This is a genomic window from Phaeobacter sp. CECT 5382 (assembly GCF_001457775.1).
GTDB lineage: Bacteria > Pseudomonadota > Alphaproteobacteria > Rhodobacterales > Rhodobacteraceae > Pseudophaeobacter.
In genome coordinates this window covers 113818-170888 of sequence record NZ_CYSG01000002.1, presented here as the reverse complement: position 1 = coordinate 170888, position 57071 = coordinate 113818, and the positions used below count along the sequence as shown (strand labels likewise).

The window sequence follows — 57071 nt, the reverse complement described above, 5'->3', positions numbered from 1 at the left end:
ACGGGTGTGTCAGGATCAAAACCCGGCACCAGACCAACAGGTTCAGCCTGATCGGACAGAGCAAGATAAGACACCGACGGCGACAGAACCCGCAGAGGGCCCGGCGCCAGCAGCATGCGCAGATCCTGATATCTCCAGGGGCGCGCGGTTTGAAATTCGGTGATCTGGACCCGGTCCGTGTCCGCTTGTTCCAGTGTGACTAGCGAACGGCCTGCCCGACAGTCCCAGACATAGGTCAGCCGCAGCTGCCCGGTGCGACCCTGCCCTGTTGCGTTCAGCGTGGCATGGGACAGTGCTTCGGACTGTGCCAGCACCAGATTTATGCCGCCGCCGGGCACCGATTGAAGCCCCAGTTGCAGCGGCCAGTCACCATCCTGGGCAAACAACAGCAAAGGTTCCGGGCGGGCACTATCGGGGATCGACATCTCGACCACCAAAGTCCCGCACAGCAACAGCGCATCGCCGCCACCGGCCTGCATTTGAGCCGCCTCGAGCTCGCGCAGATCCGGTTTTCTGCCCCCATCTTGTCCGGGATCAACAATGGCCAGCCAGCCCATCTGGTCAAGCAGCCTGAACGGCGGCCAGAAGCTGCCCCTCAAAGGCCTTGAGACTGGGGCGCGCCGCCGGGCCATAGCCGAGCCCGGTTTCCGGGTCGAGTTCCGGGAACAAGGCGCAGATCTCCTGCATGACAGGTTGTTCAAACAGATGAGTCGTCTGCGGGCCGGGCAGGAAACTTTCGGTCGCGAGGCCTTCGGAATAGATCACCTGATGGCGATCAAACAGCAGATGCACATAGGTGACATCGCCGCCAGGATGGCGCTGGACCGACGTGTCGTTGACCAGATCCTTAGCCGCCACCAGCACTTCGCCCTCACCGAACAGCAGCTCGGCATAGGCATCGCGCAGCAAAATGCGATGTTGCGGCGACACCATCAGATCGCGGTGACTGCCATAGCTGCCCGCGTGAATCAGAATCGGAGCAAAATCGCCCTGAGCCACCACAGTACGCGCCCCAATCCAGCGCAGCGGCTGTGGCCCGTCATCGCGCGTCAGCACCAGATCTCCGGGCATCAGCGCCTCGACCGGGACTTCGCCAGTGGGGGTTTCAATCAAGGTACCTGCAACGAAACAGGGAATGGAGCTGGCGTTGACAAATCCGGTGTCGGTGTTGGTCCCGTTGGACACCGAATAGGTAAAGTTGAAATCCTCGACATCGCCATCACCATTCAGCGTCAGCGTGCCATCGCCGTTCACCTGAATCTGCTGGCCGGTATTCAGCGTCACCACCGAACCGGCGCTGACGGCAACGCCGTTGACATGGGTGATGGTCATCACCCCGCCCGAGGTGTTCACATCATTGGCCAGCACATCGATGGTCTTGCTGCCATCCGGAGCCACCCGGGCGCTGTCCGTCATCGCAACCAGATCGGTCTGCACCGAATCCCCGGCGATCAGCACGTTACTGTCGTAGCTGCTGTCGCCGACATCCGCGATCCCGATGCGGATATCGTTCACCTCACCGGGATTGACATACATGGTCAGCGTCATGGTGACAGTAAAGCCGTCCATTTCGGTATTGTAGTCGTCCCCAGCGTTGTCGACATAAAGGTTCTCGTTCAACGAGGCGCTGATATTGCCCGGATTGGCGGCACCGCCGACCTCCATCTCGACAAGAGATCCGTTTACCCAGACCGAGACCACATCCTGATAGACCGAATTCTGGTATTCCGGGAACTCCTCCGAAGCGAAGGTGAACTGCATCGTCAGAACGTCGCTATCGGGAATGAAGCTCACATCCAGAAAGGAAGCATCATAGGTCCGGGCACCGGCGGCCTCGTTGAAATCGGAGTTGTTGTTCTGCCCCGAAGTGTTGGTCGTGGTGCCGGTGCTGCGGTTGGGGTCGCCACTGGAATTGGTATAGCGCGTTGCCCGGCCGGTTGACAGAATGACGCCGGTATCTCCGGGTGTCGTCCCAGGCGAGGTATTGTCCCCGTCCGAATAGATCGCGGACGACCGGCTGTCACCATTGTAGCTGGCGCCAACCACCGTGACCCCATCTCCAAAGATTTCCTGCGCCATCTCGGTTGCGGATGCACCGGTATCATAACCCAGCTCTGAACCTGTCGCCATTTGCCTCGCCCCAATCCTCAATTGGCCTCAATTGGAGAGACGGCTCACCCGCAAAGCCACGCCCCCGGAAAACCGAATGCGCCGCCTGGACCTTTGCGGTCCTTTTTATACATGACAAAATCCACGCTTTGGTGGTTCTGCTCGTTGGGTGACCTGCCTCTGGTCTTATTTATTAATAATTTCTTAACATGAGATTTTGCCCAGAGTCATCTGTGAAGTTAGCAGCTGCGCTCTGCGCAGCATTTCCGCCACAAGGCAGCAGGTTGAAACACCCCCCGACAGAAGTTTGCGTCAGCCTGCAAAGGCCGTTAAGTCAGTAGCGATCACACAGCAAAGGTGCTGTCACAGAACCCAAGAGCAGCACGCAAAACCGGAGCTTTTATGTCCCCTATCGATCCCGCCCGCCTGACCGCCGATCTTATCCGCTGCCCGTCAGTCACCCCGGCAGAGGGCGGCGCGCTGCAATTGCTGGACAGCCTGCTGAGCAAGGCGGGGTTCAGCTGCACTCGCGTGGATCGCAACGGCATCTGTAATCTCTTTGCCCGTTGGGGTGACAAGGGCCATGCCCGCAGCTTTGGTTTCAACGGTCATACCGATGTGGTCCCATTAGGGGACGAGGTCGCCTGGACCATGCCGCCCTTTGGCGCCGAAGTGAAAGACGGAATCATGTATGGGCGCGGCGCCACGGATATGAAGTCCGGCGTTGCCGCCTTTGCCGCCGCCGCGATTGATTTCGTCACCGAAACACCACCCGACGGCGCTGTCATTCTGACCATTACAGGCGACGAAGAAGGCGATGCTGTTGATGGCACCACCGCCCTGCTGGACTACATGGATCAAAGCGGCGAAAAAATGGACGTCTGTCTGGTTGGAGAGCCCACCTGCCCCAATACCATGGGCGAGATGATCAAGATCGGGCGGCGCGGATCCATGACTGCCTGGTTTACCGTGACCGGCAAACAGGGGCATTCTGCCTATCCGCATCGCGCCAACAATCCGCTGAACGCCATGGCACGGCTGATGGACCGCCTGGCGAGCCACGAGCTGGATCAGGGCACCGCCCATTTTGATGCCTCCACTTTGGCCGTGGTCACCATCGATACCGGCAATCCGGCAACCAATGTGATTCCGGCCCAGTCACGCGCCACGGTGAACATTCGCTTCAACGACAGCCATACTGGTGCCAGCCTGTCGGGTTGGCTGCAGGCAGAGGTCGACAAGGTGGTCGAGGAGTTCAGCGTTGGCATTGAGATGAAAATCAAAATCTCTGGCGAAAGCTTCATCACCCCACCCGGCGCGCTTTCGGATCTAGTCTCAACCGCAGTAGAGGCTGAAACCGGCCTAAAGCCCGAGCTGTCGACCACCGGCGGCACCTCGGACGCGCGGTTTGTCAAAAACCATTGCCCCGTGGTGGAATTCGGGTTGGTCGGCAAGACCATGCATCAGGTTGATGAAAACGTGCCAGTTGCGCAAATCCACCAGCTTAAATCGATCTATGTCCGCATCCTGAAAGACTATTTCGCATGAACCGAATGATCACTGTCACGCAGGATCATGACGCCTGCTTTGCCCTGCGCCATGAGGTTTTTGTGCTGGAACAGGGCGTGCCACTTGCCGAGGAACGCGATGCGCTGGACGCGCAGGCCACCCATCTTTTGGCAACCGATGCAGAACAGCCAGTTGGTGCGGCACGTATCGTCTTTCTTGATGATACCGCCAAAATTGGCCGCGTCTGCGTGCTGAAACCTGCCCGTGGCACCGGGCTAGGGGCTGATTTGATCGAGGCCGCTGTTTCCATCGCACGCGAAACACCCGGCATCACCAGGGCCAAACTAGGATCACAGCTCCATGCCATTGGCTTTTACGAAAAACTCGGCTTTCAAGCCTTTGGCCCTGTCTACGACGATGCCGGTATCGACCATCGCGACATGGTGCTGAACCTGCAATGAAGCCGGTTCTGATCATCTTGATCAAAGAGCCCCGCCCGGGCCGTGTCAAAACCCGATTGGGGCGCGACATTGGCCAGATCCCAGCCACCTGGTGGTTTCGCCAGCAAAGCAAGCGCCTGATCCATCGCCTGCGCGATCCGCGCTGGCAAATCCTGTTGGCGGTGGCCCCGGATCGGGCACTAACCTCGCGCGTCTGGCCCGCTGATCTGCCACGACTGGCACAGGGCGGCGGCGATCTGGGGCAACGGATGCTACGCATGCTGAAATCGGTCCAGCACCGCCCCGCCTGCCTGATCGGGGCCGATATCCCCGGCATCACCCGCGCCCATATCGCCCGCGCCTTTGCCGCCCTAGGCAATCATGACGCGGTGTTTGGCCCAGCACTGGATGGTGGCTACTGGCTGGTCGGCGCTAAACATCCCAAACGTCTGCCGACTGCGGTATTCGAAGATGTCCGCTGGTCCAGCGAACACGCCCTAGCCGATACCTTGCACGGGTTACCAGATCATCGCGTCGCTTTGACTGACACATTGCAAGACGTGGATACCGGAGCCGATCTGAAAAAGCTCTGACCGGATCTCGGTGTTTTTCGCAATGACCTCTCGTCGCTGCCATGCTAGGCGGGGTATATGACCCGTATTCCCTCAAAGGCAGAGATTCTCGATTGGATCAGCGCCCACCCGACCCAGACCTCGAAACGTGACATTGCCAAAGCTTTTGGCATCAAGGGGGCTGACCGCATCGATCTCAAGCGCATGCTCAAGGAGCTGGAGGCTGAGGGTCATCTGCAGAAACGCAACAAGACCTATCGCGACCCCGACCAACTGCCGCCGGTGACGGTGCTGCTGGTCAAGGCGCCAGATGACAATGGCGATCTTTACGCCCAGCCGCTGGAGTGGCACGGCGAAGGGGTGGAGCCCATCGTTCTGATGGTGACCAGCGCCTCCGGTCCGGCCCTGGGTCAGGGGGATCGCATTCTGGCCCGGCTCAGCAAAGTCGAGGGCGGCGCCCACCATTACGAGGCCCGCCTGATCCGCCGCATCGGGATCAATCCCAAACGCGTCATCGGCATTTTCCGCAAGGGCACCGAAGGCGGTCGCATCGTGCCAATTGAAAAGTCATCATCCAACGAGTGGATCGTCATGGATGACGCCATGCAGGGTGCTCGCGATGGGGAACTGGTCGAAGCCGAACAGGCCGGACCCAAAGGCCGCATGGGTCTGCCCCGCGCCCGTATCATCACTCGTCTGGGCGATCCTTCGGCGCCCAAAGCCGTGTCACTGATCGCCATACACCAGCATGGCATCCCAGATGAATTCCCCGACAAGGTCGTAGCCGAAGCCGATGCCGCCAAACCCATGGGCCTGTCCGGGCGCGAAGACCTGCGCGAGTTGCCTTTGATCACCATTGATCCGGCGGATGCCCGCGACCACGATGATGCCTGCTACGCCGAAGCCGACACAGACCCCAAAAACCCCGGCGGCCATATCGTCTGGGTCGCTATTGCCGATGTCGCCGCCTATGTGAAAACCGGCAGCGCGCTGGACCGTGAGGCCCGCAAACGCGGCAACTCCTCCTATTTTCCGGACCGCGTGGTCCCGATGCTGCCAGATCGCTTGTCGGGTGATCTTTGCTCGCTGCACGAGGGCGTTGCCCGCGCCTGTCTGGCGGTGCGCATGCAGGTTGACGCAACTGGCAACAAGATCAGCCATCGCTTTGTGCGCGGGTTGATGCGCTCGGCTGCCTCGCTCAACTACGTCGAAGTACAGGATGCCATGGAAGGGCGCGTGACAGAGCGTACCGAAAGCTTTGTCGAGCCGGTCATCAAACCGCTTTATGCCGCCTATGAGGCCCTCAAGAAAGCGCGCGCTGTGCGTGAGCCGCTGGATCTGGACCTGCCGGAACGCAAGATTATCCTCAGCGACACTGGCGAAGTCACCTCCGTGGCCTTCCGTGACCGGCTGGATGCGCATCGTCTGATTGAAGAGTTCATGATCCTGGCCAATGTCGCCGCGGCTGAAACCCTGATCAAGAAACGCTCACCGCTGCTGTTTCGTGTGCACGAAGAACCCGCGCCGGAGAAACTCGAATCCCTGCGCGAAACCGCCATGGCAGCTGGCTTTCCGCTGGCCAAAGGCCAAGTCCTGCAGACCCGGCACCTCAATGCGCTGTTGAATGGCGCTGCAGGAACCGATGACGCTGAGCTGATCAATATCTCCACTCTGCGGTCCATGCAGCAGGCCTATTACTCGCCTGAAAACTTTGGTCATTTTGGTCTTGCCCTGCGCAACTATGCACATTTCACCTCGCCCATCCGTCGCTATGCGGACCTGATCGTGCACCGCTCGCTGATCTCGGCCCATGGCTGGGGCGACGACGGCCTATCCGCGCAGGAAATCGAAGGTCTGGACGAAACGGCCACGCATATCTCGGATACAGAACGCCGGTCGATGATCGCAGAACGCGACACCACGGACCGCTATCTGGCGGCCTATCTTTCGGAACGCGTCGGCAATGAATTTTCCGGTCGCATCAGCGGCATCGCCCGGTTCGGGGCCTTTGTGAAGATGGACGAAACCGGCGCAGACGGGCTGGTTCCGGTGCGCACCATTGGACGCGAATTCTTTCACTTCGATGCCGAGGCCGGTACCCTGATGGGGGCTGACACCGGGTTGATGATCTCTATTGGGCAACGGGTCACTGTGCGCCTGACACAGGCGGCCCCAGTGACCGGCGGGCTGGAGCTGGAGCTGCTGACGATAGAGGACGAACAACTCCCCAAGGGCGGTGGTGGACCAGGCCGCGGTGGCAACCGACGCAGCCCAGCTGGGCGCAATGTTAAACGTAAGGCAGGCAAATCCAAGCACAAGGCGGCCAAGGTCAAACGCAAGGTGGAACGCAAACGGCGGACCTAAGATTGGCCCGCCGCATTTTGTAAAAACCGCAAAGATCGTAGTTTTGTGACCGCTGCCTTGCACGGACTGTTCCGACCTAGGGGAGTGGGACAGCCTCGTGAAAAATGCGGTCGACATAGCCGCTCAACACCACGTCCCCGCTGATACGATCCACCGTCGGGGTCTGCACCATTGTTGAGCGCAGCGCCTGCAGCATGGCAGCAACACTGAGATCTGCACTGGTGAGGTGATTCCCCATCAGGAACGGATGCTCTTTAAGCAGGCTCGAAATAGCCAGAAGCTGGGTGTCCAGCCGTTGCATCCGGTCGCTGTCGCTGAACCGTCCCAGCCCCTGAAACTGCAACCCCTGATGGACCGACCGACGGATAGCACCGGTGATGGGCCGACGGATCAGCGCGGGTATCTCACTGAAGTAATTGTCCCGGATAGTAGGCCAGACTTGGTCATTGTCCCATCTGTCGCGCACCACGTAAAAATACAGCGAGTCTTCGGCCATACTGGTCAGTGCCTGGGCCTGGGCTTTTTCACGCGCCGATAGTTCGGGGTCGAAATCCGTTCCCTGTTCTTCCAGATAGCGGCGGATTTCAGAACTGTCGGCAATCAGTCGGTTGGCTGTGCGCAGAACCGGCAATTTGCGGTGCGGCATCTTTCGCGGATCATTCAGATCCTCGCGCTGCCAGGGTACTTTTGCAAAGGACAGCAACAAGGCCGCCTTGACGCAAAAGGGGCTCAGACTGAAAACAGCGCCGTTTCGGGGATAGGTCATAAGAGTCAGCATCGGAGTATCCTGTGTTCTGAAGTCTACACAGACTACAAAAGCCCAATGACAGTTTCTGTCATGAGTGGTAGCTCTTGCTGATCATGTCCAGAACACACAGGCTTTTCCAACTGATGCAGGCCCTGCGACAGGGCACCGGCCCCAAGACAGCTGCCGATCTGGGGGCTGAATTTGACGTGTCTGCCCGCAGCATTCACCGCGACATCGCGACTTTGCGCGAGATGGGGGCCATCATCGATGGTGCGGCTGGCTATGGCTTCACCCTCATTGAAGACAATGCCCTGCCACCAATGGGGTTTGGCGACACCGAATTGGAGGCCTTGGTTCTGGGGCTGCGCGAGGTTGAACAGATTGGCGACCCTCAGCTCGCCGCTGCCGCCGGAGAGGCTTTGCGCAAACTGCAGGGACGGCTGCCGCCACGCCAGTCACACCGCCTGCGGCACGCCGTGTTGAGCGCTCATCGTTTTGAGCGACCACAGATCCTCGCTATCGAAATGCCTCAGCTCAGACAGGCCACTTGGGATGAGGTCGAGGTGCGTTTTGCCTATGTTGACGCCAAAGGTGCGACAACCAACAGACAGGCCAAACCCCTTGGTGTCGTCTACTTTGAACAGTCAAATGTGCTGGTCGCCTGGTGTCTGACACGGGCGGATTTCAGGGTCTTTCGGCTTGATAGAATGACGGAGCTGGAAGTCACTGACACAAGTTTTCGTCCCAACAGAGTGCCGCTCCTACGCGAAGCCCTCGCCCATATTTCCGGGCACTAAACACCCTGACTAAATAGATCGGCAGACACAAAAAGAGGCCTCGGAAATTCCGAGGCCTCTCAATCATTGGGAACTGTTTGTGGTCAGCCTTAGCCTTAGCTCGGGCTCATACCGCGCAGGCGTTCAGAGCGACGACGCAGCATCTCAACGGTTGCCAGCAGCATGATCGAAATCGCAACCAGAAGCGTTGCCACCGCCAGAATGGTCGGGGAGATCTGTTCACGCAAACCAATGAACATCTGCCAGGGCAGCGTCTTCTGGCCAGCCGAACCCACAAACAGCACCACCACAACTTCATCAAACGACGTGATGAAGGCAAACAGGCCGCCAGAGATCACGCCAGGCAGGATCAGAGGCATCTGGATGCGGAAGAAGGTGGTGACAGGATCAGCGCCCATATTGGCCGCCGCGCGGGTCAGTGAGCGATCAAAGCCCACAAGCGTTGCCGTCACGGTGATGATCACAAAAGGAATACCCAGGGCCGCGTGGGCCAGAACCACACCAAAATACGTCCCCTGCAGGCCAATCCGGCTGTAGAAGAAATACATACCGGCCGCCGAGATGATCAGCGGAACGATCATTGGTGAAATCAGGATCGCCATGATCGCCCGACGGAAGGGCACATGTGGCTGACTGAGGCCAATCGCAGCCAAGGTCCCGAAAGTCACAGAGACAATCGTCGCCATCGGGGCAATCTTCAGTGAGTTCCACATCGAGCTCTGCCAGGAGTCGTTGTTGAAGAAGTCTCGATAGTGCTTCAACGAGAAGCCTTCGGGATCTAGCCGCAGCATCTCTGGCGTGAAGGTGAAGAAATCCTGCGCATTAAAGCTCAAAGGGATGATCACTACAATCGGCGCGATCAGGAAGAAGAAGATCAACCCACAGATCACCCGGAAGGAGTAGAACCAAACCCGTTGGCCCGTTGTCGCATATGGAGGAAGTGCACTCATTGTCGGTTACCCCAGCTTCACGTTGTCGATGCCGACAATCTTGTCATAGACCCAGTAGAGCACCAGCACCACTGCGAGAAGGATTGCACCCAGTGCCGCACCCAGACCCCAGTTACCCGATGTCGAGATATGATAGGCGATCAGGTTGGAGATGAATGTCCCCTTGGTACCGCCCACCAGGGCAGGTGTGATGTAGTAGCCAACCGCCAGGATGAAGACGAGGATCGACCCCGCGCCAATACCCGGAACCGACTGCGGGAAGTAGACCCGCCAGAAGGCTGTCCAGTTGGTCGCGCCCAGTGATTTGGCCGCGCGCAGATAGGTCGGCTGGATCGTCTGCATCACCGAATACATCGGCAGGATCATAAAGGGCAGCAGGATATGGGTCATTGCAATGATCGTACCCAGCTCGTTGTTGATCAGGACCAGTCGGTTGTCATCGCCAACGATGCCTATCCAGACCAGTACATCGTTGATCACGCCCTGTTGCTGCAGGAGGATTTTCCACGAAGATGTTCGGACCAGCAGTGACGTCCAGAACGGCAGAAGAACCAGGATCATCAACATATTGGCTGAGCGCGTCGACAGGTTGGCCAGCAGCCAAGCCACCGGATAGCCAAGCATAATACAGCTGAACGTGATGATCAGCGACATACGCATGGTTCGGATCAGCATCGTGTTGTAAATGCGCTCATCCTCGGGGCGCACCGTGACACCCTCTGCACCCAGCTTCATGTCCACGGCATTCAGGAAATAGCCCATGGTACGCTTGCCGGAATAGGTCTTGAGGGTGCGCCAAAGTTCGATATCGGCCCAGCCATCATTCAGTTCGATCAGGCGTTCTTTGTAGGGACCTTCGTTTTCGACATCCCATTTTTTGATCTTACGACCCGATTTACGAAACACCGAAGAAAGGCCGGGGTTTTCGTAGTTCAGGCGTTTAGCTACTTTTGTGTGGACCTTGGCCTCGGCGGCAGCCTTCATGTCGACTGCCAGCGCGGCAAAGACCGCTTCGCCAGGCAGCTCCGATGACGCGGGATCCCAAGTTTCAAGTGCGCTAACCGTTGTAGGCAGCACCTCCTGAACGATACGGTTGTCCACCGACCGGAACAGCATGTCGCCAACTGGCAGGATGAAGGTCACAAGGATAAACAGGAGCAGTGGTGCAATCAGCATCAAGGCCCGGATTTTCTGCATCCGCAGTGCCTTTGCGAGGCTACGCTTCAGAGGCGTGCCATCAGCGGCCAGCACTGGGCCGTTTTGGGTGGTATCACTCATGGTGGGGGTCCCCGTCGGGTCTTTTGTTGGTGGAGAAAGGGCCCAGCATCGCGGGTGGGCCCTTTCCCGTTCTCACAACGAGGTCAGATTACTTGACCAGCCACGCCTGGAATTTCGCATCCAGATCGTCGCGGTTGTCTGCCCACCATTCGTAGTCATAGGTGTGCACGTTACCGGCGTTTGCAGGATCGGTTGGCATGTGAGGCGCCATGTCGATGCCCAGCTCAGCGTGCTTACCAACCAGCGGTGCCGAAGAGGCACGTGCAGGACCATAAGAGATATAGGCAGCCTGATCAGCCAGACGCTGGGTGTCAGTTGCGAACTTCAGGAAGTGCATGACGCGGGCTTTACGGTCCGCAGGCAAGCCGGCAGGAACGATCCTGCCATCCAGGTCAAAGGACTGCATGTCCCAGAGCATGCCAATCGGCTGGTTCTGCTCGGCAATGGCCGAGAACAGACGTCCGTTGAAGGTCGAACCCATCACAACTTCGCCATCGGCGAGCAGCTGAGGTGTTTCTGCGCCAGCAGACCACCAGACAACGCTGTCTTTGATGGTGTCGAGTTTGGCCAGACCACGTGCAACACCTTCGTCGGTGCCCAGAACGTCATAGATGTCGTCCTTGGCAACGCCGTCGCAATACAGAGCCCACTCCATGTTATCGATTGGGCGCTTTTGAAGCGCACGTTTGCCTGGGAATTTCGCCAGATCAAACACGTCGCAGACGGTGGTTGGTGCTTCTGCGCCAACCAGGTCGGTGCGGTAGCCAAATGTGGTCGAGTAAACGATCTGTGGCACGAAGCAGTCAGAAACCAGCAGGTCGCCAAAGTCTTCGGAAGCAGGGGTGCCATCGGGAGCCGCGGCCAGATCAGCGTCGTGGTCCAGCTCTTCGGCCAGGCCTTCGTCGCACAGGCGCATGGAGTCGGAGGCAACCGCGTCAACCAGATCCCAGGTCACGTTGCCGGCTTCGTTCATGGCGCGCAGTTTTGCAACCGCTTCGGCCGAGCTTTCGTCCCAGATGATTTTGACGCCTGGGTTTGCCGCCATATAGGGCTCAGTGTAGGCTTTGGTCTGGCTGGCTTGATAGGAGCCGCCCCAGGAAACCAGGGTCAGTTCGTTTGCCATGTCTTCGGCAAAGGCCGCAGGCGCAATAAGCGCTGTGGTCATCGCCAGTGCTGACAGTTTTGTCATCTTCATGAGATATCTCTCCTTGTTGAAATTCTTTTGTTCACTTTGCTCCCCCGGTCATCAGTGCCGGGGGTTGAGCGCGCCCAGATCAAATGACCGGGCCCTCTGCTAGAAACGCCCGAATAGATCAGGCATCCAGCGCGCGGCAATCTTCAGGGAGCCAGCCGATTTCGATCTGCTGGCCGGGCTTCAGACGCACCTGATCGGGCGCGTTCCGGGTCTTGATGACGAATTCATCATTCCCAGCCACCCGCAAACGGGTGCGGAAAATGTCGCCCATGTAAATGAATTCGAGCACTTCAGCCTTGAGGGTATGCGCCCCCTCGCTGAGGCGGTCCTTGTTGTATTCGACGCGCTCCGGGCGAATCGATACGCGCGTGCGTTCGCCGGGTTTACTGACATTGACTGGCTTACAGTCGATCAGCTCACCATCATCCAGCTGGACCAGGGCAACACCGTTGTTGATCTCTTTGACCACACCTTCGAGGGTGTTGTTCTCACCAATGAACTGCGCCACGAAGCTGTTTTGAGGCTCTTCATACAGCTTGTCTGGTGGTGCCAATTGCTGAATGCGGCCATCTTCGAACACGGCAACCCGGTCTGACATGGTCAGGGCTTCGGTCTGGTCATGGGTCACATAGACCACGGTGATGCCCAGACGGTGCGCCAGGTGGGTGATCTCGAACTGCATCTTTTCGCGCAACTGCTTGTCCAGCGCGCCAAGAGGCTCATCCATCAAAACCAGCTCGGGTTCAAACACCAGCGCGCGGGCCAAGGCGATCCGCTGCTGTTGACCACCGGACAGTTGCGACGGGCGACGGCCACCAAAGGCCCCCATCTCTACCATATCCAGGGCGCGTTTGACCTTTGCCTCACGCTCGGACTTGCCCATCTTGCGGACTTCCAGCGGGAAGGAGAGGTTTTCAGCAATGGTCATGTGCGGAAACAGTGCGTAGTTCTGAAACACCATGCCGATGCCGCGTTTGTGCGGCGGGATGTTGTTGATCGAGGTGCCACCAAGGCGAATATCGCCATGGGTTGCCGTCTCAAAACCGGCCAACATCATCAGACAGGTGGTTTTACCGGAACCTGAGGGGCCCAACATGGTGAGAAATTCACCCTTGGGCATAATGAGGTTCAAATCTTTTACGACTAGGTTTTCGCCGTCGTAACTCTTCTGCACGCGTTCGAATTCCACGAACGCGTCGTTATTTGACGCATCAGCCAAAGCAGGCTCCCCGTTTGTATAATCGGCAGATTGGTTCTGCGCTTCTGTCGCGATGTAAGCATACCCAAGGTAGGGGATGCAACCGCATCATCTGATTAGAGATGTTAAATCAGCTTAGGGGCATGTTGCCAGCAGTTTAGACTGCCTGCGACTCCCCTGATTAAATTTGCGACATGTTTACGCTGAATTTCCTTCCCTAGGGGCAGGGCGGTCAGGAACCGGGCACATTAGGCAAATGCAAATGTCAAAGGACCCCGCATCCTATCGATGCGAGGCCCAATTTCAACACAACTCAAACAGAGGGCGCTGATCGCCCCGCTCAAGCGCTGTGCAACAGGTCCTGCTCCTGAAGGATCGCATAGCATTCATCCAGCGATTTACGGGCTCGCTCGATCAGAACATCAATATCATCTGTCGACAGCACCAGAGGCGGCGAAATAATCATCCGATCACCAACGTGGCGCATGATCAGGTTGTTGGCAAAACAGCGCTCGCGGCAGATATAGCCAACAGTGCCTCCGGCTGCCTTGAATTCCGCACGGGTGGCCTTGTTTGGCGTCAAAGCGATTGAGCCCATCATGCCGATAATTCTGGCCTCACCGACCAGAGGATGATCGGCCAGCGATTCCCACTTCTCTTTTAGGTAGGGCCCCGCAGTATTCTGGACATGCCCAATAACGTCTTCCTCTTCAAGGATACGCAGGTTTTCCAACGCCACAGCCGAGGCCACGGGATGCCCCGAATAGGTATAGCCGTGGTTGAACTCATCCGAGCCAATCACCGCGGCGATTTCATCGGTCACGATCGAGCCGCCAATCGGCGCATAGCCAGAGCTGAGCCCCTTGGCGATAGTCATGATATCAGGGCGAATGCCCATTGTTTCACTGCCAAACCAGTTGCCGGTACGACCAAAGCCACAGATCACCTCGTCGGCGATCAACAGGATCTCGTATTTGTCACAGATGCGCTGGATTTCCGGCCAGTAGGTCGCCGGTGGCACGATGACACCGCCAGCGCCCTGCACGGGTTCAGCGATAAAGGCGGCAACCCGGTCTTCACCCAGCTCCAGAATGGCCGCTTCGAGCTCTTGCGCACGGGCCAGACCAAAGTCGTCTTCGGGGGTATCCCCGCCTTCGGCCCACCAGTGCGGCTGGTTGATATGATGCACATCGGGAATCGGCAGGCCGCCCTGTTCGTGCATTGCGCTCATACCGCCCAGCGAACCACTGCCCACTGAAGAGCCGTGATAGGCGTTTTTACGACTGATAATAATGGATTTCGTCGGCTTTCCCTTCAGGGCCCAGTAGTGACGCACCATACGGATATTGGTGTCGTTCGCCTCGGAACCTGACCCGGCAAAGAACACATGGTTCAAGTCCCCCGGTGCCAGTTCGGCAATTTTGGCGGCCAGCGCGATGGCCGGAACATGCGTGGTCTGAAAGAAGGTGTTGTAATAGGGCAGTTCGCGCATCTGGCGCGCGGCAACATCTGCCAGCTCATCCCGGCCGTAGCCGATATTGACACACCACAACCCGGCCATGGCATCGAGAATCTCGTTGCCTTCGCTATCGGTCAGGGTGACGCCAGTGGCGCGGGTGATAATCCGGGCTCCCTTTTCGCTCAACTCACCGTTGGCGGTGAAAGGGTGCATATGGTGGGCGGCATCCAGGGCCTGCAATTCGGCCGTGGGCATGTGATTGGTGATCGCATTCATAGGGCTGACTCCAGTGGTAAGAGATTGCCCCCAGAATATGATCAAATTTCACCTTGTCAATCGAATCAGTTGGAGGCCCCCAGCCCCTGGCTGACCTGCTCCATGCCCTGTTCGACATCTTTTTCCATCGCATGGGCCACTTTTTCTGGTTCATTGCGTCGCATAGCATCGATGATGTCTTTGTGGCGGTCCGGAAAGCTCTGGGTTCCAAAGCGACCACAGACCACGCGGAGAGAGGGGCCAAAGCGCAACCAAAGCCGATCCGCGAGATCCGCCATGATGGGCGCGTCTGCATAGCCGTAGAGCTCAGAATGGAAGCTATAGTTCTGCACCAAATAGCCGGCCACATCGCCTGTATTGATGGCCTGATCCAGGGCGACATCAATGGCCTCTAAACGGGCTATCTGATCTGGATTGATCCGTAGCGCTGCACGCCTTGCCAGCTCTGACTCTATTGATTTTCTTACATAACTCAGCTCATCAATGTCTTCGGAACGCAGCAGTGGCACCGACACCCGGCGATTGCCCTGAAACATCAGGGCGCCATCCGAAATCAAGCGACGAATGGCCTCGCGTACAGGTGTCATGCCCGCCCCCAAAGACTCGGTCAGCCCCTGGATGGTGACCGCCTGCCCCGGTGCCAGTTCTCCAAAGAGAATCTGCGCGCGCAGCTTTTGATAGACGGTCTCGTGGGCCGGCAATTTTACCCCCTCTGCGGGGGCTGCCTGAACTGCTGAATTGGTCACCGACACTTGGGTTTTTCCTCCTAAATTTTGGGCAGCTTGCACGAAGTTCTGCCCGGTGGAAACATAAACAGTATTGCCGAACGAGGCAAAACTTGATCAAATCCAGGACAGCCGGGCCAACACCGGTACCCACAGGGAGATATTCATGACACTCAAAATGATGACAACGACAGCCATTGTCGCCTTGCTCGGCACCGCTGCCATGGCAGAAGAAGTGCGCGTCTACAACTGGTCCGACTATATCGATGAAGAGCTTTTGGCAAAGTTCGAAACGGAAACAGGCATCAAACTGATCTACGATGTCTTTGACAGCAACGAGGTTTTGGAAACCAAAATGCTGGCTGGTGGCTCGGGCTATGATGTTGTTGTTCCGACCGGCTCCTTCATGGCGCGCCAGATCCAGGCGGGTTCGTTCCAGAAGCTGAACAAGGACGCGCTGCCCAATCTTTCCAACATGTGGGATGCCATTGAGGCGCGCACCAGCCTGTATGATCCCGGCAACGAATACTCGATCAACTACATGTGGGGCACCACCGGCCTTGGCATCAATGTTGCCAAAGTCACCGAGGCCCTCGGCGAAGATGCCCCCGTTGACTCGCTCGATCTCGTCTTCAACCCTGCCAATATGGAAAAACTTGCCGCCTGTGGCGTTTATTTCCTGGATGCCCCCGACGAGATGATCCCGGCGGCGCTGAAGTACATCGGTGAAGACCCCAACAGCATGGACGCGGATGTGGTTGCCAAGGCGGAACCGGTGCTGGCCGCCGTGCGCCCCTACATCAAGAAATTCCACAGTTCTGAATATATCAACGCACTTGCCAATGGCGACATCTGCGTGGCCTTTGGCTGGTCCGGCGACATCCTGCAGGCCCGTGACCGTGCCGCCGAGGCCGAAAACGGCGTTGAAATCGAATACAACGCACCCAAGGAAGGTGCGCTGATGTGGTTTGACCAGATGACCATTCCGGTGGATGCGCCCAACCCTGAAGGTGCGCATAAGTTCCTGAACTTCATCATGGATGCCAACAACATGGCAGCCGCCTCCAACTACGTCTACTATGCCAATGGTAACGAGGCGAGCCAGGAGTTCCTGGAAGAGGATGTGATTGGCGATCCCGCCATCTACCCCAATGCGGAAACGGTCAAAAACCTCTATATCAAAGAAGGTTATCCGATCAAAGTTCAACGCAAAGCCACCCGTATGTGGACCAAAATCAAATCGGGCACCTGATCGTCGGGACCTGATCCGGCAGGGCGTAACCGACGCCCTGCCCATTGCCTATTTGCACCAAACTCTCTGATCGCGCGCGGCCCCTGCGGCCTGCGTCTTCAGAACCTGCGGGGGAAGCAGCTTGACCATTCCTGTATTCGAACCCTGGAACGATCCCGAGGCCAAGCCTCTGATCCAATTCCAGAACGTCACCAAACGATTTGGTGAGTTCACGGCGATCGACGATCTGACCATCGGTATCTACGAGAAAGAGTTCTTTGCGCTGCTGGGTCCGTCAGGCTGCGGCAAGACCACCATGATGCGGATGCTGGCCGGGTTTGAAACCCCCACCAAAGGCAGCATCTACCTTGCCGGACAAGACATGGCACCGGTGCCGCCAAACAAACGTGCCACCAATATGATGTTTCAGTCTTACGCGCTGTTTCCGCACCTCAGCATCTGGGAAAACATCGCATTTGGGTTGAAACGCGAGGGCATGCCCAAGAACGAAATCAACGACCGCGTTGAAGAGATGCTACGCCTGACCCGGCTGGACAAATTTGCCCGCCGCAAACCGCATCAGATTTCCGGTGGCCAGCGTCAGCGGGTTGCGCTGGCGCGCTCTCTCGCCAAACATCCCAAACTGCTGCTGCTGGATGAACCTCTTGGCGCACTTGATAAAAAGCTGCGTCAGGACACCCAGTTCGAACTGATGGATATTCAGGAAAAGACCGGAACCACCTTTGTCATCGTGACCCACGATCAGGAAGAGGCCATGACCGTCGCCAGCCGCGTCGCAGTGATGGACCATGGCAAGATCATCCAGGTCGCCACCCCGGATCGCATCTATGAGACGCCAAATTCAGTCTATGTCGCCGACTTTATCGGTGAGGTGAACATCATCGATGGTTTGGCCACCCCCAATGGCGAAGACAGCTATGCCATCGCCTGGAAAGACGGACAGGCACCGCTCAATGTGAAATCCCCCAATAAATTTTCAGATGGGCAGAAATGCCATCTGGCGATCCGGCCCGAAAAAGTCACCATCAATGCTGAAAAACCAACAGGCGTTGATAATGTCGTCGAGGGCAAGATCCTCGACATTGCCTATCTCGGCAATATTTCTACCTATCACGTTGAGCTGCCTTCAGGTGTGGTGATCAAGGCGCAGGCCGCCAATACCCGCCGTATCTCACGTCGTGCTTTCACTTGGGAAGACACTGTCTGGCTGTCCTGGACCGCCACGGCAGGCGTTCTCTTGGCAGACTGATGCGCCGCTTTACCCTGATCGCTGTCCCTTATCTGTGGCTCCTGGCGTTGTTTCTGGTGCCTTTTGTCATCGTCTTGAAAATCTCGCTGTCGGACGTCGCCGTGGCCCGGCCGCCCTATGCCCCGCATTTTGACTGGGCCACCGGCATCTGGGCCTTCCTGTCTGAGCTGGATTTTGAAAACTTCACCTGGCTCACCGAGGATGACCTGTACTGGAAGGCCTATCTCAGCTCTTTGAAGATCGCTTTTGTGTCCACCGTGCTGACATTGCTGGTGGGCTATCCGATGGCCTATGCCATGGCGCGCGCACCGCAAGAATGGCGCGCAACCCTGATGATGCTGGTTATTTTGCCCTTCTGGACCAGCTTCCTGATCCGAGTCTATGCTTGGATGGGCATCCTGTCGAACGAGGGTTTCTTGAACCAGTTCCTGATGTGGACCGGGATGATTTCCGAACCACTCACCATCCTCAACACCAACGCTGCTGTCTATATCGGCATCGTCTATACCTATCTGCCCTTCATGATCCTGCCGATCTATGCGGCGCTTGAACGGCTGGATGAATCGCTGATCGAGGCCGCCGAGGATCTGGGCTGTTCGCGCTTTACCGCCTTTTGGCTGGTGACAATTCCGCTGTCGAAAACCGGCATCGTTGCCGGGTCGTTCCTTGTCTTCATTCCGGTATTGGGCGAATTCGTCATTCCGTCGCTGCTGGGCGGGTCCGACACGCTGATGATCGGCAAGGTCCTGTGGGAAGAGTTCTTCTCTAACCGCGACTGGCCCGTGGCGTCAGCAGTGGCGGTTGTTCTCTTGCTGATCCTGATCATTCCCATCGTGCTGTTTCAGCGCAATCAGCAAAAACAGCAGGAGGCAGAACAATGAGACGTATGAGTTGGTTCAATACCGTATCGCTGACCCTTGGCTTTGCCTTCCTCTATGTGCCGATGCTGATCCTGGTGATCTACAGCTTCAATGAAAGCAAACTGGTCACCGTTTGGGCCGGGTTTTCGACCAAATGGTATGGTGAGCTGATCCAGAACGAGGCCTTTCTTAACGCGGCCTGGGTGACCATCAAGGTGGCGGTGATTTCATCGACCATCGCGACCGTTCTGGGCACCATGGCAGCCTATGTTCTGGTGCGCGGCGGGCGTTTCATGGGGCGAACACTGTTCTCCGGCATGATCTACGCGCCTTTGGTGATGCCCGAAGTCATCACTGGCCTGTCGCTGCTGCTGCTGTTCATCGGTCTTGGCCTGGATCGTGGTGTCATGACCATCGTGCTGGCGCATACTACGTTTTCCATGTGCTATGTCTCGGTGGTGGTCTCTTCCCGACTGGTCACATTTGATCGCTCTCTGGAAGAGGCGGCCCTTGATCTAGGCTGTTCTCCGTCCGAGGCCTTTCGTCTGGTGACACTGCCGATCATTGCCCCTGCGGTGATCTCTGGCTGGCTCTTGGCCTTTACCCTATCGCTGGACGATCTGGTGATTGCCTCTTTCACCTCGGGGCCGGCGGCCACCACCCTACCGATCAAGATCTATTCGGCGGTGCGACTGGGGGTCTCGCCTGAAATCAACGCGCTATCGACCATCATGATCGCCATTGTAACGGTGGGCGTGATCACGGCTTCGCTGGTGAACAAACGCCAGATGGTGCGCCAGAAGCGTGACGAACAGGCGGCAGAGCGCAGCTGATGCGCAGGATCTTTTCCAGCTACGCCTATGGTCCCGGCCCGCGCGACAATTGTTGGTGGGACGAGACCATAGATGCGCCTGACTGGCCCTGCCAGACAGGTGACATAAGCGCAGATGTAACGGTTATCGGCGGCGGTTTTACCGGACTGTCAGCCGCTTTGCATCTGGCAGAGGCTGGTGCCTCGGTCGTGGTCCTAGAGGCCGAAAGCCCCGGCTGGGGCGCATCAGGGCGCAATGGCGGCTTTTGTTGTCTGGGTGGATCAAAACTGTCGACCAAGGCAATGCAGCGGCGCTACGGCGCAAAAGCCACCGAGACCTATGAGGCCGGCGAAGAGGCGGCTGTGGCTCTGGTGGCGGATCTACTGCGCAAACATGGGATCGAGGCCGATACCCACTCCCAGGGCGAAACCCGTCTGGCCCACAGCCCGCGCGCGCTGGATAAAATGATGCGCGAGGCAGAAGAGATCGCTGCCAGCGGCGGGGTTCCGAACTTTCAAACCAAAGGCCAGCTTGCCTCTGTCGGATTGAACGGCGCATTCTATGGCGCGCTTACCACGCCAGTGGGTTTTGGCCTCAACCCGCGGAAATATCTGTTTGGACTGGCCCGTGCCGCAAAACAGGCTGGCACGCAACTGTTTCAGCAAAGCCCTGCCACCAAGATCACCGCAACCGGCAAGGGACATCTTGTCACCACGCCAAAGGGAACGGTGCGCAGCTCTCAGGTGGTGATCGCCACCAATGGGTATTCTTCCGACGATCTGCCCAAATGGCTGGCAGCGCGCTATATGCCGACGCAATCGACCGCCATGGTGACACGCCCCTTGCGCGATGAAGAGCTGCAGGCGCAGGGCTGGTTCAGCGACCAGATGGCCTATGACAGCCGCAATATGCTGCACTATTTCCGCCTGATGCCGGATCGGCGCTTCCTTTTCGGCATGCGCGGCGGGCTCATGGCTTCCCCTCGGGTCGAGGCCGGGATTCGCAAGAAGCTACGGGCGAATTTTGACACACTGTTTCCGCAGTGGCGCAATGTCGAGGCCACCCATACCTGGTCTGGCATGGTCTGCCTTTCACGCGACCTTGTACCCTTTGTCGGCGAGGTTCCCAAACATCCCGGGCTATTTGCCGGACTGTGCTACCACGGCAATGGTGTCGCCATGGGCAGCTATGCGGGTCGACTGCTGGCGGATTTGGCGCAAGGAAAAACGCCTGATCTGCCCTATTCACCCGTTCTGCAACGCCTGCGCCGCTTTCCCTTTGGCCCAGCGCGCCGGATGGTGATGCCACCCGCCTATGCTCTTTTGGGATTGATGGACTGACGCAAAGCCGCAAGTTCAAGACCCAGTGCGGCGCGGTCGCGCGGCTCTCCGGCTGCGCTGCGCCACAGGCAGTATGCCGCCATACGCCAGTGAAACCAGGGCTTCAGTGCAAGATAGCGCCCCACCATGCGGGGATCGGGATAGGCCGCAAGAAATCCATCTTCTTCACCCACTGACAGCGGCTTGCCCCGATAAAGCGCCTGCATCGCCGGTGACAGAAACAGGGCCAGATCCTCGCTCGGGTCGCCCATCTGCGGACATTGCCAATCAATCAGGGTTAAAGTGCCATCATGAGCCAGCAAATTCCCGGGCACCGGATCACCGTGAATCAATGCCAAAGACTCCAAAGGCGGGACCTGGCCGATGGGGCGCAAAGACAGAACTTCGGTCACCGCATTCAGATCCCCGGAACAACAGCCCAGAATACGCCGGGTCTGACGCTCCAAATCGACGCTGCCGTTGACCCCTTTGGGCAGTCCTGAGAATTCCGGCTGATCATGCAGCCGCCCCAAAAGCTGGGCGACATGCGCGGTATCGCGCTGCCAGGGTGCCCCTGTGATATGGGCATAGGCCAGCCAATGCTGCCCTTCGAACTGACCCGAGGCCACAAGTGGCGGCACCATCCCTGTTCCAGACAAAGCCTCCAGCGCTGCACTCTCGCGCTGGGGATCATTGGCAAACAAGGGATTTTTCCCGCGCGCCAGATAGAGCTTTACCACCAACCCCTCTGACATCGGGCCATCAGCCAGGTAACCCGTTCGCCAGACCCGGTTGGAGCGCCCGCCCTGCAATGGCAATGGCGCAGAGACATCCAGTCCCTGCGCCGCAAGCGATTTGAAAAACCGCTGATCAAATTCTGCAGTCTGGCCTTGCAGGGCACGTCCTCCGGTTTGGATCACGGGCCCCCGAAAAGAGACCCGGTCAAAACACGCGACAGGCCCTGCTGCGATCAAACCACCTCTTCGTTGGGATCGCGCAGCGCCGTCACGCTGGTCGCCAAGATCGCAGTGCCGGTCTCGGTGATCAAGACCACATCGCTACCCTGCATCTGAGTTTCGCGAACCTCGGTGTAGACTTCAGCGGTTTCAGACAGAATGACCTCTCCGTCTTTCTTGCTTTCAACCACAAAACTATACGCCCCGGCCGCTACAGTATCACCAGAGAAATCGGTGCCATCCCAATCATAGGGTTCTGCAGAAACAGGCAGCGTGATGCGGTTCACCTCTTTTCCGTCGTCATCTTTGACAACAAGCGTGACATCATCCGCCGCTGCCGCAGGGTTAGGTGCCACATTAACAGGATTGGTGCCATCAAACTGCGCTGCAGCTGCCGCGCGGACTTCCATACCGACCCAGCCTGTGAGCGATGCCATGTTACCCAGCCCCAGTTGCTGATGCACGACACTCAGGTTGTCATTGGTCAGCACCTGCTGTTCCACCATCGAGAATTCCGCCAGCTGAGAGGCGTATTCCGTGTTGTCCATCGGCTCGGTCGGGTCTTGATACTTTGCCTGGGCTGTCAGTAGCTGGATAAAGGTATCAAAGTCCGAGGTCAGGTTGGTACTCCCCGAGGAGCCGGAACTCGACGCGGCACCAGCATTGCTGAATTGGGATACTTCGGTCGTCATGTTTTAAACCCTCATGTCCACACCCGAGGCGCCAAGCCGGAGATGCTGAATTGCCGTATCTGCGACCTCGGCGGCCGCCATGTCATCTGATTTTCCGGACAGACCCCGATCCTTTCCGGATCCAGCCTCGCCGTCGCCTTCACTCTGGCCGCCAGAAGTCTGACCACCGCTGAATTCAAACGAGATATCTTCAAAACCCATCTTGCGGAATTCATCCGCCAATTCATTGATATGACGCCGCATCAGATCTCCCGTTTCCGGGCGTTCCGTTTGGATGACCACGGTGATTCCCGCCTCACTGGTTGTCACCCGCATTTTTACCCGGCCCAGTTCTTCGGGGTTCAGGGCAACATCCACGTTGCGCTCTCCTTTGGCCGCAAAGGCCCCGGCCAGTTGTACGGCCACCATGCGCGGCGTTTCAGGACGATGCGTTGTGCCAGGCTGCAGAACGGCCTCGGTCAGCAATTGCGACAGACCTGGCATGTCCGGGCCTGGTTCTCCTGACAGGACAGAAGCATCACTCTGGGCGCCCGATCCTGCCTGTTCACCAGCCAGCGCCTGAGCGGCAAATGCCTGCTGTACCGCACTCACCTGAGGCGTCGTGGGCGTCGTGGTGCGTGTTGTTGCATTTTCAGTCTCAGCAGTACCCGTCAGAGAAGCCTCACGGCTTTCAGCCGCGCGCGCTTGCGCACGTCGTCCAGGCTCATTGCTATTGGTCACGGCGGCACCAGCAGCTTGCCCCGCGACGGTCGCGGCGGCCTGGGATGCTGATCCGGCACCCCGGCTGGCGTCACCGACAAGGCGAGTGATTTCACCCTCTTCAACTGCGGCTCCGCCTTCGCCCAGAGCCGTAGGATCGGTCTCTGCCACCTCAGCCGATGCTGCGGAGAAAGCTCCGGTCGGCTTCTGCGGGGGCATATCACCCGAAGGGCGCGTACTGGCAGTTTTAGGAGTATCTGAGGCAGGCGCCGACTGTGTTGCGCCGTCCTGTAGCCCGGCAAAACGTGTGCCGGTTTCTTGTGCATCGGCTAGTTTTTGTGTTTCAGTCTGCTGCATCAGCGGAACAGCGGTCTGACCTGTGGTTTTCACCTCTGACGTCTGTGGGGGTACCGTTGCCTTGGCTGTCTCGGCCTGACGACGCAGCGCCTCGACGACAGCCGTTTCACCAGCAGTTCCCTTTGGCAGTTCTGCCTGGCTCCCACCACTGGTCTCTGACGAGGCTACCGTGCTGTTTGTGTCAGCGTCGATGGCAATTGAATTTCCATTTGCTGCGGAATCACCCGTGCCGCCACCCGCTGCAGCCACAGACGAGGAGGCTTTTGGAGTGATCGAAGAAACCGTGGTGACATCGCGCTGCCGACTCTCCGCGACCTTCGCATCAGGTGCTTGTACTGCTGTAGCTTCGGGCTGTTCCGCCAAATCAACGGTATCTGCTGTCAGATCGTCTGCATGCGTATCCGAATCATCTGCAACATCTCCGGCCAATGCATCAGACTGGTCAGGATTGGCATCCTCGCTGCCCGCGTCAGCTGGATTGGAATCGGTGGCGCGTTCCTGGCCCCCGGCGGACCCACTTTCGTGCAACTCACTATCCTTGGCCGCAGCCTGAGGAGAATCAGTTTCTGACGCTTCGGACGCCTTGGAATCACTGGTGTTTTGACTGGCCGACTCTGGACTTGTGACCTTTGTATCGGTCCTGTCCCTGGTATCGGCCCTGTCTCTTTGCCCATCCAAATGATCGGAAAAGCTTTTGCCATGCTGCCGTGTAGAGCTGTCAGCAGCCTTTGACGGTGCCGGGTCATTTGTGACGGAAAGCACCTGACCAAAAAGTACATTTGTAAGCATTAGGTTTCCAGACGTTCTATCTCGATACCCTCAGCTCTAGCGCAAAGCGGTTACGGTAATTTTAACCGATCCTGATGCAATCTCCAAAAAATAGAAGCAAATCGAAGATGTAACTGAAGAGAGGTGCAGGATGCCCAATCTAACGACAGTTTCACCAGCGACATTCTCCGCGACGACGCCCCTGCGGGCGGTGGAGGTTGATCCGTTGCGCGATGCTGCAAAGCAATTAGAAGCCTCGTTTCTAACGGAAATGCTGAAATCTGCTGGCCTTGGCAAAAGCCGCGAAGGCCTTGGCGGCGGCGGTGCCGGAGAAGAGCAATTCAGCAGTTTTCTCATTCGCGCCCAGGCCGAAGAAATGACCGAAGCAGGCGGCATTGGCCTCGCCGAATCAATCTATCAAGCCCTGAAGGAGTCCCCAAATGACTAATCAGACCCCACAACACCTCATTGATGAACTGGATGAGATCCTCGACCTGGAACGCAGCGCTCTGGTACGCGGAGAGTTGAAACAGATCGACGCCCTCCTTGGCAGAAAAGAAGCCGTCATGGAGAAGCTCAACGCGATCGGTGAACTGGAACGCGATGCGCTCAACCAGGTGCAGAGCAAAGTTTCACGCAATCAGGAACTGCTGAACAGTGCGATGGAAGGCATTCGCAGTGTCGCCAATCGTATGGCCGAGCTGCGCCGCGTAAAAAAGGGCCTTGATGTCTATGACCGGTCCGGTCGCAAATCCCGCTATGGTACCGTCATGGGTCAACGTCTGGAAAAGCGCAGCTAGGCCTCCTGGCTTGCTGACCGCTAAGCCCATCAGGATTTAGCGAAAATTCTAAGGAATGTAATCTCCACCATTAGCATTCCCTTAGCAACTTTAGCCGCAATGTCTCCTTGCATCTCATCAATGAGGTGGCGCGAAAGCCAACAGGTGGAACGCACTGTCAGAAAGACGCCACGGATCGCCCTTCGGGGCAGGGAAAATCTAGAGACCAAAGTGTCTCATACGCTAAAGGAATAAACGCTATGACCAGTATTCTGACTAACAGTGGTGCAATGGTTGCTCTCCAGACTCTGTCTTCGGTGAACAACGACCTGGAAATGACCCAGAACGAAGTGTCGACCGGTAAAAAAGTCGGCAACGCCAAAGACAACGCCGCTGTTTGGGCGATTTCCAAAACCATGGAATCCGACATCGCCGGTTTCACCGCCATTCAGGAAGCCCTGGACGTTGGTGAAGCGACCGTTGCTGTTGCTTCTGCTGGTGCGGAACAAATCGTTGACGTTCTGAAAGAAATGAAGCAGCTGGCGGTTTCCGCTCAGTCGGAAAACGTTGATCACGACACCATCGAAGCCGATATGGCCAAGAAGGCAGAACAGATCGAAAGCATCATCTCTGCGTCGCAGTTTAACGGTGCGAACCTGCTGACAGATGACGTCGATGGCGCTGGTGCGACCAGCCTGGGTGTTCTTGCATCGCTTGACCGTGTTGGTCCTTCCGGCACGCCAACTGCGTCCGAAATCACCGTCGCAACTGTCAACTTCAAAGACAACATCGACCTGGCCACATCGCTGACCACCATCACGGACGCCGCAACTGCGACTTCCGCGCTGGCTGACATCGAAGCCTTCCTGACCACCGCGATCGCCGGTGCTGCTCAGCTGGGTGCGGACGCCTCGCGTCTGGAAGACCAGGGTGAATTCGTATCGAAACTGACCGATGCGATGAAACTGGGTGTTTCTGCGATGACCGACGCCAACATGGAAGAAGCATCTGCTCGACTGAAAGCCCTGCAGACTCAGCAGCAGCTTGCTGTTCAGTCGCTCTCCATCGCCAACTCGGCGCCGGAAACTCTGCAGCAGCTGTTCCGTTAAGACCTTTGATCTGGGGCGCTCTCGTAGCGCCCCAGCATCGCCTCCTCAGAGAATCTGAAGAATAATAATACGTTAGGAAAACACGTGAATGCCCTTCTGAAGGCGAAGAGCGCCTATTCGGCGGCAAAGGCCCCGACACGCACCCATAAAGATCTGGAATTTGAAGCGGTCGCCCGTATTACACACCAGATGTTGGCTGCAGCTAAACAGCGCCCCTATGACTTTAAGACGATGGTCAAAGCCCTGAGCGACAATCGAAAACTCTGGATCCTCTTTGCTACAGATGCTGCCAACGAAAGCAATGAGCTGCCGATGGATCTGAAAGAAAGCATCATTTCACTCGCCGCATTCACGAAAGAACACACCAGCAAGGTGATGTCGCGCAAAGCAAACATCAGACCTCTGGTCGAAATCAACACGGCCATCATGCGTGGCCTTCGCAGCGGAGCATCGTGAATATGAGTGGACTGGTTCTGAAACTTGCCCCAAAAGAGCGTGTCCTGGTCAATGGCGCCGTCATTGAAAACGGGGATCGTCGCAGCCGACTGTCCATCGTGACCCCAGATGCCAATATCCTGCGTCTTCGTGATGCAATCCATCCCGAAGATGCAAATACACCCGTACGCCGTGTCTGCTATGCCGCGCAGCTTATCCTGACCGGTGACAGCAATCCCGACGAAGACCGCCTGCCGATGCTGCGTCGCATCGAAGAGCTGAGCCAGGTCTTTGTCGATCCTGACAGCCGCGCCAGCCTGGCCGAGGCCACCGAGGCGCTGCTCGCTGACAATCATTATCGTTGTCTCAAGGCTCTGCGCACCTTGCTGCCCAGAGAGGAGCGCCTTATGGCGATTCGTCCGTCATGAGCTTTGAACCGATCCTCCTTTCCTCGGGCATCACGGGCTGGACCTTTCTGCAGTCGACCTATGATGAACAGCTGGATGTCTTCAAAAAGGACCCTCAGCTGAAACGTGAAAACGACTATTTCGCGGAAAATATTGGGTCGGTGGAAACCGCCGAAGATCTCGTCAAGGATCGCCGCCTGCTGGAGGTCGCTTTGGGGGCCTTTGGCCTGGAAGATCAGATCGACAACAAGGCCCTGATCCAAAAGGTTCTTGAAGACGGCACCACTGCCGACGACAATCTGGCTTCGCGCCTGGATGACAGTCGTTGGGTCGATTTTGCCAAGGCCTTTGGTTTTGGCGCTGGTGAAACAAAAACTGTTTCTGATCCTGTCGCCATGGCGCAGATCGTGACCGACAATCAGCTGCAGTCCTTTGAGGTTGCCGTCGGCAACCAGGACGAAAACATGCGGATCGCGCTCTACGCGCTTCGTGAACTTCAAGAGGTGATCCTGCCGGAAGACGCCGATGAAGAAGGGCCAACACTCAATGCGCAGTGGTACAACATTATCGGCCAGCCTCAGCTTGCCAGCATGATGCAGGTAACGCTCAATCTGCCTGAAGATCTCAACCTGATCGACGTTGATCAACAGGTCGAAGTCTACAAGGAAGCGGCACAGCGCTATTTGGGAACAGCGGATCTCACCTCGCTGAACACCCCCGAACAGATGGACAAGCTGGCGATCACCTATCTGGCGCGCGCCGAAGTCGCAGCAATCGGCAATAGCTATTCGTCGAATGCAACTGCGCTGTCATTGCTGCGCGCGTAGCATCCCTTTGCCATCCAAAAAATGAGGCGCTGCCGGTTTCCCCGGCAAGCGCCTTTTTTCTTTCGCGGCTTCGGATATTTGCCCAGACGCATTTGTCTGGGCACGTTTACGTTGACACGATTGTTTTGGCACGCTGGTCACTCCTGTCGGCAACCAGCGCGCGGTTGGGAAACCCAGTGGTCAAAAGTTGGCAAAAATTCCGCCCTATCTGCCCTTGGTGGCGCGGCGCAGCATCAGCTGCAAGCGGCTGAAACTGTTCTCCACACCCTGCGGATCTTCTTTCCCAAAAAACTTGTCCAGCTCAGGCCAGAGCTTCACGGCCTGGTCCAGAACAGCGTCATTTCCTTCGGAATAAAGACCTGCACGGATCATCACTTCGGACTGCTCATATGACCCGAGGAATTTGCGCACCTCGAGAATCATCGCATTTTCCTCGGCTGTAGCCGCTGCGGGCAGGCTTCGCGAAACGGATCTCGAGACATCAATCGCCGGGAACCGGCCGCGTTCGGCGATTTCACGGTTGAGCACGATATGCCCATCCAGAACCCCGCGCAGAATGTCGGCAATCGGCTCGTCCATGTCAGAGCCCGCAACAAGAACGCTGAAGACCGCAGTGATGTCACCCTGCCCGTCAGAACCTGGCCCCGCCCGTTCGCACAACCCGGTGATCAATGGCGTTACAGAGGGTGGAAAACCGCGCAGTGCCGGGGCCTCCCCTGAGGCCGCAGAAATTTCACGATGCGCTTCGGCAAATCGTGTCACCGAATCGGCCATGAACAGCACATTTTTGCCCTGGTCGCGGAAATGTTCGGCAATGGTCATGGCTGACCAGGCGCAGCGCCGTCGCACCAGTGCAGACTGATCCGATGTCGCAGCAACAACGATGGCACGGCTCATGCCTTCCGGGCCCAGAACCTCTTCGACAAAGTGATTCACTTCGCGGCCCCGTTCACCAATCAGCGCCATGACCACCACATCAGCCTCCATGTGTTGCGCCAATTTTGCCAACAATGTCGATTTACCAACGCCCGAGCCCGCAAAAAGACCGATACGCTGGCCCTGAACGATGGGGAGAATCGTGTTGAGCACCGAAAGCCCGGTGCCAAGACGCGCGCCCATATGGCGCCTGCCGGCCGCTTTCGGCGGCGGCGCCATCAAGTCGCGCGCCTCTGCGCCCCGCAGCATTGGCTTGCCGTCCAGGGGCTCTCCAAACGGATCAATAACCCGGCCAACCCAGTTGTCGCCAGGTGCAAAATCTGGTGCAGGATGCAGAAAAACCCGATCCTCCATCGCCACACGGTCTGGCGCACGATCCGGCAACATACTGATTTTATTAGACCCTATCTTTAGAACCTCGCCATGAAGCTCATCTCCTGGTCCACGTTTCAAAACCAGACGGTCACCGATGCGCGCCTCTCGGTCCAGGCCCGATATCTCTATCTCGCCACCTGAAATTCCGGTTACACGGCCCATCTGTGTTGCCAGTTTCTTCCCGGCGATTTGTTCCGTCAAAGCTTTCAGCTCTGCCTTCATGACCTGAGGCCTCCAATTAGTTCCTGAAACAATTTCTAAAGGAATCAGGGTTAAGCCTTGATTGAAATTGATCGAGGGAGAAGCCCCGGTGTTTACGGAACTGAACGTTTTTAAAATCGCATATTCCATGGCCACCCATGCAGGGAAGCGCCAGGCGCTCGTGTCTGAGAACATGGCGAATGCGGATACCCCTGGCTATCACGCCAAGGACATCAAACCTTTCAAAGAGGTCTTTGCCGCTGGTGCAAGGCCTGGCGACATGGTGGCCTCACGAGGGTCGCATCTGAATGGTGTGTCCGGCTCCAACATGGATTGGGCCGTCACCACTTCTGCGGCCGGTGCCGATCCCAATGACAACTCGGTTTCGATCGAGACAGAGATGCTCAACGGGGTTGAGGTCAAGCGCCAGCACGACCGGGCACTGGCAATCTATAAGTCTTCCATGAAAATCCTGCGCGCCAGCCTCGGCAGCTAGTAAAAGAGAGTCTGACCCATGAGTGAATTTGCAAACTCCCTAAGCGTAATCTCGAGCGGCCTAAAGGCACAGTCCACCCGCCTGCGCCATGTCTCGGAAAACATCTCCAACGCCGACACCCCCGGCTATCGCCGTAAGTCGGTTCCGTTTGAGGCAACGCGTAATCTGGAAACAGATGTCGAAAGCGTACGCACAGGCCGGGTCACACTGGACCGCAGCGATCTTGCCAGCATCTATGACCCCTCGCACCCATTGGCGGACGAGAGCGGCCACTACGAGGGCTCCAACGTCGACCTGATGATCGAGATCGCCGACGCCCGCGAAGCCCAGCGCAGCTACGACGCCAACCTGAAAATGTTCGAACAAACCCGCGGGATGTCAGCTTCGCTGATGGATCTGCTGAGACGATAACCGCCCCACACTACACATATTCACACGCTTACCTTCCAGGAGATCCAGAATGGATATTCGCTCAATCGCTTCCGCCGCCAGTGGCTATTCCGCCGCCCGGCCTGCCACTCAGGTAGACCCCGAGTTCACTGGTGCCAGCGCCACCGAAAAGCTGAAAGCCAGCTTTGCCGAATTCACCAATACCATGCAGGTTGGTGAACAGACTGCGGTGCAGTCGATGACCCAGGGTGGTGACCCGCATGCGCTGGTTCAGGCGCTAGCCCAGACGGAACTGGCTGTCGAGACAGCTGTAACCGTGCGCAACAAGGTCGTCGAAGCCTATCAGGAAATCCTCAGGATGCCTGTCTAAGCCATGATGACTGAGGGTCAATTCTACGACACGCTGCGCCAGGCTCTGTGGGCCGCCGTCACCATGTCGACGCCCATTCTAGTTGTTGCCCTGGCCGTCGGTCTGGTGATCGGATTGTTTCAGGCGCTGACTTCGGTTCAGGAAATGACGCTGACTTTTGTGCCAAAGCTATCGGCCATTATCGTCGTTTTCTGGATGACCATGGGGTTCATGACCCAAACACTGGTGGCCTTTTTTGATGGCCATATCATTCCTATGATTGCAGGAGGTCCGTAATGGAAAACGCAGGGTATGCAACGCTGTCCCGTCAAACCGGTTTGATGCGTGAAATGCGTATGGTGGCAAACAATATCGCCAACTCCGCAACCTCGGGATATCGCTCCGAAGGGCTGATCTTTTCGGAATACGTGCAGACTATGCCGGGGCAGGAATCGATTTCGATGTCGCGGGCCAACATCTTCAACACCTCGATGGAGCAAGGCCAGCTCACCAAGACCGGTGGCACCTTTGATTTCGCTATCGAAGGTGATGGCTATTTCATGATCGAAACCCCTCAGGGCGAACGCCTGACACGCGCAGGGGTGTTTTCTCCCAATGCCGCTGGTGATCTGGTGACCATGGATGGATACCGGGTTCTGGATGCAGGTCGCGCGCCCGTCTTTGTGCCCGGCACCGCCGAAATCATCAATGTCGGTGCCGACGGGACCATTACCGCCGATGGCAATACCATCGGCCAGATCGGCCTGTTTAAACCTGTCGAAGCCCACACCATGAACCGCGAAGACGGCGTCATGTTCCGGGTCGACGGGGATATCGAAGATTCTGAGACCGCCACCATGGTGCAGGGCTACAAGGAAGGCTCCAACGTCAATGCCATCCTCGAAGTCTCGCGCATGATCGAAATCCAGCGTGCCTATGAAATGGGCCAGAGTTTTCTGGAAACAGAAGATCAGCGGATTCGCAGCGCCATCAGCAACCTGATCAAAACGTAGGAGTATTGAAATGCGTGCCCTGAAAATTGCAGCCACCGGTATGAGCGCACAGCAACTGCGTGTTGAAACCATTTCCAACAACCTCGCCAATATGAACACCACGGCCTACAACCCGCGGCGCGCCGAATTTGCCGATCTGCACTATCAGCAGGTCACCCGCGCCGGCACCGTCAATGCCTCGGACGGGACTGTGTTGCCAACCGGTGTTCAGGTCGGCCTTGGTGTGCGCCCTGCGGCGATTTCCGTGCACCTTGCACAAGGCGCCTTGGAGCAGACAAACAGCGACCTTGATGTCGCAATCGAGGGCAAAGGCTATCTCGAAGTCACGCTGCCTTCGGGCCAAAGTGCCTTTACCCGAGATGGCTCGCTAAAACGTTCTGCCGAAGGTCTCATCGTGACCTCAGATGGGTATGCCGTGTCGCCGGATGTGACCATTCCCGACGACGCGCTGAGCATCTCGATCAACCCTGACGGCGAAATCTACGCCTATTTCACCGAAGGGGCTGAAGGCCAGCTGTTGGGCCAATTCAATCTGGCCGGCTTTACCAACCCCAAGGGACTAGAAGCGATTGGTGGTAATCTCTTTACAGAAACCGAAGCCTCCGGCGCACCTAACTTGTCTACGCCAGGTGAGGACGGGCTCGGCTCCTTCCGCCAGGGCTATCTCGAAGGCAGTTCCGTCGATGCTGTTCTCGAAGTCACTGAACTGATCGAAGCCCAGCGTGGCTATGAAATGAACTCCAAAGTCATCTCTGCTGTCGACCAGATGATGTCTGCAACCACACAGATTCGCTGATGAAATACCTTCTCGCTCTTCTCGTTGCGCTGACCGCGCAATCCGCCGTGGCCGATATTCTGGTTCCCCTGCGCACAATTCGTGCCAAGGAAATCATTCTTGCAACCGATCTGACCTTCAAACCGGTCGATATCGCGGGTGCCTTGGTGGATGCAAACGAGGTGGTCGGGATGGAAGCCCGTGTCGCACTGTATCCAGGACGTCCCCTGCGACCTGGCGATGTTGGCCCCCCAGCCATCGTCGACCGCAACGAGCTTGTCACGCTGTCATACCACCGGGGTGGGCTGACAATCAGCGCAGAAGGCCGGGCCCTTGGACGTGGATCCGAAGGCGAAATGATCAAAGTGATGAACTTGGCATCACGCACCACCGTGACCGGGCGCATCAACGCCGACGGGTCAATAGAGGTAAGGTAATGAACAAAAAATCTCTTCACACCAAAATCGCCCTTACAGGTCTGATCCTTCTTGGCGCCTGTGGCCGCATGGACCATATGGGCAAACCACCCAGCTTTACCCCGGCCAATGAAACCTCGGAACACGTTGCCATGCTGTGGCAGGGTCTGCCCACCGAAGTTCAGAATCAGCGCGCAGTCGATGGCTCTTCGTTGTGGAGCGGGTCGCAGAATTCCTTGCTGGGTGACCGGCGCGCGATGAACAAGGGTGATATTTTGACCGTCGTTATCGAGATCGACGAAGAAGCCGAAATCTCCAACGACACCAGCCGGTCGCGCTCCAGCTCCGAAAGCCTTGAGGTTCCACAGTTGCTGGGCCTGCCCCAGCGCCTGGATGAACACCTGCCAGAAGGTGCCAGCTCTGCCAATGCGGTGGAACTGGGCGGCGCCAGCAAATCCAACGGGAATGGTTCGGTCAAACGCAGCGAAAAACTGGAACTTCGGGTTGCGGCCACCATTGTTGACGTATTGCCCAACGGCGTTCTTGCCATCAGCGGCTCGCAGGAATTGCGGGTGAATTTCGAGCTGCGCGAATTGCTGGTTTCGGGTTATGTGCGCGCCGAAGACATCAGCCGGAAAAATGAAATCACCTATGACAAGATCGCCTCGGCCCGAGTTTCCTACGGTGGCCGTGGACAGATCACTGACATGCAACAACCGCGATACGGCCAGCAGGTGCTGGACGCGATCCTGCCATTCTGAGGTAAATTATGATCGCTAAACTCCTCCCTGTCATTCTGCTGATCGTCGGCACCGCTGCCGGTATTGGTGCGGGTATCATGCTGGCGCCAGCCCCCGAACCCAAAGCTGAAACCGAACATGCCATGAATGACGACGAAATGGCGTCTGCTGATGATATGGACCATGCAGAGGAAGATATTCCGCTCGATGAGCTGGGCCCTGATCAGGAACGTGAATACGTCAAGATCGCCAACCAGTTTGTGGTCCCCGTGGTGGAACGCGACAACCTGTCTTCCCTGGTGGTGATTGCGCTTAGCCTTGAGGCCAAGAAAGGCATGAGCGAGAAGATCCACCTCTACGAGCCAAAACTGCGCGACGCCTTCCTGCAGGTTCTTTTTGATCACGCCAATATGGGCGGCTTTCGTGGGGCCTTTACCCGGTCTGATGTGCTCGACCCACTGCGTACAGCGCTGCGTGAAGCGGCACAAAAAGAGCTTGGCAAAGGGGTCTATGACGTCTTGATCATCGAGATTTCGCGCCAGGATGTCTGATTGACCAGATCAAAACTACCCGAACAATGAAGGGGTCTGATGCAATCAGGCCCCTTTGACTTGTCTGGAGGATCCTGCCCGGCATCCGCGCGCAGGGCATTCCGCCCGGTCTAGAAAGAGTTCCTTGGATCTTGACCGCGAACCGGAACAAAGAAGCCAAAAAAGGGGCGGATAAACCGCCCCAAGTGAGTATAGCTATCTAAAGTGTGCGGTCGCGCCTACAGGTAATCCGCTCACAACCCCAGCAGGCGGGTTTCAAGCGCTTTGGCCCGCGCCACCTTCAGACGTTTTTGTTCTGCATCCGCCATATCTGACACAGCGGTCTTGCGACCAAAGGTCTTGCGCAGCCGGTCCATCGCCATCAGTTTCTTGGCGGTGACCTGCGCCAGTTCGACATTGAGCGTACGACGGGTCCGCACGTGCCAACCTTGCCAAAGAAGATCCGCCCCCAGCGCCTTCATGGCGTGATCCTGATCGATGTCGGCACGGGCCGTTTTCACCTGATCATCCAGTTTCGACAATTGCCCCCGCAGGCGGGCCTCTTGGTCCAGAACCGGTTTAATTTTGGCGTGTTCTTTCAGATACTGCGCCTCGGTCACGGCAGCCATCTGCTGCAGCATCGCCATCTTCTGTTTCATCGAATTCCTCCCTTGGCGCGTTGACGCATTTCTTCTGCAAACCGGATCGCCGCGGCGACCGGTGCATAATATTCTTCCTCGACCTCATCCCCGATACCGATTGCGGCATAAAGCGCCCTGGCCGTGGGAGGATCGCTGTGAATTGGAACGGCATTTTCATTGGCCACTTCGCGGATGCGCGCGGCCACTTCATCGACACCCTTGGCGACACAGATTGGCGCGGTGCCTGCACCGCCTTCCCATTTCAACGCCACCGCATAGTGGGTTGGGTTGACGATCACGACGCTGGCCTCGGGCACAGCCCCCATCATCTGCCCCAGCGCAATCATCTGCGCCTTCTGGCGCCGCTTTGCTTTCATATGCGGGTCGCCCTCGGCATCCTTGGATTCATCCTGGATCTCCTTGCGCGACATCATGTTCTTGCGGTTGTGTTCAGCATGTTGAAACAGTGCATCCACCACCCCGATGGGCACCGAGATCAGCACAGCAAGCACCAGAAATTCCATCCCCAGTACTGACATCATCTTGATCACCGAAAACGCATCGGATCCGGCCGAAGACACCAGCATTGGCAACCGCAAGTTGAGGTACACCCCAAGACAGATGGAATAGAGGATCAGCTTGAACGTACTTTTCAGGAACTCAAAAATCCCGGCCCGCCCAAACTTGTTCTTTGCATTGGAAATGATCGACAGGCGCGACAGCTTTGGTTCCAGCTTGGTCGGGGCAAAGACCAACGCCTTTTGTCCCAGAATAGACAACAGGACCAGCGCCGCCGGAATCATAAAGAACGGAATCAAGGGTCGCACGATTGCGCCAATCATGCCGCCAACAACCGGTGTTCCGTTGCCAGAAAACAGCTGCACTGACAAACGGTCTGCCTGATCAATGAAGGACATCAAAACCGTGCCGGTGCCGCCAACCGCGCTGGCGCCAACTCCGTAGATCGCAAGCACCAGCCCGAGATAGGCCGCCGCAACCGAAAGATCGGTTGATTTTGCAACTTCGCCCTTCTCTCGGGCCTTTCGCAGTTTCTCTGCTGTTGGCTCGAATGACTTGTCTGAATCGTCGTCCTGGCTCATCGCAGACCAGCTCCGGGATCCGCAAAAAAGCTCATCATTGCGCGCAACCAGACATCCAGAATCATCGGGCTGGCGACCATCAAGATGAACAAACCACCAAAGGTGATCACAGGAGCACCGACAAAGAAGACCATCAACTGCGGCATGGCGCGGTTAATCACGCCCAGGGTCATGTTGTAGATCAGAGCAGTAATCAGGAAAGGCGCAGCAAGGGTAAAGGCCATATAGAAGATCTGCGAAAACCGATGGACCCCCCATTTGGAAAACCCTGCGGCCTCGGGAAATTCACCCACCGGGAAAATTTGATAGGAATAGATCAGCAGTTCTGCCACGCGGACGTGCAGCCCCATCATCACCGCCAGTGCCAGCCCCGCCAGCATCAGAACGGCCCCGATGGCCGGCAGGGTTTCGGCCCCGATGCCACCAAGAACCTGCGACAGCGAGGTACTTTGCGCGGCGATAGTGCCTGCGGTCTGCAACCCCATGATGAACATTCGAACAGTCACCCCCAGTGCCGCACCGATAATAGCCTCGCTCGCTGCATAGCTGGCGAAATGCATCGCGTTCGACGGGCTGGGGATCTGCGGCAGCGCCGGTGCCACAATAAAGGTGAAAGCCACCGCAATGCCCAGTTTTACATGCATCGGAACGTATTGCTCACCAAAGGCCGGCAGCAGGGCGCTCATGGCGGCGACCCGCAAAAAGACGATGGCGAAATGCCAGAAACTGGCTCCCAGAAGCGCCAAAAGCTCAGGAGGGAGAGGCAGCAATGTCATGCCGCGACCATACCCACCAGGGCCGGACGGGCCTCAAGGCCGATTTCCTCAAAGGAGAGAACCGGATTGGTGATGCCACGCGATTTCAGAATCGTGCGCAAGTAGCGGCGACGACGGGTCGAGGTGACAACCGCTGCAAACACGCCCTGTTCGGTCACGGTATTCAGACGCTCGCTCAGCCCTTCGGCCAGACGGTTGAACATATCCGGTGGCAGCGCCACATCAAGATTTCCGCCATTCACATCAACCTGATAGGTCGAGAACGTATCCTCCCATTCCGGAGCAAGCTGGATCAGAGGAATGGTCCCATCGGCCCGTTTCATTTCCGCGACCAATTGGAAGCCGAGACGTTGTCGAACATGCTCACAAATAGCTTCTGGTTGCGTGGTGTGGATGCGTGCTTCGGCAATAGCTTCCAGAATGAGCGGGATATTCCGGATCGAGACACGTTCTTCCAACAGCAGGCGCAATACGGAATGCAGCGTATCCATTGGCACCTTGTCCGGCACCAGATCGTCCAACAGCTTGCGGTTGGCTTCGGCCCGGAAGGGGTCAGACAGTTCTGTCATCTCGTTGAGCAAACGACGCAAGGATTTGAAAGTCAGCAGGCGCCCAAAGTTCTGTTTGATGACTTCCAGCAGATGGGTCGCCAAAATTTCCGGAGGTGTGACCACAGTTGCCCCGGCAAGGGCTGCATCCTGCTGCTGCGCCGCGTTGATCCAACGGGCAGGAGCGCCATAGACCGGTTCTGTCACATCGGTACCCGGTGGCAGCGCGGAATGATTGTCCGGCATCAGGGCCAGAACCATATCAGGATGCAGCGTACCACGGACTTGCTCCACGCCCTGTACCTTGACCACATAGGTGCCGCGCTCCAGATCCGCCTGATCGGTCAGGCGAATTTCCGGCAGAATCAGCCCGAAACTGGTGGCGATATGGGTTCGCATATTGGCAATCCGGGCATCGAGACCCGTGCCCGCGTCCAGCACCATGCTGACCAGATCTGGTGAAAACTCCAGGTGCAGATCGTCCAGATCAAGAATATCGCCAAGCGCCTTGGTCGGCGTTGGGTTGGCGGTTTCCTCCATCTGCTCTTCGACCTCGGCCTCTTCGGCGGCCTTGAGGTTGGTCTGTACACGATAGGCCGCATAGCCCAGAACCCCGCCGCCGATGATGAAAGGCAAAAAAGGCAGACCCGGAACCAAAGCAAACAGAACCATCAGGACTGCCACAGTGACGAGAGCCGCAGGGTGTTTGCCGAACTGATCGATCAGCGCAATATCAGTCGCTCCGGTTGCTCCGCCACGAGCCAGCAGCAAAGCAGCCGCGATAGAAATGATCACCGACGGGATTTGCGACACCAGGCCATCGCCGACTGTCAGGATTGTGTAGGTTTCAAAGGCCAAACCCACTGGCATCCCATGCACCAGAACGCCCATTGCTAGGCCCATCACCAAGTTCAACAGGGTAATGAGCAGCCCCGCAACCGCATCACCTTTAACGAATTTCGACGCACCATCCAGAGAGCCAAAAAACGTAGTCTCTTTCTGATCGTTCTCGCGCCGTTCCTTGGCGGTGGCGTGATCAATGGCACCGGCAGACATGTCGGCATCGATCGCCATCTGTTTGCCGGGCATCCCATCAAGCGCAAACCGGGCGCCAACTTCGGCCATCCGTGCCGCGCCTTTGGTAATCACCATGAAGTTCACGATCAGCAAAACCCCAAAGGTCACCAGACCGAGAAAGACGCTGCCGCCCATCACGAACTGGGCAAAACCCTGAATCACATCCCCCGCAGCATCGGTGCCGGTGTGCCCCTGCCCGATGATCAGTTTTGTCGACGAAATATTCAGCGACAGGCGCAACATCAGCGAGGCCAGCAGAATGGTCGGAAAGGATGAGAAATCCAGTGGCCGTTCGATGAACAGCGTGATGGTGAAAATCAGGATCGCCAGGCCAAAGGAGGCGGCAAGCCCGACATCCAGTACCCAGGCCGGCATGGGCAGAATCATCATCACGATGATTGCCATCAAAGCCAGGGCCAAAAGCACGGTCGGGCTGAAAAGCTGTTGGGCTGTCAGTTTAGGCACAATATTTCTCTTCATTGGGCGCAATCAGGCTGCGGGTTACCGAAAGACGCCAGGAAACAGGCAAAAGGGTCGCAAACCTCTGGAAAATGCAAAACGGGCCACCGGTGTCATGACCGGTTGATGCCAAATTCTCAGGGGGGATCTTGTCAGGGGAGGGCTTCGCCACAGAGGGCGCGCATGGAATATCGCTCGAAACAGGGCTCTGCCTCTTTGGAGAGATAGCAAGGCCAGCCAAAGCGTGCAGTATCACAGCGTTCCGTGCCGAACCGGGCCGCAGACAGCATTGCGTCAGCCACCGCATATGCGGGCTTTGGTGTTTAAAAGTCATCGGCATTCTGCCTGTCCACTTGCGGATTTTTCCAAGCCCCAAGGTAGACAGAGATGGTTGACAAAGTGTTAGCACCATTGCCAAAGGCCGCCCTCTTCAGGGTGGCCTTTGTGGTCGGTTTTCAATGATTTATGATGGCATTTGTCCACTCTTTGGTATCGACGACTGCACCGCAGCCGTTGTACCGCAGATCTGCTATTCGTCGGCTTGTGATCCAACGCGGCCCAGCAGGTCGGCAATACTGTCTCGCGTGCCGATGCTGCTTTCAACCAGAGCACGGGCATGGGCCAGCGGCGTCAGCCCTTCAGGATCCTTGCTGGTCTCCGAGATCTGATTGGTGACAGTCGCCACTTGGCCAAATGGTTCTTCATCCGACGGGATCATGGTTTCAATCGCTTCCATATCTTCTGAATGCCAGAACCCACGTGCCGCCGCGTTCATGTCTTCTTCAGCCAACATGTATTCACCTGCCCGGCCAAACTCGCCATTGCGCCAGAGAGCTTCAGCCCGCAAACGGTTTGCCTCCGATCCTTCAAGCCCCATCAGTTCAACCAGAGCATTGTGCGGCTTGTCCATGGCCAGGGCCGCTTCGGCCATCATCAGGCGGCGTTCTTGGTTTTCTGGCTCCAGAACGAGTTTCTGCAACAGCGACTGAGCCTGCTCTGCAAAGCCAAGGTTCAAAAGACGGCGCGCCATGATTTCTGCCACTGGTCCAGCTTCGGTTGCGGTGGATTGGCGCGCAAAAACCAGACTATGCTGCAAAAAGGTGACGTCATCAGCCCGTTCTGTCAGCAGTGTCATCAAGGGTTCCATCACATCTGCACGCGCAGCGGGGCCATCGTGACGGGTTACTTCCTGCAATTCTTCAAAGGCAAGGTTGAAATTTCCAGTAAGGGCCAGAGCAACAACTTCGGCGTTACGAAGCCGCGTACCCAATTCCCCATCCCGGCTTTCCAACTCGTATGAGGCCGCAAGCTCGGGCACATCCGGCGACAGGGCCTTGCGCTCCTGATAGCTGAGATCAATCAAGTCGATCAAAGCAGTCGGAGCACTCTCGGTACGTTCAGCAACCTCGTCGGTCAGCTTTTCCGCAACCAGATCGGTGTCACCTTCCAATTCAGCAATTGCCGCCTCTGCCATGTTGATTTCCGGGATGTACTCCATTCCGGTACGGCTGACAGAGCGCAGGATCGCCTCGGCAACATGCAGATTTCCGGCCTCGGCAAACAGGGAGCTGACCCGCGGTCCGAGATTCACACGCAGATGAACCGGCAGCCGGGAAAAGGTCTGCTGAATGGCATCCGTATTGGCGCTTTTCTTGATCACCCCATCCGCCAGGGCAGACCAGAATGCGGTCTCACCTTCGCAGCCCTGCTGGCCGGAAAACGGGTGATTGATCGGCAGAGCCTGACCATCCAGCATGGCGGCCATAGCATTGTAGATTTCGCGCTGTTTCGGATCCGTGCGACCCTCAGGAAGCATCGCCAACATGGCGCGGGCCTCTGCGCCGAAACCAAAATATAGATAGAGTTTGGCAAGCGCGCGCACGCTGGCCGGGTTCACATCATCAAATTCTCGCACCAAAGCCCCGCGAAGCGGGCCGAGCTGATCTGCAAAGGGGCTGTCATTGCCCCAATTGTGAATCGCGATCTTACGATCTGGCAAGCAATGATCATGGGTCGTCTTTTCTGGCGACATGCTCGCAATCAATCCGGTTTCGCGATCAATTGCAGAGGTCACCGAAACATTGGCGAGCGGATCCAAAGGTCGGTCAGAACGTCCCAACAGCTCCAATGGACGATTGCCTTCACCGTCTGGCAGTTCGGACAGCGCTACATCAAGCAAACCTTGATTGGCCGCACGGCCAATCTGCTGCAGTAGGCGTTGTTCCGAGGCATTGACCGTGGCCACCCGCGCGGTTTCTTCCATATCAAGCAGCAGATTGACCTGAGGCAGTTCGGTCGCCGCTGCGACCTCTTCTTCAGGAGTTTCAGATTCGGGTTTTGCGACCTGAACCGGCTGTGGCGGATCCAAATTCAGATCGACCCGCAGGCCCTGCGCCAGAACCGCTGCCCCGCGTGACGTCACCGGGGTGGGATCCGGCATCGTGTAATCCGCATTTGCCCCGGCCGTTATTCCGTCATCAGCTGTGTGCGCCGCTTGTGGACGATGAGCTGTTGCACTGTCGCGTTGCTCGCTGTTCAGGGCGGATTGCAGACCTAACGCCATGCGCGCATCCACTATGGAATCCTGCGATAGATTGAACCGATATCCTGAAACCTGCGGCTGTGCGCTCCGTGACTGCCCCTCGACAGGTTGTCCAAGTGGGAAATCGGCGGCATTGACCTGTGTAGGTCCGGACCGGCTGTCACGAATATCGACAACCAAATAGCCATCACTTTGCAAATTTGTCCGAATGTCGCATTCGCAACCAAGCTGTAGCTGCAAAGGGCGACCTGGCCCAGCCTGCGAAAGCTGCTGCAATCGTGCACGCGGGATAAGATCAAAAACACGGGAGGTGTCAAATACCGCCGAAGGCGAATCAATTTTTAGACTTGCAGTACGCCCAGATTGATTGAGCGACCATTTCACCCCATCAGGCAGGCGCATGACCAGGCGCGAGAAGCCATCGTGTTCACCCGAGCGGGTCACAATGGTCTCAGCCTGGGCAGAGCCCGCCGCCATCACTGTGGCGGCTATCGCAAATGCGCGCCAAATCATGCTGCGTCCTGTTTTACCGATCTGAGGGCTTCTTCCAGTTCAGAGAAACCGGGGCGAATGTGCGAAGGCGTGTTCTGGCGACCAACCTCGATGCAGATGGCAGCGGCATGGTTGTGAAGGTTCGCAACCAGCACTTCGCGGATCAACTTGTAGAAGTGAGAATCTTCCTCGGTGATGGTTTTCACCTTGTCGGCAAAGGGACCAACCAGACCATAGGCCAGAAAAACCCCAAGGAACGTCCCGACAAGCGCGCCACCGATCATCTTACCCAGAACTTCTGGCGGCTGATCGATCGAAGCCATGGTTTTGATAACACCCAAAACAGCCGCAACAATCCCAAGCGCCGGAAGACCGTCTGCCATGGTTTGCAGGGCGTGACTGGAGTGCAGAGCATGGTGGTGATTGGCCTCCATCCGCTTTTCCAGCACTTCTTCGACCTGATGCGGATCATCATAGTTCATCGAGGCAGAGCGCATGGTGTCACAAATCAGGTTCACCGCTTCATTGTCGGCCAGGATTTTGGGGTATTTGTTGAAGACCGAGGAATTTTCGGGGTCCTCAATATGTTGTTCTACCTCGACCGGGTTGGCCCGGGCAATTCGGATCAACGAAAACAAAAGACAGAGCAGATCCCGGTAGTCGTCGGACTTCCACTTTGGTCCCTTGAATACTTTTCCAAGGTCTTTGAGTGTGTGCTTGATGCCGCCCATATCATTACTGATCAGGAAGGCCCCAACGGCCGCGCCACCAATCATCATCATCTCAAAGGGCAGTGATTTCAGGATAATCCCCATCTTGCCGCCGGCCAGGAGATACCCGCCGAAAACCATGACAAAGATCACCAGAATGCCTACAATACCGACCATAGGGTCACTCCAAATTACGTTGCTTTATATAAGCTTAGGTGAGTCTGATTAAGAAAGGCTGAGCAAGGGCTGCAAGTTGTGCTCCCAAGCCATGATCACCATGGCCCAAGATTATTCCTTGGGCACACCACCGTTTCGACCCGCCATGACAACGCTGATTGTATAGGCCGCTTCAGGGCTGAGACCGGCCATAATTCCTGCCGCCGCTTCCGGACGCATGCGGGCCAGAAAACCTGCAGCGAAATTCGGGTCCATCTCTTCAAAGAGCGCCGCCGATTCTTTTGGCTTCATCTGCTCATAGACCGTAGTCAGCTGATCAACATCGGATTCGGTGGCCCCATCGGCCAGTGCCAGCGTCGAGCGTAGCGCTTCTTCCGCCTGCTCAAGTGCCGCCAGTTTTTTCTCGATCGCCTGATCCGCAATATCCAAAGCCTTCATCCGGTCTTCGATCTCGGATTCACGGATTTCCAGGGCCGCCTCACGTTCCTGAAACGCTGCCAGCATCTCTTGCAATTCTGCCGAAGAGGGCATTCCGGCGACGTTTAGCTTGCCACCGCCTTCATTGGCCTCATGCTTGCTATCCTGCAAATTGGCGACCTCGCGGGCGATCGCCGGCCCGGCTTCCATACCAAGACGCACGATAGCCGATCCCATCAGAAAGATAGCCAGCAGCATCAAGGTTCCACTGCGACTGCGGCCCGGCTTTTTGGCTTTAACTTTTACTTTCTTGCTCATCACGCCACCCGCTTTTTGTCGCGACTATGGCGCACGAACATCACGCCGGACGATTTGGCAGGCTCTTCTGCAGAGGCTTCCGCCTCGGCATTCGATTCGTAGGCTGCTGCCAGCGCATCGCTTTCTTCAGCAGCGGCGACAGGCTGTTCTGGTGTCGAAGCAGGTGCCTGCACCTGAGCCTGTGGGGCTGCCTCTGGCATGTCATGCATCGAGGCCATCATCAATTCCAGCCGCTGGGCCACCGATTCGGCCCGCCCTGTCAGCTGATCCAGCGCTTGGCTGGATCCTTCGGTCATCTGCCGCGCAGTGACAAAGGACTTGTTCAGATCTTCGACCTGCGAGGAAAGAACAGCGACAGCACCGCCGACGCCCTTTTCAAGGTCATTGAAGCGTTTCAGCCGGCGCGAGAGCACCAAGCAGTAAAATCCGGCCCCTAGAGCGCCGGCCGCAAGCAGGATATCAGCAATAAGGTCCATCCCATCCTCCTAGTTCAGTACGAATTCCATAATCAGCAAATCGCGTACACGCCCCTGTCCGGTAGCAATGTTGATTCGCCGCAGCATCTGTGCGCGCAGTTTTGGCAGCGCCATCGGATCCTCAAGATCCTCCAGCTCCAAAGCTCGCAGATAGCTATTCAGTACATCGACTACGCGAGGGAGGACTTTTTCAACCTCAGCCTGGTGAATCAGATCCACCTCCAATTGTGCGCTAAACCGCAGGTGTTTGATACCGCTGGCTTTGCGCAATGTGATGACAATTGGTTCCATCTCGATGAAGGCAAGCTTGGCGATATCCTCCGCCGTCTCACCACTATCTACGCCTTCTGGCGCCTCTGCAGCCGCATGAGTCTCTTCGGACTCTGCGGGTTGACCAAAAGGAAGAAGCCCTGACGAAACTGCAAAGAAACCGCCGCCGCCGCCTGCAATTGCAAGGACGACCCCAATGATGAGGGGCAGTTTGCTTTTTTTACCCGGTGCGTCTTCTTCCGCATTCACTACAGCGTCTGTCATGGCTTTCCCTAAAACGTCGTGCAAAGCCTTCATAACCCCTGAGGAACTAACCGAATGTTAAGGCCCCTCGGTCAAAAAGGGATCACGCCGGACAGAATGCCGGTGCGACGGAGGTTAAATTGCAGCAGATCAAGAATGTCTGGACTGGATTGGATACGCGCAAGCGACTCATAGTGGTCGGCGCCACTGTGGCCGTGATTGCCGGTGTCCTCGCGATGTCCCATGTGGCGACCAAGCCCACCATGAGATTGCTTTATGCCGGGCTGGAAAGCGGCTCGGCCGGAGATGTAGTGCGGGCGCTGGAACAGGCCGGTACCCAATACGAAGTACGCGGTGGCTCTATCTATGTGCCATCTAGCCGCCGGGATGAGCTGCGCATGACGCTGGCCAGCGAAGGCCTGCCCGCCAATGGCGGCAAAGGCTATGAGTTGCTCGACTCGCTCACCGGTTTTGGCACCACGTCCCAAATGTTCGATGCCGCCTACTGGCGTGCAAAAGAAGGCGAGCTGGCCCGGACCATCGTAGCCAGCCCCCATATCAGTCAAGCCCGGGTGCATATTGCAAATACCGGCGCCAATCCCTTTCAGCGCACCGTTGATCCAACAGCCTCCGTATCGGTGGTGCCCCTGGGATCCCCAATCACACCGGCCCAGGCCAATGCGATTCGCTTCTTGATTGCTTCGGCTGTCACGGGTCTGGCGGTTGAAAATGTTGCTGTGATCGATGCCAATGGGGCTTTGATCGGATCCCACGAAGCCGCCGCTGCTGCCGGCGCCGGGACCGATGACCGCTCACAGTCGATTCGTGATCGGGTCCTGCGACTTGTTGAAGCCCGCGTTGGTCATGGCAATGCCGTGGTCGAGGTCAGTGTCGATACCGTCACCGACACCGAATCCATTCGCGAAAAACGCGTTGATCCGGCCAGCCGTGTTGCGATCAGCACCGATGTCGAAGAACGCGCCGATGTCTCTAGCAATCAATCCGGCGAAGTCACTGTTGCCTCCAATATACCCGACGGCGACGCCGCTGCGGGCCAGGGATCCAAAAATAACACCAGTGCCACGCGTGAACGGGTGAACTATGAGATCTCCGAAACCGAAAAAGAGATCATTCGTGGTCCTGGTGCGATCAAACGTCTGACCGTCGCGGTTCTAATCAATGGCACCACGGTCAACAACGAAGCCGGTGAGGCCGTGTTTGAGGCGCGCCCCGAAGAAGAGCTTGGCGCCCTGCGGGAATTGATTTCGGCTGCCGTCGGATTTGATGAAACACGTGGCGATGTCATTACCCTGAAATCAATGGATATGCCCAATATCGAACCTCAGGGCACGGCCGTCACCAGCTCGTTCATGGACAATCTCTACATTGATGCCATGGCAATCATTCAAATGGCGGCTCTGGCCATTGTCAGTCTGGTTCTTGGCCTCTTTGTTGTACGCCCGATTCTCGCCGGGACAGGCAGCGGCGTTCCGGCGCTTGCGGGTCCTGACATGGGTGACATGGGTGGTGGTCTGTCCGATCTGCCAGCCATGGGCACGGCACCGGGCATGGGGGATTTCATGATGAACCCGGACCTGGGTGCCAATATCGCCCTGGATGGTGAAATCCAGGATGGCGGTGGCGGTCAGTTCGAACCCATGGGTGGCATGGGTGGTATCGGCGACATGGGCGGTATGGGTGGCGGTTTGCCTGCCATCGGTGGCGGCGAAAACCCAGTAGATCGCCTGCGTGAAATGATCGGCGAACGTCAGGAAGAAACCGTCCAGATCCTTCGGGGCTGGCTTGAAGAAAACGAGGAGCGGGCCTGATGAGCATAACCCATCTTCTGGAAGATTTTGGTTCAGCAACCAAAGTGGAAGCAATCATTCCCGAGGTCTCGGAAGAGGTCCTGGAAGAGGCGCGACTGGTGTCTTTCGAGAACGGATATAGTGCCGGCTGGGATGACGCCGTCACCGCCAAGGATCAGGAGGTCACCAAGATTTCAGCCTCCTTGGCCAGTTCTCTTGAGGATCTGAATTTCACCTATCAGGAAGCTCAGTCACAACTGATCGAATCGCTGGATCCGATGTTCAAGGTTCTGACCAGCGCGGTGCTGCCGGATGCCATGTCTGCTACATTTGGCCATCATATCGTCGATCAGATGACGGATATGGCCAAATTCCAGACCAACCAACCCATGAGCATCATTGTCTCCGCCGGAGAAGCCGCCGCCGTACGCGCGCTGCTGCCGGATGCCTTTGCCACCCCGGTTCAGGTACAGGAAGATGAAAGTCTGTCCCCCGGCCAGGCCTATCTGCGCGTCGGTTCCTCCGAACGCGAGATAAACAGTTCAGCCTTGGTTGAATCGATCCACGATTCAATCGACGCCTTTACCTATCACGTCAGAGAGGACAGCCATTATGGATGACGCCGACGATCTCAACATGAAAGCCACCGATGCCAGCAATCCCTTTGTTTCGGTTCCCGTCGAAGTGGTGGTTTCGGTCGGTAAAGCCCGGCCCCTGATCCGCGATCTGGTCGGTCTTGGTGAGAACGCCATTCTGACCCTCGACAAACGGGTTGAAGACCCGGTCGACCTCTATGTGGGTGACCGTCTGGTTGCCCGTGGACAGCTCGAAGAAATGGACGGTGAAAACGCCGGCCAGCTGGCCGTCCGCCTGACTGAAATCGCCGATTTGCAAAACGGTCTGGGATGACACGCACAGCCTTTGCACTCACACTGATAACCGCCTGCGCAGTCTTTATGCTGCCGCAGGCGGCAATGGCTCAGGATCTCAGCCTGTCGCTCGCCGATGGTCAGTCTATCTCGGCGCGCTCCATTCAACTGATCCTGCTGATTACCGTGCTCAGCCTGGCGCCCGGCCTGTTGATCATGATCACCTGCTTTCCCTTCCTAGTCACGGTTCTGTCGATCCTGCGCCAGGGCATTGGCCTGCAGCAGTCCCCTCCGAACATGATGATGATCAGCCTGGCGCTGTTCCTCACCTATTTTGTGATGGAGCCGGTATTTGTCGAGGCCTGGCAGGTGGGCATCAGCCCCCTGATCGAAGAGCAGATCGATGTGGAAACCGGCCTTATGCGGGGGCTTGAACCGTTTCGCGGATTTATGGCCAACCGTCTGGATCCCGATACTTTTTACGCCATTGCGGACCTGCGTCCGGGCACATCAGGCATAGATCCAACCCCAGAGGCACCTCTGTCGGTGCTGATCCCCAGCTTCATGCTGTCTGAAATCGCCAAGGCCTTTCAGATCGGCTTTTTGGTGTTTTTGCCCTTTCTGGTGATCGATTTGGTCGTTGCTGCTGTCCTGATGTCGATGGGGATGATGATGGTGCCACCGGCGACCGTTTCGCTGCCGTTCAAGCTGGCCTTTTTTGTGGTTGCTGATGGTTGGGGGTTGATCGCCACATCGCTGGTGCGCAGCTATTATCCCTAGCCTTTAAAAAGAGACACAAATCCCGCCCTTCCAGGCAGAGATTTGAAAACAAAATAGCCCCCGATCCCGCGTGGATCAGGGGCTATTTCTTGCCTGGCGACATCGGGCCTAGATCCTCAGATCCAACCCCGCTCCTCAAGAGATCATACCTGGTCTTTACTGGCTGCCTTCGCTGGAACCAGCGCAACCGGCCCTCCGAAACAGCATAAATCCCAGCACAATCGCTGCTGCTCTGATTGCCTTGGGCAAAGTCCCTGGGACTAGGGCTCTTAGGACTGTGTCATGGGACACTGCTGTTTCCGCCTTAGTCTCACCTTGCCCCCGGATTGAGGCCAGTTTGCTCAAGGGTTTGGTCAACTGACATCACTGGACAATCGCAAAACACTGGGCAGTCGCAAGACCGGCCCCGAGACCAGCCCCTCACGCTTAACCCGTGGCAAAGAAGGACCCCCGAAACACCTTGCGGCGCCTCGGGGGTTCAAAGATCAGGACGACCAATTGCGGACAGAAACAGACCGGAAATCCGGCAGCGCGCAGGATTAGCGCACTATGAATTCTGCATGGAGCGCACCCGCAGCCTTCAGGCTTTTGAGGATATCAATCATATCCCGCGGCGAAACCCCAAGGGCGTTCAGACCAGCGACCACTTCGGACAAGGAGGTTGATTCTGGCACTTCTGCCAGCTGAATACCGTCTTCTTCGTCGATCGCAGCGGTGGTGCGCGGCACGACAACCGTTTCACCATTGCTAAAGGGGCTGGGTTGCGAAACCAGCGGCGCCTGTTCGATCCGCAGGGTCAGATTCCCCTGTGCAACGGCCACACGAGAAATCCTGACATCACTTCCCATGACGATGGTGCCGGAACGCTGATCCACCACCACGCGCGCCTTGCGCTGAGGTTCAACAAGAATATTCTCCATCCGCCCCACAGCATGAGCGGTTGAGCGAGCCTTGGTCCCCGGAATATCGATCTCAACAGTACCCGAATCGCGCATCAAAGCCACGTTGCGGCCAAATTCAGCATTCACGGCGCGCTCGATACGCTCGGCCGTGGTGAAATCGGGTTCCCGCAGGGCCAGCCGCATGGAGCTGAGCGAAGACAGATCAAAGTCGATCTCCCGTTCCACCCGCGCCCCTGAAGGGATCACACCCGAGGTCGGAACCCCCTGAGTAACGCTGGCACCTTCACCTTCGGCGACAGCGCCACCGGCAAGGATGGTGCCTTGGGCAACCGCATAGATCTGACCATCCGCTGCATTCATCGGCGTCATGATCAGCGTACCACCCAAAAGGCTTTTGGAATCACCAATGGCGGAAACCGTGATATCCACGGTTCCACCAACCCGGGCAAAGGGTGGAAGGGTCGCAGTCACAAAGACCGCCGCCACGTTTTTGGGTCGGAACTGCTCGCCGGTCACATTGACCCCGAGACGCTCCAGAATATTGGACATGATCTCCTCGGTGAAGGGCGAGTTTCGCAACCCGTCCCCGGTCCCGTTCAGACCAACCACGAGACCGTAGCCAACCAGATCATTGCCGCGAACCCCGTCAAATTCGACAAGGTCCTTCAGGCGAATTGCATTAGCCTGCGCCAGGGTCGGCAACAGGAGACAGGCGACGAGAAGGCGAAAAAATTTCATCATCACATATAGTTCACTAGATTGAGGTTCGCGCTGCGCGATGTCACCGTATAGAGAATCTCCAGCTGAACTTCAGAAGCTTCAAACCGGGTGGTCGTCTCATAAGTGTCGGCAAGAACAATTTCATTGTAGGCGAGGCTCAGGCTGGTTTTGGAGGCCACATTGCGCGTATTCACCCGTTCCAACTGGGCTTCAATGAAACCAATGTCGGCCTGCACATCGATCATGCGATCGGTACTGTCAGCCAACTCGCCCCCCCCAGCGCGTGCCAAATCAATCTGTGTCCCATGAGACAGGCCCAGTGAGGGTTCGTTGATAAGGGCAATAATGGCGAAACTTTGCAACGAATGCTTCAGATCCGGGTTATCGGCCCTCAGTGACAAAGAGACTTCTTCACCATCGCCCACTTCAACCGGGGTCAGATCCGTGGTCGAGCCGACATACATCGCGGTGTCAAATCCAGCTGGATCAGCAAACCAGTCCTTCACGGCCTGAATGATGTCATCCGCATCGGTCAGACCCGCGACTTCGCCCAGCAGTTCCGTCATCAAGGTATCTGTGCTGTTCAACGGCGAGGTACCAGTTGCAGTGCCGGCAAACAGGCTGCGACCGCCAACCCAACCATTGAGCGAGCTGATCGCAGTGTCCAGCTGCCGGGCCGCCTCAGTCGAGAAGCGCTGCGCATCCGTGGAGGTCATACTGGGCGTCGCAGAATAGATGTTGTCCCGCATATTCTGGGTGCTGTCCTGGATTCGCGACAGGTTGCTCTGCATACCCAGCGCAAAAAGCTCTGTTTCGCCGGTTGCAACCATCTGGCTGTCCAGGCGGTTGAGGTTGTTTTCGATATCCGCCAGGTAGGAGAAATCCCCTCCCAATTCGCTGACGAGATCGGATTTCTTACCGGTGGCCAGCTCTTCGGACAGGGTGGCGATATCGACCTTCAGTTCTGCATTACGGTTGCGCAGGTAAGAATGGCTGGTCAGATCGCCATAGGATTTGTAAATCATTTCTTAAATCCTCAGAAGGGTTTGCATCATTTCATCAATGGCTGACAGCATCTTGGCATTGGCTGCATAGGCATTTTCAATGAGCATAAGGTTTTGCAATTCAGCATCCGAATCCACACCCAGAGCCAGTTCCGCCTGCGCCATTTCGGTAAAGCTGGTCGCCGCGTAGCTCATTGTGTTGTTGGCACCGTTACTGTCACGCGCAAAGCGCGACATCAGCGAGGCGCTCATGGTGTTGAGATCCGCCGTGACGGTACCGAGCTTGGTGGTGGAAACCGTCCGGTTTTCTGCAATCGCATCGGAATAGGCAATCAATTGGCTAGCATCGCCGGGATCACCCGGCGCCGCCGCATAAAGACCATCACGGAACCGCCAGGTTTCGGCATCCCCATCCATGGCAACCAGGGTATTCAGTTCTAGGCGGGCAGACACCCCAACTGTGTCGACGGGATCAAAGGCGCTGCCGCTATCGGTAAAAATCCCGGCATCCCCGACGCCAATGGTCGGATCCAGGCCTGAGTCCTGAAACCGTCCGATCAGATCTGCGGTCACCGCATCCAAATCGACCTGTGCCTCGACGGCGACATTGTCGCGAATGTCAAATTCAGAGGCAAGCGTGCCGCCCCGCAATGGTCCATTCGCCGAGGTATCAATCAGCCGCCCGTTGATCTCGAGCCCCGACAACAGGCCGTTGCCCAGGGTCATCTGTGGTTCGATATTGCGCTTGGCATCAAAGCTCAGCTCTGAGGCTTTGCCATCAATCAGGGCAACGCCGCCTTCGGAATAGAGCGCCACCTGGCCCTGCCCCCGCTGCACGACATTGACAGGAATGGACTTGTTGACGGAATCGATCAGCAGATCCCGCTGATCTTCCATCGCGGTGGTATTGGTCCCCGCTGCTTGCGACACAACGATACGCGCATTCAGCTTTTCGATTTCCTTGAGATCCGCATTGAGCTGATCAACCTGAATATCAATAGCAGTTTCCGCCGAAACGCGCAGTGCATTCAGACCGTCGGCAGCACTGGTGATCGAATCGATCACCAGACTGGCCTGTACCGACAATTCATGCAGCCTTTCTGTTGAATCCGGTCTGGAAATCGCCTCGATCAGAGCGGCATCAAAATTGGAGATCTGCGCCGAGATCGAGGTTTCATCATCCACAGTCCCGACCAGACCGGTCATCTTGGTATAGAAATCCGCATAGACACCAGAGGCGGCGTACTCGGCTTCGGCAGTACGCGCACTGGACTGCAGTGCCACATCCCTTACGCGTTCCACGCCACCAATTTTAACGCCGTCCGTATAGCCACCGGAGGTCAGGTTCAGGGTTTGCGCCGAATACCCTGGTGTCAGGGCATTGGCGAGGTTTTCTGAAGTCACCTGGGTTAACCGCGCATTGGCGGTTATCCCGGACATCGCGGAATTTAGTGCGCTCGTGATCGACATGTCAGGCTGCTCTTTCTAAGCGGATATCAATAATCAGCGATGTTTACCGCTTGATGTTCGTGGTTTCCTGAAGCATCTCATCGACGGTCTGGATCACTTTTGCATTGGACGAATAGGCCCGCTGCGTCTTGATCATATCCGTCAATTCAGTGGCCACATCGGTGGCAGATTCCTCACGCGAGTAAGAAGCGATCTCACCAGTGGGTCCGTCACCTGCATCCCACAGGAAGTAGGATCCACTTTGGGAAGAGGGCAGATAAGTCTGCTGATCCAGTGCTTGCAGGCCGTTCTGATTGGGAACGTCAACTAGCGGCACCTTGTAGAGAATGCGGCTAGCACCAGAATCATAGTTCGCCCGCACATAGCCCTGCGGGTCAACTTCGACGCCAACCATCGTGCCTACTTCGTTACCGTCTTTGGTGACTGATGCTGGTGCAAAAGTATCAGACAATTGGGTGAAACCATCGCTTTCACCAATCAAGCCAACGGTGATTTCCATCGGACCGCCATCAACGGTAACGATGACACTACCTGTGGCAGGATCATAGGCGCCACCCGAGATCGCAGTTACCGAAGCAAGCGAACCGCCCGCAGTCCGGCTGTCATTAAAGGTCACGGTGTATTCCCCGATCACCGCCCCGCCAGAGGCGCTATCGGTAATTTCAACAGTCCATTCGTTCGAGGATCCGGTAGCAGGTACCGTTGGGGTATAGGTAATCCCCAGGGTTTGCGAGCTACCCAGGTTGTCATAGTATTCAACCGTCATGTTTCGCACGGTACCGGCACTGCCAGCTTCAGTATCGGTGGCGGGTAGGTTCACTCCTAGACCAATAGAAGTTGTTGGCTCACCGGTGAGCTGGTTCATGTTATATTGCACCGGCTCCAGGCCTTCGGCCGTGTCACGTGGACCATCGGAAACCGTTCCATCTGCTTCTGCAGGCCAGCCCAGCAGGACGAGACCCGATTCAGTGGTCAGATACCCATCAGCATTGGTCCTAAATGAGCCCGTTGTGGTCAGCTTCATGGTTGGCGAGCCATTGTTTGCTACCACTTCAGTCAGAGAAGCAACAGGCAACATGCCTCGCTCAGTCACCGCAAGATCAGTTGCATTGGTGGTGCCAACCAGCGGTCCACGCTCGTCGATCAGGCGGACATTGCTCGAACTCACACCGCCAGCGGTATATGTACCACCGGAGGAGCCAACAACCATGGATTGGAAATCTGTCTGAACGCGCTTGTAGCCGCTGGTCGACGAGTTCGCGATATTGTCCGAAATTGCGGCCAATGAACTTGCGTTTGCACTCAATCCGGAGACACCGGCATTCAGGGCTGAGGAAATGGTCATGTTGCGCCTTTCTGCTGCAATAAGTCCTTCTGAGAGCAACAGCTAGCGCATGATCACTTAACGGGCGGCTAACAGATAAAATACAAAGCATCTGTTGCCGCCCGGAGGTGAAGTGGTCGGAGAGTTATTCCCGCAAGAGAACGATCTCCACCCGGTTGTTACGCACTGACATCGGGTTGCTTGCCGCCAGTTTGCGGTCTGCATGGCCGGTGATGCGGTGGATTCGGCTGGATTTCATGCCACCCGATTCGAGCAGAGTACGCGCTGCATCTGCCCTAGCGTGAGACATCTCCCAGACCGGATTCTGTGCCAAAACCACAGGATGTGACTGAATATGGCCGCTGATGGCGATATTATTGGTCACGCTGGCGCTGACCCGCGCCACCATCCGAACCAGATCCCGGAACAATGGCGTCGGTTCTGCCTGCCCTTTGGAAAAGAGCGAAACTCCATCCGTCTCAAAAAGTTCGATGATCAGACCTTCGTCGGTGACCCGCGTAATGATATGGCGCGACATCTCGACCGAGACCATGCTTTCACCACCACGGCCTTGAAGTTGTTCTTCAATGGCGCGAAACTTGCTATCTTCTTCGGCCTTCTCAGCGTCGCTGACACCGGTTTCACCCTGCGCCTGCTGTGCATCCATCGGATTAATATCCGAGGCACCCGTGCCTGACTGCGGCTGAATATCCTCGGTGAACATGCTGTCGCCCTGGAAGGCGCCATTGCCACCGCCGGATATCCGGCTCAAAGGAATGGATGGCGAAAAGTAGTCCGCCAGACCCTTGCGTTGCTTTTCCGTTGTTGCGTTCAACAGCCACATCAACAAGAAGAAAGCCATCATGGCTGTCACAAAGTCGGCATAGGCGACCTTCCAGGCCCCCCCATGGTGGCCACCGCCACTAACGACTTTTTTCTTCTTGATGATAATAGGCGCCATGTTGCTTTGTGCGCTCATAATCACCACCACTATTTTTCACCCACAACCGGGATAGCAGGGCAATTATTAACGACGTGTTAATTGCGCCGTTTGCGTGCTGGTAACAAAGGTAAACAATTGGTTTTCAGGCGAAAATACGGCTTTGTGCTGAATATCATGACCTCAACATGACGGCAAAATGGCGACTTTGTGACGGCAATGTGGCGGTATGAAAAAGGGGCCAATTTCGGCCCCTTTTCGCATCACTTCTCGAGCAGGATTTGCCCGAATGATTCGCGTAGTTTGTTCTTCAGGACCTTTCCAGTCCCGCCCAGCGGCAGCTCGGTCACAAAGATGACCTTGTCCGGGATCTGCCAGCTGGCAACTTTGCCCTCATAAAAGCCGAGCAATGCCTCTTCGGTGAGATCACCGTCGGACTTGATTGCAATCAGAACCGGGCGTTCATCCCATTTCGGATGCTGCGCGGCGATTGCAGCCGCCTGCGCCACCATCGGGTGCGACATCGCGATGTCTTCCAGCTCCACGGTCGAGATCCACTCGCCGCCGGATTTGATGATATCCTTGGAGCGGTCGCGGATGATCATGTAGCCGTCGCCATCAATCGTCGCGACATCACCGGTGTCAAACCAGCCATCCATGGTCAGCGCACTTTCGTCCTGGCCAAAATAGGTATCAATGATCCAATGGCCCCGGATCTGCAGCTCGCCCTGTGTTTCACCATCATGGGGCAGCACATGGCCTGCCTCATCGACAATACGTAGCTCAACCCCATAGGGCGGACGCCCCTGACCTTCACGGATGCTCCCTTTCTCGGTATCGGAAAGGTCCTGATGCTTTTGCAGCAAATGGTTCAATGTCCCCAAGGGGCTGGTCTCAGTCATACCCCAGGCATGAATCAACTCGACCCCGTATTTGTCACGGAAGGCGGGAATCATCACCGTGGGCAATGCAGAGCCACCCACAACGGTGCGCGTCAGGCTTGCGGCCTTGCTGCCGGTCTTCTCCAGCGCCTGCAGCAGCCCCATCCAGATGGTCGGAACCCCCAGCGCCAGCGTGACCTCTTCGCCATCGATCAGCTTGACCAGGCTCTCGCCATCCAGATTGGGTCCCGGCAGCACCAGCTTGGCACCAACTCCGGCGGCGATATAAGGCACCCCCCAAGCGTTGACGTGGAACATCGGCACCACGGCCATGACAGTATCGCGTGCCGAAATTGCTAGCCCGTCTGGCTGATTGCCGCCCAGCGAATGCAACACCGTGGTGCGGTGAGTATATTGCACGCCCTTGGGGTTGCCGGTGGTGCCGGATGTATAGCACAGGCTCGACGGCATGTTCTCGTCCAGCTCGGGCCAGCTGTAGTCATCACCTTCGGCGGCGATCAGCTCGTCATAGAAAAGAATACCGGGCACCGCTTCAGCTGCAGCCTCATCCCGCGGCCCCATCAGAACGATGTGCTTCAGGGTTTTCAGGTGTTGCTTCAGCTGGCCCACCGCAGCGATAAAGGTCGCATCAATGAACAGCACCTGATCAGCTGCGTGATTGATGATGTAGATCAGCTGCTCTGGTTTCAGACGCGGATTGATCGTGTGGCAAATCATACCTGCGCCAGCGACACCAAAATAGATCTCCAGGTGGCGGCGGTTGTTCCAGGCTATCGTGCCGCAGCGCTCTCCCTTGGCGACGCCCAGACGTTCGAGGGCCGCAGCCAGCTTGCGCGCGTTGGCCTCGATCTCACCCCAGCTGGAATGCACCACCTCTCCAGAGGTTTCGACCGAAGTCACCGTGGTTTCGCCGTGATAACGACCCGCATGTTCAACCAGTGAACTGATCGTCAGCGGTTTGTGCATCATTTTGCCAAGCATCTAGCTTGTCTCCTCCAAAATTATTCCGCAGCCAACACTGCGCTGCCACGGATCAGATCCGCAGCCTTTTCTGCAATCATGATGGTGGGTGCATTGGTATTGCCACCAATCAGCCGCGGCATGACAGAGGCATCCACAACGCGCAGCCCCGCCAGACCCCGCACCTTTAATTCCGGATCAACAACAGCCATGTCGTCCTGCCCCATCTTGCAGGTTCCCACCGGATGATAAATCGTATCTGCTCGCGCCCGGATGTGCTGCTCCAACGCTGCGTCATCCGGCTCCTCTTCGATAAAGAGTTCCTTGTGGATATATCCGGCCAGCGGCGCGGTCTGCATGATCTGCCGTGTCTTGCGCACGCCCGCGATCAGGGCCGCCAGATCTTTGGGATCCGACAGGAATTGCGGATCAATACGCGGCGCCGCCGTCGGGTCGGCCGACGTCAGCCCAACAGAGCCACGCGATTTTGGCCGCAGCACACAGACATGACAGCTGAAGCCATGGCCCATGTGTAGCTTGCGCGCGTGGTCATCAACAATTGAAATCACAAAATGCAGCTGCACATCGGCACGCTCCAGATGGCTCTCGGTCTTGAGAAAGGCCGCGCCTTCGGCAAAAGGTGTGGCAATCATGCCGCGACCGGTTTTACGCCAATTGCCGATGTGTTTCAGCAGCGAAAGGCTTCCCGGCAGCGAGATGCCGAAATTGTCGCGATCGCGGCTCTTGTAAGCCAGCGTGAAATCAAGGTGATCCTGCAAGTTTT

57 protein-coding genes and 1 pseudogene (2 of these 58 only partly in view) are annotated in these 57071 nt (G+C 57.0%); 29 read left to right on the top strand and 29 right to left on the bottom strand.

The features are described 5' to 3' along the window. On the bottom strand, positions 1–557 hold the 5' portion of the coding sequence (locus PH5382_RS02760) for a Hint domain-containing protein (RefSeq protein ID WP_058332822.1). It extends 538 nt beyond the left edge of the window; only the first 557 of its 1095 coding nucleotides appear in the window; its start codon is at positions 555–557; its stop codon lies off the left edge, out of view. A gap of 4 nt (positions 558–561) precedes the next feature. Next, positions 562–2130, bottom strand: a complete 1569-nt coding sequence (locus tag PH5382_RS02755) for a Hint domain-containing protein (protein ID WP_058332821.1) — start codon at positions 2128–2130, stop codon at positions 562–564. Between the two features lie 381 nt (positions 2131–2511). Here PH5382_RS02755 and dapE point away from each other — a divergent pair, with 381 nt between their 5' ends. The 4 genes from dapE to rnr are packed head-to-tail and all read left to right on the top strand — an operon-like array spanning position 2512 to position 6994. Beyond that, a complete protein-coding gene (dapE, locus tag PH5382_RS02750; RefSeq protein ID WP_058332820.1) occupies positions 2512–3657 on the top strand; it encodes a succinyl-diaminopimelate desuccinylase in 1146 nt (381 codons plus the stop codon). Beyond that, positions 3654–4079: a GNAT family N-acetyltransferase gene (locus tag PH5382_RS02745; protein WP_058332819.1), complete on the top strand. Its 426-nt coding sequence runs from the start codon at positions 3654–3656 to the stop codon at positions 4077–4079. The genes dapE and PH5382_RS02745 overlap by 4 nt, the downstream gene beginning before the upstream one ends. Continuing rightward, a complete protein-coding gene (locus PH5382_RS02740) occupies positions 4076–4651 on the top strand; it encodes a TIGR04282 family arsenosugar biosynthesis glycosyltransferase (RefSeq protein ID WP_058332818.1) in 576 nt (191 codons plus the stop codon). Before PH5382_RS02745 ends, PH5382_RS02740 begins: the two co-directional genes overlap by 4 nt. A 57-nt stretch (positions 4652–4708) precedes the next feature. After that, positions 4709–6994, top strand: a complete 2286-nt coding sequence (rnr, locus tag PH5382_RS02735; protein WP_058332817.1) for a ribonuclease R — start codon at positions 4709–4711, stop codon at positions 6992–6994. A 76-nt stretch (positions 6995–7070) separates the two neighbouring features. Here the strand turns inward: rnr and PH5382_RS02730 are convergent, their stop codons facing one another. Continuing rightward, the gene (locus PH5382_RS02730) at positions 7071–7772 is read right to left on the bottom strand and encodes a glutathione S-transferase family protein (protein WP_058332816.1); all 702 of its coding nucleotides are present in this window, start codon (positions 7770–7772) and stop codon (positions 7071–7073) included. A gap of 83 nt (positions 7773–7855) precedes the next feature. Between PH5382_RS02730 and PH5382_RS02725 the strand changes: the two genes are divergently transcribed. Beyond that, a complete protein-coding gene (locus PH5382_RS02725) occupies positions 7856–8539 on the top strand; it encodes a helix-turn-helix transcriptional regulator (protein WP_058333004.1) in 684 nt (227 codons plus the stop codon). 95 nt (positions 8540–8634) lie between these two features. On the opposite strand, the pseudogene PH5382_RS02720 reads toward PH5382_RS02725, so the two are convergent. The 6 genes and pseudogenes from PH5382_RS02720 to PH5382_RS02695 all read right to left on the bottom strand — a co-directional run. Beyond that, positions 8635–9480: pseudogene (locus PH5382_RS02720) on the bottom strand (ABC transporter permease); the annotation flags it as partial. Positions 9481–9495: 15 nt separating this feature from the next. After that, positions 9496–10767, bottom strand: a complete 1272-nt coding sequence (locus PH5382_RS02715) for an ABC transporter permease (protein ID WP_058332814.1) — start codon at positions 10765–10767, stop codon at positions 9496–9498. A gap of 88 nt (positions 10768–10855) precedes the next feature. Continuing rightward, positions 10856–11962 (bottom strand): extracellular solute-binding protein, encoded by a 1107-nt coding sequence (locus PH5382_RS02710; RefSeq protein WP_058332813.1) that lies wholly within the window; start codon positions 11960–11962, stop codon positions 10856–10858. A 118-nt stretch (positions 11963–12080) separates the two neighbouring features. Beyond that, positions 12081–13181, bottom strand: coding sequence for an ABC transporter ATP-binding protein (locus tag PH5382_RS02705; RefSeq protein WP_058332812.1), 1101 nt, complete (start codon positions 13179–13181; stop codon positions 12081–12083). Between the two features lie 319 nt (positions 13182–13500). Further along, complete coding sequence (locus PH5382_RS02700; RefSeq protein ID WP_058332811.1) at positions 13501–14895, bottom strand: aspartate aminotransferase family protein; 1395 nt, start codon at positions 14893–14895, stop codon at positions 13501–13503. A 65-nt stretch (positions 14896–14960) separates the two neighbouring features. After that, positions 14961–15641: a GntR family transcriptional regulator gene (locus PH5382_RS02695; RefSeq protein WP_231751777.1), complete on the bottom strand. Its 681-nt coding sequence runs from the start codon at positions 15639–15641 to the stop codon at positions 14961–14963. Between the two features lie 145 nt (positions 15642–15786). Here PH5382_RS02695 and PH5382_RS02690 point away from each other — a divergent pair, with 145 nt between their 5' ends. From PH5382_RS02690 to PH5382_RS02670, 5 genes are all read left to right on the top strand, one after another. After that, positions 15787–16872, top strand: coding sequence for a polyamine ABC transporter substrate-binding protein (locus tag PH5382_RS02690; RefSeq protein WP_058332809.1), 1086 nt, complete (start codon positions 15787–15789; stop codon positions 16870–16872). 121 nt (positions 16873–16993) lie between these two features. Next, positions 16994–18121, top strand: a complete 1128-nt coding sequence (locus tag PH5382_RS02685) for an ABC transporter ATP-binding protein (RefSeq protein ID WP_058332808.1) — start codon at positions 16994–16996, stop codon at positions 18119–18121. Then, positions 18121–19002, top strand: a complete 882-nt coding sequence (locus PH5382_RS02680; RefSeq protein WP_058332807.1) for an ABC transporter permease subunit — start codon at positions 18121–18123, stop codon at positions 19000–19002. Before PH5382_RS02685 ends, PH5382_RS02680 begins: the two co-directional genes overlap by 1 nt. Continuing rightward, complete coding sequence (locus PH5382_RS02675) at positions 18999–19814, top strand: ABC transporter permease (RefSeq protein ID WP_058332806.1); 816 nt, start codon at positions 18999–19001, stop codon at positions 19812–19814. The genes PH5382_RS02680 and PH5382_RS02675 overlap by 4 nt, the downstream gene beginning before the upstream one ends. Then, positions 19814–21133: an NAD(P)/FAD-dependent oxidoreductase gene (locus tag PH5382_RS02670; protein WP_197409982.1), complete on the top strand. Its 1320-nt coding sequence runs from the start codon at positions 19814–19816 to the stop codon at positions 21131–21133. Before PH5382_RS02675 ends, PH5382_RS02670 begins: the two co-directional genes overlap by 1 nt. Here PH5382_RS02670 and PH5382_RS02665 read toward each other — a convergent pair. Genes PH5382_RS02665 through PH5382_RS19685 form a run of 3 tightly spaced genes read right to left on the bottom strand, consistent with a single transcriptional unit; the run spans position 21106 to position 24344 of the window. Then, complete coding sequence (locus PH5382_RS02665; RefSeq protein WP_058333003.1) at positions 21106–22032, bottom strand: phosphotransferase family protein; 927 nt, start codon at positions 22030–22032, stop codon at positions 21106–21108. The two genes, PH5382_RS02670 and PH5382_RS02665, sit on opposite strands and share 28 nt — an antisense overlap. A gap of 50 nt (positions 22033–22082) precedes the next feature. Then, positions 22083–22760 (bottom strand): flagellar hook capping FlgD N-terminal domain-containing protein, encoded by a 678-nt coding sequence (locus PH5382_RS02660; RefSeq protein WP_058332804.1) that lies wholly within the window; start codon positions 22758–22760, stop codon positions 22083–22085. A gap of 3 nt (positions 22761–22763) precedes the next feature. After that, complete coding sequence (locus tag PH5382_RS19685) at positions 22764–24344, bottom strand: flagellar hook-length control protein FliK (protein WP_231751776.1); 1581 nt, start codon at positions 24342–24344, stop codon at positions 22764–22766. A 391-nt stretch (positions 24345–24735) separates the two neighbouring features. Here PH5382_RS19685 and PH5382_RS02650 point away from each other — a divergent pair, with 391 nt between their 5' ends. The 6 genes from PH5382_RS02650 to PH5382_RS02625 all read left to right on the top strand — a co-directional run bounded on the left by PH5382_RS02650 (position 24736) and on the right by PH5382_RS02625 (position 28141). Continuing rightward, the gene (locus PH5382_RS02650; RefSeq protein WP_082645545.1) at positions 24736–25032 is read left to right on the top strand and encodes a rod-binding protein; all 297 of its coding nucleotides are present in this window, start codon (positions 24736–24738) and stop codon (positions 25030–25032) included. Further along, a complete protein-coding gene (locus PH5382_RS02645) occupies positions 25025–25384 on the top strand; it encodes a flagellar biosynthesis protein FlgN (protein WP_058332802.1) in 360 nt (119 codons plus the stop codon). Before PH5382_RS02650 ends, PH5382_RS02645 begins: the two co-directional genes overlap by 8 nt. Before the next feature lie 239 nt (positions 25385–25623). Continuing rightward, positions 25624–26472: a flagellin N-terminal helical domain-containing protein gene (locus tag PH5382_RS02640; RefSeq protein ID WP_058332801.1), complete on the top strand. Its 849-nt coding sequence runs from the start codon at positions 25624–25626 to the stop codon at positions 26470–26472. A gap of 84 nt (positions 26473–26556) precedes the next feature. Continuing rightward, on the top strand, positions 26557–26928 hold the full coding sequence (gene flaF / locus PH5382_RS02635; protein WP_058332800.1) for a flagellar biosynthesis regulator FlaF: 372 nt from the start codon (positions 26557–26559) through the stop codon (positions 26926–26928). Between the two features lie 2 nt (positions 26929–26930). Next, entirely contained in the window at positions 26931–27335 is a 405-nt protein-coding gene (gene flbT / locus PH5382_RS02630) for a flagellar biosynthesis repressor FlbT (RefSeq protein ID WP_058332799.1), read from the top strand. Then, positions 27332–28141 carry a DUF1217 domain-containing protein gene (locus PH5382_RS02625; protein ID WP_058332798.1) on the top strand — a complete coding sequence of 270 codons (810 nt, stop codon included), beginning with the start codon at positions 27332–27334 and terminating at the stop codon, positions 28139–28141. Before flbT ends, PH5382_RS02625 begins: the two co-directional genes overlap by 4 nt. A gap of 204 nt (positions 28142–28345) precedes the next feature. Here PH5382_RS02625 and PH5382_RS02620 read toward each other — a convergent pair whose 3' ends face one another. Then, complete coding sequence (locus PH5382_RS02620) at positions 28346–29674, bottom strand: FliI/YscN family ATPase (protein WP_058332797.1); 1329 nt, start codon at positions 29672–29674, stop codon at positions 28346–28348. A gap of 88 nt (positions 29675–29762) precedes the next feature. On the opposite strand from PH5382_RS02620, the gene PH5382_RS02615 reads away from it, so the two are divergent. The 9 genes from PH5382_RS02615 to PH5382_RS02575 are packed head-to-tail and all read left to right on the top strand — an operon-like array spanning position 29763 to position 34383. Next, complete coding sequence (locus tag PH5382_RS02615) at positions 29763–30149, top strand: FlgB family protein (RefSeq protein ID WP_058333001.1); 387 nt, start codon at positions 29763–29765, stop codon at positions 30147–30149. Positions 30150–30167: 18 nt separating this feature from the next. Continuing rightward, a complete protein-coding gene (flgC, locus tag PH5382_RS02610; protein ID WP_058332796.1) occupies positions 30168–30560 on the top strand; it encodes a flagellar basal body rod protein FlgC in 393 nt (130 codons plus the stop codon). 49 nt (positions 30561–30609) lie between these two features. Further along, complete coding sequence (gene fliE / locus PH5382_RS02605) at positions 30610–30909, top strand: flagellar hook-basal body complex protein FliE (protein WP_058332795.1); 300 nt, start codon at positions 30610–30612, stop codon at positions 30907–30909. A gap of 3 nt (positions 30910–30912) precedes the next feature. Next, entirely contained in the window at positions 30913–31185 is a 273-nt protein-coding gene (locus PH5382_RS02600) for a flagellar biosynthetic protein FliQ (protein WP_058332794.1), read from the top strand. Beyond that, positions 31185–31901, top strand: coding sequence for a flagellar hook-basal body complex protein (locus PH5382_RS02595; protein WP_058332793.1), 717 nt, complete (start codon positions 31185–31187; stop codon positions 31899–31901). The genes PH5382_RS02600 and PH5382_RS02595 overlap by 1 nt, the downstream gene beginning before the upstream one ends. Before the next feature lie 10 nt (positions 31902–31911). After that, positions 31912–32697: a flagellar basal-body rod protein FlgG gene (gene flgG / locus PH5382_RS02590; RefSeq protein ID WP_058332792.1), complete on the top strand. Its 786-nt coding sequence runs from the start codon at positions 31912–31914 to the stop codon at positions 32695–32697. Further along, the gene (flgA, locus tag PH5382_RS02585) at positions 32697–33113 is read left to right on the top strand and encodes a flagellar basal body P-ring formation chaperone FlgA (RefSeq protein WP_058332791.1); all 417 of its coding nucleotides are present in this window, start codon (positions 32697–32699) and stop codon (positions 33111–33113) included. The genes flgG and flgA overlap by 1 nt, the downstream gene beginning before the upstream one ends. Beyond that, positions 33113–33853, top strand: a complete 741-nt coding sequence (gene flgH, locus PH5382_RS02580; protein WP_058332790.1) for a flagellar basal body L-ring protein FlgH — start codon at positions 33113–33115, stop codon at positions 33851–33853. Before flgA ends, flgH begins: the two co-directional genes overlap by 1 nt. Before the next feature lie 8 nt (positions 33854–33861). Further along, on the top strand, positions 33862–34383 hold the full coding sequence (locus tag PH5382_RS02575; protein WP_058332789.1) for a flagellar basal body-associated FliL family protein: 522 nt from the start codon (positions 33862–33864) through the stop codon (positions 34381–34383). Between the two features lie 233 nt (positions 34384–34616). Here the strand turns inward: PH5382_RS02575 and PH5382_RS02570 are convergent, their stop codons facing one another. The 9 genes from PH5382_RS02570 to fliL all read right to left on the bottom strand — a co-directional run bounded on the left by PH5382_RS02570 (position 34617) and on the right by fliL (position 44629). Continuing rightward, positions 34617–35021: a hypothetical protein gene (locus PH5382_RS02570; RefSeq protein WP_058332788.1), complete on the bottom strand. Its 405-nt coding sequence runs from the start codon at positions 35019–35021 to the stop codon at positions 34617–34619. Then, on the bottom strand, positions 35018–36103 hold the full coding sequence (gene flhB / locus PH5382_RS02565) for a flagellar type III secretion system protein FlhB (protein ID WP_058332787.1): 1086 nt from the start codon (positions 36101–36103) through the stop codon (positions 35018–35020). The genes PH5382_RS02570 and flhB overlap by 4 nt, the downstream gene beginning before the upstream one ends. Beyond that, positions 36100–36879 carry a flagellar biosynthetic protein FliR gene (locus PH5382_RS02560; RefSeq protein ID WP_058332786.1) on the bottom strand — a complete coding sequence of 260 codons (780 nt, stop codon included), beginning with the start codon at positions 36877–36879 and terminating at the stop codon, positions 36100–36102. Before PH5382_RS02560 ends, flhB begins: the two co-directional genes overlap by 4 nt. Beyond that, the gene (gene flhA, locus PH5382_RS02555; RefSeq protein ID WP_058332785.1) at positions 36876–38969 is read right to left on the bottom strand and encodes a flagellar biosynthesis protein FlhA; all 2094 of its coding nucleotides are present in this window, start codon (positions 38967–38969) and stop codon (positions 36876–36878) included. The genes PH5382_RS02560 and flhA overlap by 4 nt, the downstream gene beginning before the upstream one ends. Positions 38970–39492: 523 nt before the next feature. Continuing rightward, the gene (locus PH5382_RS02550) at positions 39493–42018 is read right to left on the bottom strand and encodes a hypothetical protein (protein WP_197409981.1); all 2526 of its coding nucleotides are present in this window, start codon (positions 42016–42018) and stop codon (positions 39493–39495) included. Further along, on the bottom strand, positions 42015–42884 hold the full coding sequence (gene motA, locus PH5382_RS02545; RefSeq protein ID WP_058332784.1) for a flagellar motor stator protein MotA: 870 nt from the start codon (positions 42882–42884) through the stop codon (positions 42015–42017). Before motA ends, PH5382_RS02550 begins: the two co-directional genes overlap by 4 nt. A gap of 111 nt (positions 42885–42995) precedes the next feature. After that, positions 42996–43619, bottom strand: a complete 624-nt coding sequence (locus PH5382_RS02540; protein ID WP_058332783.1) for a MotE family protein — start codon at positions 43617–43619, stop codon at positions 42996–42998. Continuing rightward, the gene (locus PH5382_RS02535) at positions 43619–44095 is read right to left on the bottom strand and encodes a hypothetical protein (protein ID WP_058332782.1); all 477 of its coding nucleotides are present in this window, start codon (positions 44093–44095) and stop codon (positions 43619–43621) included. The genes PH5382_RS02540 and PH5382_RS02535 overlap by 1 nt, the downstream gene beginning before the upstream one ends. Before the next feature lie 9 nt (positions 44096–44104). After that, positions 44105–44629: a flagellar basal body-associated FliL family protein gene (gene fliL, locus PH5382_RS02530; protein ID WP_058332781.1), complete on the bottom strand. Its 525-nt coding sequence runs from the start codon at positions 44627–44629 to the stop codon at positions 44105–44107. A gap of 119 nt (positions 44630–44748) precedes the next feature. Here fliL and fliF point away from each other — a divergent pair, with 119 nt between their 5' ends. From fliF to fliP, 4 genes are read left to right on the top strand one after another with little or no spacing between them, the layout of a single operon-like run. Beyond that, the gene (gene fliF / locus PH5382_RS02525) at positions 44749–46437 is read left to right on the top strand and encodes a flagellar basal-body MS-ring/collar protein FliF (RefSeq protein WP_058332780.1); all 1689 of its coding nucleotides are present in this window, start codon (positions 44749–44751) and stop codon (positions 46435–46437) included. Then, complete coding sequence (locus PH5382_RS02520; RefSeq protein ID WP_058332779.1) at positions 46437–47036, top strand: FliH/SctL family protein; 600 nt, start codon at positions 46437–46439, stop codon at positions 47034–47036. Before fliF ends, PH5382_RS02520 begins: the two co-directional genes overlap by 1 nt. Next, on the top strand, positions 47029–47325 hold the full coding sequence (locus tag PH5382_RS02515) for a FliM/FliN family flagellar motor switch protein (protein ID WP_058332778.1): 297 nt from the start codon (positions 47029–47031) through the stop codon (positions 47323–47325). Before PH5382_RS02520 ends, PH5382_RS02515 begins: the two co-directional genes overlap by 8 nt. Before the next feature lie 47 nt (positions 47326–47372). Continuing rightward, on the top strand, positions 47373–48065 hold the full coding sequence (fliP, locus tag PH5382_RS02510) for a flagellar type III secretion system pore protein FliP (RefSeq protein ID WP_231751785.1): 693 nt from the start codon (positions 47373–47375) through the stop codon (positions 48063–48065). Positions 48066–48604: 539 nt separating this feature from the next. On the opposite strand, the gene PH5382_RS02505 is transcribed toward fliP, so the two are convergent. The 7 genes from PH5382_RS02505 to PH5382_RS02475 form a co-directional block, all read right to left on the bottom strand. Next, positions 48605–49708, bottom strand: a complete 1104-nt coding sequence (locus PH5382_RS02505) for a flagellar basal body P-ring protein FlgI (protein ID WP_058332776.1) — start codon at positions 49706–49708, stop codon at positions 48605–48607. Further along, positions 49708–50712 carry a flagellin gene (locus tag PH5382_RS02500; RefSeq protein ID WP_058332775.1) on the bottom strand — a complete coding sequence of 335 codons (1005 nt, stop codon included), beginning with the start codon at positions 50710–50712 and terminating at the stop codon, positions 49708–49710. The genes PH5382_RS02505 and PH5382_RS02500 overlap by 1 nt, the downstream gene beginning before the upstream one ends. A gap of 3 nt (positions 50713–50715) precedes the next feature. Beyond that, a complete protein-coding gene (flgK, locus tag PH5382_RS02495; protein ID WP_058332774.1) occupies positions 50716–52161 on the bottom strand; it encodes a flagellar hook-associated protein FlgK in 1446 nt (481 codons plus the stop codon). Between the two features lie 43 nt (positions 52162–52204). Next, positions 52205–53506, bottom strand: a complete 1302-nt coding sequence (locus tag PH5382_RS02490; RefSeq protein WP_058332773.1) for a flagellar hook protein FlgE — start codon at positions 53504–53506, stop codon at positions 52205–52207. A 124-nt stretch (positions 53507–53630) separates the two neighbouring features. Beyond that, a complete protein-coding gene (locus PH5382_RS02485; RefSeq protein WP_058332772.1) occupies positions 53631–54464 on the bottom strand; it encodes a flagellar motor protein MotB in 834 nt (277 codons plus the stop codon). Between the two features lie 224 nt (positions 54465–54688). Next, the gene (locus tag PH5382_RS02480; protein ID WP_058332771.1) at positions 54689–56308 is read right to left on the bottom strand and encodes a long-chain-fatty-acid--CoA ligase; all 1620 of its coding nucleotides are present in this window, start codon (positions 56306–56308) and stop codon (positions 54689–54691) included. 20 nt (positions 56309–56328) lie between these two features. After that, positions 56329–57071, bottom strand: partial view of a GMC family oxidoreductase gene (locus PH5382_RS02475; RefSeq protein ID WP_058332770.1) — the 3' end only. It continues 880 nt past the right edge of the window; only the last 743 of its 1623 coding nucleotides appear in the window; its start codon lies off the right edge, out of view; it ends in the stop codon at positions 56329–56331.

Coding starts and splice junctions, on each gene's coding strand:
- PH5382_RS02755 (WP_058332821.1), bottom strand. CDS start 2,130: ATGGCGACAGGTTCAGAGCTGGGTTATGATACCGGTGCATCCGCAACC.
- dapE (WP_058332820.1), top strand. CDS start 2,512: ATGTCCCCTATCGATCCCGCCCGCCTGACCGCCGATCTTATCCGCTGC.
- PH5382_RS02745 (WP_058332819.1), top strand. CDS start 3,654: ATGAACCGAATGATCACTGTCACGCAGGATCATGACGCCTGCTTTGCC.
- PH5382_RS02740 (WP_058332818.1), top strand. CDS start 4,076: ATGAAGCCGGTTCTGATCATCTTGATCAAAGAGCCCCGCCCGGGCCGT.
- rnr (WP_058332817.1), top strand. CDS start 4,709: ATGACCCGTATTCCCTCAAAGGCAGAGATTCTCGATTGGATCAGCGCC.
- PH5382_RS02730 (WP_058332816.1), bottom strand. CDS start 7,772: ATGCTGACTCTTATGACCTATCCCCGAAACGGCGCTGTTTTCAGTCTG.
- PH5382_RS02725 (WP_058333004.1), top strand. CDS start 7,856: ATGTCCAGAACACACAGGCTTTTCCAACTGATGCAGGCCCTGCGACAG.
- PH5382_RS02715 (WP_058332814.1), bottom strand. CDS start 10,767: ATGAGTGATACCACCCAAAACGGCCCAGTGCTGGCCGCTGATGGCACG.
- PH5382_RS02710 (WP_058332813.1), bottom strand. CDS start 11,962: ATGAAGATGACAAAACTGTCAGCACTGGCGATGACCACAGCGCTTATT.
- PH5382_RS02700 (WP_058332811.1), bottom strand. CDS start 14,895: ATGAATGCGATCACCAATCACATGCCCACGGCCGAATTGCAGGCCCTG.
- PH5382_RS02690 (WP_058332809.1), top strand. CDS start 15,787: ATGACACTCAAAATGATGACAACGACAGCCATTGTCGCCTTGCTCGGC.
- PH5382_RS02680 (WP_058332807.1), top strand. CDS start 18,121: ATGCGCCGCTTTACCCTGATCGCTGTCCCTTATCTGTGGCTCCTGGCG.
- PH5382_RS02675 (WP_058332806.1), top strand. CDS start 18,999: ATGAGACGTATGAGTTGGTTCAATACCGTATCGCTGACCCTTGGCTTT.
- PH5382_RS02670 (WP_197409982.1), top strand. CDS start 19,814: ATGCGCAGGATCTTTTCCAGCTACGCCTATGGTCCCGGCCCGCGCGAC.
- PH5382_RS02660 (WP_058332804.1), bottom strand. CDS start 22,760: ATGACGACCGAAGTATCCCAATTCAGCAATGCTGGTGCCGCGTCGAGT.
- PH5382_RS02650 (WP_082645545.1), top strand. CDS start 24,736: ATGCCCAATCTAACGACAGTTTCACCAGCGACATTCTCCGCGACGACG.
- PH5382_RS02645 (WP_058332802.1), top strand. CDS start 25,025: ATGACTAATCAGACCCCACAACACCTCATTGATGAACTGGATGAGATC.
- PH5382_RS02640 (WP_058332801.1), top strand. CDS start 25,624: ATGACCAGTATTCTGACTAACAGTGGTGCAATGGTTGCTCTCCAGACT.
- flbT (WP_058332799.1), top strand. CDS start 26,931: ATGAGTGGACTGGTTCTGAAACTTGCCCCAAAAGAGCGTGTCCTGGTC.
- PH5382_RS02625 (WP_058332798.1), top strand. CDS start 27,332: ATGAGCTTTGAACCGATCCTCCTTTCCTCGGGCATCACGGGCTGGACC.
- PH5382_RS02620 (WP_058332797.1), bottom strand. CDS start 29,674: ATGAAGGCAGAGCTGAAAGCTTTGACGGAACAAATCGCCGGGAAGAAA.
- flgC (WP_058332796.1), top strand. CDS start 30,168: ATGAGTGAATTTGCAAACTCCCTAAGCGTAATCTCGAGCGGCCTAAAG.
- fliE (WP_058332795.1), top strand. CDS start 30,610: ATGGATATTCGCTCAATCGCTTCCGCCGCCAGTGGCTATTCCGCCGCC.
- PH5382_RS02600 (WP_058332794.1), top strand. CDS start 30,913: ATGATGACTGAGGGTCAATTCTACGACACGCTGCGCCAGGCTCTGTGG.
- PH5382_RS02595 (WP_058332793.1), top strand. CDS start 31,185: ATGGAAAACGCAGGGTATGCAACGCTGTCCCGTCAAACCGGTTTGATG.
- flgG (WP_058332792.1), top strand. CDS start 31,912: ATGCGTGCCCTGAAAATTGCAGCCACCGGTATGAGCGCACAGCAACTG.
- flgA (WP_058332791.1), top strand. CDS start 32,697: ATGAAATACCTTCTCGCTCTTCTCGTTGCGCTGACCGCGCAATCCGCC.
- flgH (WP_058332790.1), top strand. CDS start 33,113: ATGAACAAAAAATCTCTTCACACCAAAATCGCCCTTACAGGTCTGATC.
- PH5382_RS02575 (WP_058332789.1), top strand. CDS start 33,862: ATGATCGCTAAACTCCTCCCTGTCATTCTGCTGATCGTCGGCACCGCT.
- PH5382_RS02570 (WP_058332788.1), bottom strand. CDS start 35,021: ATGAAACAGAAGATGGCGATGCTGCAGCAGATGGCTGCCGTGACCGAG.
- flhB (WP_058332787.1), bottom strand. CDS start 36,103: ATGAGCCAGGACGACGATTCAGACAAGTCATTCGAGCCAACAGCAGAG.
- PH5382_RS02560 (WP_058332786.1), bottom strand. CDS start 36,879: ATGACATTGCTGCCTCTCCCTCCTGAGCTTTTGGCGCTTCTGGGAGCC.
- PH5382_RS02550 (WP_197409981.1), bottom strand. CDS start 42,018: ATGATTTGGCGCGCATTTGCGATAGCCGCCACAGTGATGGCGGCGGGC.
- motA (WP_058332784.1), bottom strand. CDS start 42,884: ATGGTCGGTATTGTAGGCATTCTGGTGATCTTTGTCATGGTTTTCGGC.
- PH5382_RS02540 (WP_058332783.1), bottom strand. CDS start 43,619: ATGAGCAAGAAAGTAAAAGTTAAAGCCAAAAAGCCGGGCCGCAGTCGC.
- PH5382_RS02535 (WP_058332782.1), bottom strand. CDS start 44,095: ATGGACCTTATTGCTGATATCCTGCTTGCGGCCGGCGCTCTAGGGGCC.
- fliL (WP_058332781.1), bottom strand. CDS start 44,629: ATGACAGACGCTGTAGTGAATGCGGAAGAAGACGCACCGGGTAAAAAA.
- PH5382_RS02520 (WP_058332779.1), top strand. CDS start 46,437: ATGAGCATAACCCATCTTCTGGAAGATTTTGGTTCAGCAACCAAAGTG.
- PH5382_RS02515 (WP_058332778.1), top strand. CDS start 47,029: ATGGATGACGCCGACGATCTCAACATGAAAGCCACCGATGCCAGCAAT.
- fliP (WP_231751785.1), top strand. CDS start 47,373: ATGCTGCCGCAGGCGGCAATGGCTCAGGATCTCAGCCTGTCGCTCGCC.
- PH5382_RS02505 (WP_058332776.1), bottom strand. CDS start 49,708: ATGATGAAATTTTTTCGCCTTCTCGTCGCCTGTCTCCTGTTGCCGACC.
- PH5382_RS02500 (WP_058332775.1), bottom strand. CDS start 50,712: ATGATTTACAAATCCTATGGCGATCTGACCAGCCATTCTTACCTGCGC.
- flgK (WP_058332774.1), bottom strand. CDS start 52,161: ATGTCGATCACGAGCGCACTAAATTCCGCGATGTCCGGGATAACCGCC.
- PH5382_RS02490 (WP_058332773.1), bottom strand. CDS start 53,506: ATGACCATTTCCTCAGCCCTGAATGCCGGTGTCTCCGGATTGAGTGCA.
- PH5382_RS02485 (WP_058332772.1), bottom strand. CDS start 54,464: ATGAGCGCACAAAGCAACATGGCGCCTATTATCATCAAGAAGAAAAAA.
- PH5382_RS02480 (WP_058332771.1), bottom strand. CDS start 56,308: ATGCTTGGCAAAATGATGCACAAACCGCTGACGATCAGTTCACTGGTT.